The 57,671-nt window shown below is 38.3% G+C and carries 53 protein-coding genes, 2 pseudogenes and 1 riboswitch; of the genes and pseudogenes, 18 read left to right on the forward strand and 37 right to left on the reverse strand.

Annotated features, from left to right (window positions below):
* The first annotated feature begins 279 nt into the window (after positions 1-279).
* Both CYJ36_RS23880 and CYJ36_RS19535 read left to right on the forward strand, forming a co-directional pair.
* Positions 280-417 (forward strand): hypothetical protein, encoded by a 138-nt coding sequence (locus CYJ36_RS23880; RefSeq protein WP_180850483.1) that lies wholly within the window; start codon positions 280-282, stop codon positions 415-417.
* Between the two features lie 142 nt (positions 418-559).
* A complete protein-coding gene (locus CYJ36_RS19535) occupies positions 560-844 on the forward strand; it encodes a hypothetical protein (protein ID WP_101568929.1) in 285 nt (94 codons plus the stop codon).
* A gap of 108 nt (positions 845-952) precedes the next feature.
* Here the strand turns inward: CYJ36_RS19535 and CYJ36_RS19540 are convergent, their stop codons facing one another.
* The 7 genes from CYJ36_RS19540 to CYJ36_RS19570 all read right to left on the reverse strand — a co-directional run bounded on the left by CYJ36_RS19540 (position 953) and on the right by CYJ36_RS19570 (position 7,161).
* Entirely contained in the window at positions 953-1,348 is a 396-nt protein-coding gene (locus tag CYJ36_RS19540; protein ID WP_224773273.1) for an SRPBCC family protein, read from the reverse strand.
* A 107-nt stretch (positions 1,349-1,455) separates the two neighbouring features.
* Positions 1,456-2,325, reverse strand: a complete 870-nt coding sequence (locus CYJ36_RS19545; RefSeq protein WP_101568930.1) for a cation diffusion facilitator family transporter — start codon at positions 2,323-2,325, stop codon at positions 1,456-1,458.
* 268 nt (positions 2,326-2,593) lie between these two features.
* The gene (gene bioB / locus CYJ36_RS19550) at positions 2,594-3,592 is read right to left on the reverse strand and encodes a biotin synthase BioB (protein WP_101568931.1); all 999 of its coding nucleotides are present in this window, start codon (positions 3,590-3,592) and stop codon (positions 2,594-2,596) included.
* Between the two features lie 307 nt (positions 3,593-3,899).
* Positions 3,900-4,784, reverse strand: coding sequence for a foldase protein PrsA (locus tag CYJ36_RS19555; RefSeq protein WP_180850485.1), 885 nt, complete (start codon positions 4,782-4,784; stop codon positions 3,900-3,902).
* A 298-nt stretch (positions 4,785-5,082) separates the two neighbouring features.
* Complete coding sequence (locus tag CYJ36_RS19560; protein WP_101568932.1) at positions 5,083-6,108, reverse strand: DnaD domain-containing protein; 1,026 nt, start codon at positions 6,106-6,108, stop codon at positions 5,083-5,085.
* Positions 6,109-6,206: 98 nt separating this feature from the next.
* The gene (locus CYJ36_RS19565; RefSeq protein WP_101568933.1) at positions 6,207-6,674 is read right to left on the reverse strand and encodes an NUDIX hydrolase; all 468 of its coding nucleotides are present in this window, start codon (positions 6,672-6,674) and stop codon (positions 6,207-6,209) included.
* Positions 6,675-6,777: 103 nt separating this feature from the next.
* The gene (locus tag CYJ36_RS19570) at positions 6,778-7,161 is read right to left on the reverse strand and encodes a hypothetical protein (RefSeq protein WP_101568934.1); all 384 of its coding nucleotides are present in this window, start codon (positions 7,159-7,161) and stop codon (positions 6,778-6,780) included.
* A gap of 421 nt (positions 7,162-7,582) precedes the next feature.
* On the opposite strand from CYJ36_RS19570, the gene CYJ36_RS19575 reads away from it, so the two are divergent.
* On the forward strand, positions 7,583-8,071 hold the full coding sequence (locus CYJ36_RS19575) for a GNAT family N-acetyltransferase (protein WP_101568935.1): 489 nt from the start codon (positions 7,583-7,585) through the stop codon (positions 8,069-8,071).
* Positions 8,072-8,166: 95 nt separating this feature from the next.
* On the opposite strand, the gene CYJ36_RS24150 is transcribed toward CYJ36_RS19575, so the two are convergent.
* Positions 8,167-8,325 carry a DUF6157 family protein gene (locus CYJ36_RS24150; protein WP_219621132.1) on the reverse strand — a complete coding sequence of 53 codons (159 nt, stop codon included), beginning with the start codon at positions 8,323-8,325 and terminating at the stop codon, positions 8,167-8,169.
* Positions 8,326-8,612: 287 nt separating this feature from the next.
* Positions 8,613-8,777: riboswitch (M-box (ykoK) riboswitch) on the forward strand.
* A gap of 225 nt (positions 8,778-9,002) precedes the next feature.
* Here CYJ36_RS24150 and CYJ36_RS19585 point away from each other — a divergent pair.
* From CYJ36_RS19585 to CYJ36_RS19600, 4 genes are all read left to right on the forward strand, one after another.
* Complete coding sequence (locus CYJ36_RS19585) at positions 9,003-9,974, forward strand: magnesium transporter CorA family protein (RefSeq protein WP_101568936.1); 972 nt, start codon at positions 9,003-9,005, stop codon at positions 9,972-9,974.
* Between the two features lie 142 nt (positions 9,975-10,116).
* Positions 10,117-11,493: a sigma-54 interaction domain-containing protein gene (locus CYJ36_RS19590; protein ID WP_101568937.1), complete on the forward strand. Its 1,377-nt coding sequence runs from the start codon at positions 10,117-10,119 to the stop codon at positions 11,491-11,493.
* 86 nt (positions 11,494-11,579) lie between these two features.
* Positions 11,580-12,923 carry an aspartate aminotransferase family protein gene (locus CYJ36_RS19595; protein WP_101568938.1) on the forward strand — a complete coding sequence of 448 codons (1,344 nt, stop codon included), beginning with the start codon at positions 11,580-11,582 and terminating at the stop codon, positions 12,921-12,923.
* Between the two features lie 70 nt (positions 12,924-12,993).
* Entirely contained in the window at positions 12,994-14,409 is a 1,416-nt protein-coding gene (locus tag CYJ36_RS19600) for a sodium:solute symporter (protein WP_101568939.1), read from the forward strand.
* 100 nt (positions 14,410-14,509) lie between these two features.
* On the opposite strand, the gene CYJ36_RS19605 is transcribed toward CYJ36_RS19600, so the two are convergent.
* The 9 genes from CYJ36_RS19605 to CYJ36_RS19645 all read right to left on the reverse strand — a co-directional run bounded on the left by CYJ36_RS19605 (position 14,510) and on the right by CYJ36_RS19645 (position 24,438).
* Positions 14,510-15,154, reverse strand: coding sequence for an ABC transporter permease (locus CYJ36_RS19605; protein WP_101568940.1), 645 nt, complete (start codon positions 15,152-15,154; stop codon positions 14,510-14,512).
* Between the two features lie 5 nt (positions 15,155-15,159).
* Entirely contained in the window at positions 15,160-16,062 is a 903-nt protein-coding gene (locus CYJ36_RS19610; protein ID WP_101568941.1) for a glycine betaine ABC transporter substrate-binding protein, read from the reverse strand.
* A 28-nt stretch (positions 16,063-16,090) separates the two neighbouring features.
* Positions 16,091-16,738, reverse strand: coding sequence for an ABC transporter permease (locus CYJ36_RS19615; protein WP_101568942.1), 648 nt, complete (start codon positions 16,736-16,738; stop codon positions 16,091-16,093).
* A complete protein-coding gene (locus CYJ36_RS19620) occupies positions 16,739-17,905 on the reverse strand; it encodes an ABC transporter ATP-binding protein (RefSeq protein ID WP_101568943.1) in 1,167 nt (388 codons plus the stop codon).
* Positions 17,906-18,204: 299 nt separating this feature from the next.
* Positions 18,205-19,524: a branched-chain amino acid transport system II carrier protein gene (brnQ, locus tag CYJ36_RS19625; RefSeq protein WP_101568944.1), complete on the reverse strand. Its 1,320-nt coding sequence runs from the start codon at positions 19,522-19,524 to the stop codon at positions 18,205-18,207.
* Positions 19,525-19,872: 348 nt separating this feature from the next.
* A complete protein-coding gene (locus CYJ36_RS19630) occupies positions 19,873-20,535 on the reverse strand; it encodes a DUF4352 domain-containing protein (protein WP_101568945.1) in 663 nt (220 codons plus the stop codon).
* Positions 20,536-20,600: 65 nt separating this feature from the next.
* Positions 20,601-22,001 carry an alkaline phosphatase gene (locus CYJ36_RS19635; protein WP_101568946.1) on the reverse strand — a complete coding sequence of 467 codons (1,401 nt, stop codon included), beginning with the start codon at positions 21,999-22,001 and terminating at the stop codon, positions 20,601-20,603.
* A 200-nt stretch (positions 22,002-22,201) separates the two neighbouring features.
* Entirely contained in the window at positions 22,202-23,398 is a 1,197-nt protein-coding gene (locus CYJ36_RS19640) for an MFS transporter (protein WP_101568947.1), read from the reverse strand.
* Complete coding sequence (locus CYJ36_RS19645; RefSeq protein ID WP_101568948.1) at positions 23,395-24,438, reverse strand: ArsR/SmtB family transcription factor; 1,044 nt, start codon at positions 24,436-24,438, stop codon at positions 23,395-23,397. The genes CYJ36_RS19640 and CYJ36_RS19645 overlap by 4 nt, the downstream gene beginning before the upstream one ends.
* 317 nt (positions 24,439-24,755) lie before the next feature.
* Here CYJ36_RS19645 and CYJ36_RS19650 point away from each other — a divergent pair, with 317 nt between their 5' ends.
* Entirely contained in the window at positions 24,756-25,076 is a 321-nt protein-coding gene (locus CYJ36_RS19650; protein WP_224773271.1) for a cyclic-phosphate processing receiver domain-containing protein, read from the forward strand.
* A gap of 59 nt (positions 25,077-25,135) precedes the next feature.
* Here the strand turns inward: CYJ36_RS19650 and CYJ36_RS19655 are convergent, their stop codons facing one another.
* Positions 25,136-26,548, reverse strand: coding sequence for a YcdB/YcdC domain-containing protein (locus tag CYJ36_RS19655; RefSeq protein WP_101568950.1), 1,413 nt, complete (start codon positions 26,546-26,548; stop codon positions 25,136-25,138).
* A gap of 274 nt (positions 26,549-26,822) precedes the next feature.
* Between CYJ36_RS19655 and CYJ36_RS19660 the strand changes: the two genes are divergently transcribed.
* From CYJ36_RS19660 to CYJ36_RS19670, 4 genes and pseudogenes are all read left to right on the forward strand, one after another.
* Positions 26,823-28,496, forward strand: a complete 1,674-nt coding sequence (locus CYJ36_RS19660) for a ribonuclease J (RefSeq protein ID WP_101568951.1) — start codon at positions 26,823-26,825, stop codon at positions 28,494-28,496.
* A gap of 914 nt (positions 28,497-29,410) precedes the next feature.
* Positions 29,411-29,540 (forward strand): annotated as a pseudogene (locus CYJ36_RS24980) (KGG domain-containing protein); the annotation flags it as partial.
* Positions 29,541-29,608: 68 nt separating this feature from the next.
* Positions 29,609-30,001 carry a KGG domain-containing protein gene (locus CYJ36_RS19665; protein WP_374702841.1) on the forward strand — a complete coding sequence of 131 codons (393 nt, stop codon included), beginning with the start codon at positions 29,609-29,611 and terminating at the stop codon, positions 29,999-30,001.
* Positions 30,002-30,238: 237 nt separating this feature from the next.
* Positions 30,239-30,700 (forward strand): divergent PAP2 family protein, encoded by a 462-nt coding sequence (locus CYJ36_RS19670; RefSeq protein ID WP_101569030.1) that lies wholly within the window; start codon positions 30,239-30,241, stop codon positions 30,698-30,700.
* A 246-nt stretch (positions 30,701-30,946) separates the two neighbouring features.
* On the opposite strand, the gene CYJ36_RS19675 is transcribed toward CYJ36_RS19670, so the two are convergent.
* From CYJ36_RS19675 to CYJ36_RS24540, 3 genes are all read right to left on the reverse strand, one after another.
* Complete coding sequence (locus tag CYJ36_RS19675) at positions 30,947-31,231, reverse strand: hypothetical protein (RefSeq protein WP_101568953.1); 285 nt, start codon at positions 31,229-31,231, stop codon at positions 30,947-30,949.
* Between the two features lie 650 nt (positions 31,232-31,881).
* A complete protein-coding gene (locus CYJ36_RS19680) occupies positions 31,882-32,601 on the reverse strand; it encodes a YebC/PmpR family DNA-binding transcriptional regulator (RefSeq protein WP_101568954.1) in 720 nt (239 codons plus the stop codon).
* A 161-nt stretch (positions 32,602-32,762) separates the two neighbouring features.
* A complete protein-coding gene (locus CYJ36_RS24540; RefSeq protein ID WP_257962554.1) occupies positions 32,763-32,897 on the reverse strand; it encodes a hypothetical protein in 135 nt (44 codons plus the stop codon).
* 138 nt (positions 32,898-33,035) lie between these two features.
* On the opposite strand from CYJ36_RS24540, the gene CYJ36_RS19685 reads away from it, so the two are divergent.
* Positions 33,036-33,227: a hypothetical protein gene (locus CYJ36_RS19685; protein ID WP_101568955.1), complete on the forward strand. Its 192-nt coding sequence runs from the start codon at positions 33,036-33,038 to the stop codon at positions 33,225-33,227.
* A 197-nt stretch (positions 33,228-33,424) separates the two neighbouring features.
* Here CYJ36_RS19685 and CYJ36_RS19690 read toward each other — a convergent pair whose 3' ends face one another.
* The 4 genes and pseudogenes from CYJ36_RS19690 to CYJ36_RS19705 all read right to left on the reverse strand — a co-directional run bounded on the left by CYJ36_RS19690 (position 33,425) and on the right by CYJ36_RS19705 (position 36,358).
* Positions 33,425-34,063 (reverse strand): FusB/FusC family EF-G-binding protein, encoded by a 639-nt coding sequence (locus tag CYJ36_RS19690; protein WP_101568956.1) that lies wholly within the window; start codon positions 34,061-34,063, stop codon positions 33,425-33,427.
* A gap of 156 nt (positions 34,064-34,219) precedes the next feature.
* Positions 34,220-34,483 carry a CD3324 family protein gene (locus CYJ36_RS19695; protein ID WP_101568957.1) on the reverse strand — a complete coding sequence of 88 codons (264 nt, stop codon included), beginning with the start codon at positions 34,481-34,483 and terminating at the stop codon, positions 34,220-34,222.
* Positions 34,484-34,727: 244 nt separating this feature from the next.
* Positions 34,728-35,260 (reverse strand): annotated as a pseudogene (locus CYJ36_RS19700) (topology modulation protein).
* A 39-nt stretch (positions 35,261-35,299) separates the two neighbouring features.
* Positions 35,300-36,358 carry a serine hydrolase domain-containing protein gene (locus CYJ36_RS19705; RefSeq protein ID WP_101568958.1) on the reverse strand — a complete coding sequence of 353 codons (1,059 nt, stop codon included), beginning with the start codon at positions 36,356-36,358 and terminating at the stop codon, positions 35,300-35,302.
* Between the two features lie 272 nt (positions 36,359-36,630).
* Between CYJ36_RS19705 and CYJ36_RS19710 the strand changes: the two genes are divergently transcribed.
* On the forward strand, positions 36,631-37,041 hold the full coding sequence (locus CYJ36_RS19710) for a VOC family protein (protein ID WP_101568959.1): 411 nt from the start codon (positions 36,631-36,633) through the stop codon (positions 37,039-37,041).
* Positions 37,042-37,575: 534 nt separating this feature from the next.
* Here the strand turns inward: CYJ36_RS19710 and CYJ36_RS19715 are convergent.
* The 6 genes from CYJ36_RS19715 to CYJ36_RS19740 all read right to left on the reverse strand — a co-directional run bounded on the left by CYJ36_RS19715 (position 37,576) and on the right by CYJ36_RS19740 (position 44,281).
* Entirely contained in the window at positions 37,576-37,920 is a 345-nt protein-coding gene (locus tag CYJ36_RS19715; protein WP_101569031.1) for a DUF3243 family protein, read from the reverse strand.
* A 607-nt stretch (positions 37,921-38,527) separates the two neighbouring features.
* Positions 38,528-39,577 (reverse strand): NAD(P)/FAD-dependent oxidoreductase, encoded by a 1,050-nt coding sequence (locus CYJ36_RS19720; RefSeq protein WP_101568960.1) that lies wholly within the window; start codon positions 39,575-39,577, stop codon positions 38,528-38,530.
* A 201-nt stretch (positions 39,578-39,778) separates the two neighbouring features.
* A complete protein-coding gene (locus tag CYJ36_RS19725; RefSeq protein WP_101568961.1) occupies positions 39,779-40,876 on the reverse strand; it encodes a GerAB/ArcD/ProY family transporter in 1,098 nt (365 codons plus the stop codon).
* Between the two features lie 80 nt (positions 40,877-40,956).
* Positions 40,957-42,159 carry a Ger(x)C family spore germination protein gene (locus CYJ36_RS19730; RefSeq protein WP_101568962.1) on the reverse strand — a complete coding sequence of 401 codons (1,203 nt, stop codon included), beginning with the start codon at positions 42,157-42,159 and terminating at the stop codon, positions 40,957-40,959.
* Positions 42,160-42,377: 218 nt separating this feature from the next.
* Positions 42,378-42,611: a hypothetical protein gene (locus tag CYJ36_RS19735; protein ID WP_101568963.1), complete on the reverse strand. Its 234-nt coding sequence runs from the start codon at positions 42,609-42,611 to the stop codon at positions 42,378-42,380.
* Positions 42,612-42,685: 74 nt separating this feature from the next.
* Entirely contained in the window at positions 42,686-44,281 is a 1,596-nt protein-coding gene (locus CYJ36_RS19740; protein WP_374702833.1) for a spore germination protein, read from the reverse strand.
* Positions 44,282-44,573: 292 nt separating this feature from the next.
* Here CYJ36_RS19740 and CYJ36_RS19745 point away from each other — a divergent pair, with 292 nt between their 5' ends.
* On the forward strand, positions 44,574-45,674 hold the full coding sequence (locus tag CYJ36_RS19745) for a GerAB/ArcD/ProY family transporter (RefSeq protein WP_101568964.1): 1,101 nt from the start codon (positions 44,574-44,576) through the stop codon (positions 45,672-45,674).
* 130 nt (positions 45,675-45,804) lie between these two features.
* On the opposite strand, the gene CYJ36_RS19750 is transcribed toward CYJ36_RS19745, so the two are convergent.
* Positions 45,805-47,547, reverse strand: coding sequence for an ABC transporter ATP-binding protein (locus CYJ36_RS19750; RefSeq protein ID WP_101568965.1), 1,743 nt, complete (start codon positions 47,545-47,547; stop codon positions 45,805-45,807).
* Positions 47,548-47,812: 265 nt separating this feature from the next.
* Between CYJ36_RS19750 and CYJ36_RS24155 the strand changes: the two genes are divergently transcribed.
* Positions 47,813-47,956, forward strand: a complete 144-nt coding sequence (locus tag CYJ36_RS24155) for a hypothetical protein (protein ID WP_219621133.1) — start codon at positions 47,813-47,815, stop codon at positions 47,954-47,956.
* A gap of 293 nt (positions 47,957-48,249) precedes the next feature.
* Here CYJ36_RS24155 and CYJ36_RS19760 read toward each other — a convergent pair whose 3' ends face one another.
* Complete coding sequence (locus tag CYJ36_RS19760) at positions 48,250-49,125, reverse strand: SDR family oxidoreductase (RefSeq protein ID WP_101568967.1); 876 nt, start codon at positions 49,123-49,125, stop codon at positions 48,250-48,252.
* Positions 49,126-49,345: 220 nt separating this feature from the next.
* Between CYJ36_RS19760 and CYJ36_RS19765 the strand changes: the two genes are divergently transcribed.
* Entirely contained in the window at positions 49,346-49,783 is a 438-nt protein-coding gene (locus tag CYJ36_RS19765) for an Rrf2 family transcriptional regulator (RefSeq protein ID WP_101568968.1), read from the forward strand.
* 72 nt (positions 49,784-49,855) lie between these two features.
* Here the strand turns inward: CYJ36_RS19765 and CYJ36_RS19770 are convergent, their stop codons facing one another.
* Positions 49,856-53,074: a DEAD/DEAH box helicase gene (locus CYJ36_RS19770; RefSeq protein ID WP_101568969.1), complete on the reverse strand. Its 3,219-nt coding sequence runs from the start codon at positions 53,072-53,074 to the stop codon at positions 49,856-49,858.
* A 227-nt stretch (positions 53,075-53,301) separates the two neighbouring features.
* On the opposite strand from CYJ36_RS19770, the gene CYJ36_RS19775 reads away from it, so the two are divergent.
* Positions 53,302-53,745: an SRPBCC family protein gene (locus CYJ36_RS19775; RefSeq protein WP_101568970.1), complete on the forward strand. Its 444-nt coding sequence runs from the start codon at positions 53,302-53,304 to the stop codon at positions 53,743-53,745.
* Positions 53,746-53,918: 173 nt separating this feature from the next.
* On the opposite strand, the gene CYJ36_RS19780 is transcribed toward CYJ36_RS19775, so the two are convergent.
* The 3 genes from CYJ36_RS19780 to CYJ36_RS19790 form a co-directional block, all read right to left on the reverse strand.
* A complete protein-coding gene (locus CYJ36_RS19780; protein ID WP_101568971.1) occupies positions 53,919-54,626 on the reverse strand; it encodes a GntR family transcriptional regulator in 708 nt (235 codons plus the stop codon).
* Between the two features lie 86 nt (positions 54,627-54,712).
* Positions 54,713-56,122, reverse strand: coding sequence for a glycoside hydrolase family 1 protein (locus CYJ36_RS19785; protein WP_101568972.1), 1,410 nt, complete (start codon positions 56,120-56,122; stop codon positions 54,713-54,715).
* A 766-nt stretch (positions 56,123-56,888) separates the two neighbouring features.
* Complete coding sequence (locus CYJ36_RS19790) at positions 56,889-57,599, reverse strand: SDR family oxidoreductase (protein ID WP_101568973.1); 711 nt, start codon at positions 57,597-57,599, stop codon at positions 56,889-56,891.
* Between the last annotated feature and the right edge of the window lie 72 nt (positions 57,600-57,671).

Consider the following 57,671-nt stretch of genomic DNA (forward strand, 5'->3'; position numbering starts at 1 on the left):
AAGTCCACAAGTTCAAATGTGATCTAAAGCAATATTTAATGCAATGAAATAAAATATATAGCACATACCTTTGGAAATTATGGAAAATCTAGATAGTGGGTAATGAATTGATCTAGTTAGGATAAAGGAGGCTTTCAGGAAGAGTGAAAATCGAAAATTTTGCCAATGCTGAGAAAGTAACTTAACAGGAATTTCCTGATAGACCTGCCTGTATGAAACGCATGATTAAACCATCAGAAGTTCATATTAAGATAAATACATTTGAAAGGAGTTATCTACTTGAAAAAGCAAGAAAAGCAATATGAAAAGAATACTGAAGATAAGCAAAAAGAGTTTCAATCCATTCATACGAATTCGAACAGCGAAAACATGCAGCCCGTTCCCCAGCCCAAAGATTTTGAAGAAATAGAGTATTAAAGGAAGGGTAAACCCTACCTAAATGCGTGCCATCGAATAGAAGATATGTTTTATCACTTAAAGATAAAATACATATTATCATTAAAATCGGGAAATATAAGCAAAGATTTACAATTAAAAACATGAAGGAAGGGACACTACAATGAATAAAAAATGGTTTAACGTACTAACAAGTGTATTTTTCTCTGCTCTGCTATTAGTTGGATGTAATGTGAATGATCAGGATCCTGCACCACCTGAGGAAGACCAAAATAATGAAACAGAAAATGCACCAGAGGAAGAACAAGGTAATGATACGGAAAATTTACCGGGTGTCGATGAAAATGATACGATGAACAAGGATGATGAAGAAAATGCCGAAAAAGATCCAGAGGATCCAGTTGAAGATCCAGAAGATATGAACGATAAAGATCGGCAAGACGACTAACATAAATATGAAAGATGCTTCAAATCCTATTATAGGACCAAAAAGGAAAGCCCCATCTTTGGATAGGGCTTTTTTTTTGTAAAATTTTAATTGTCACCTAAAACCCTATTATTTATAAGGTATTTCCTTTCCTTCTACCAGGGCTTTTAAGTTTTCTAAAGATGCATCAAAACCTCCCATATTCATTGTAACTTTTGTTCCATTGGCCACTTCTTCTAATAAAATCGATATAAGAATCTGCTGTGTGTCCGCATAAAAGGAAAACTCTTCATATGTACTCACTTTCTCAATCGTTAAAAACATTGGAAGTTTCTCTTTTAAATTATTATGGGCACTAGGCATTAACGTGAAAATGATTTTCTCCCCAACCTTCAGATCAGGAATGTCCCAAGGTGAGCCAGGTGCATACCATTGTGAAAGTTTATCTTCATCAGTGACAGCTTTCCAAACTGTTTCTTTATTCCCATCAATCCAAACAGAACTTTTAATTTCAGTATTATCCATCACTCATACCTCTTTTTATTTGATTTCATTATTGTTTTTATTTAATAAAATATTCCAGAAAAAAACATTTGAGGTAATTATTTTTAAGGTTCATTATAGATGCTGATTTAATTCGGCTCAACATGCACGTGCACATTGTACACATTGTGCTTTTTCATTAGTATATTTTCAACTTTTGTCGAGATATCATGAGCGTCACGAATGTCCAAATTCGAATTTACAAGTATGACAATATCCACCACTGTATTGTTTCCGTAGTTTCTTGCTTTAATTTCTTTGACTCCTTTAACACCATATAAAGAAAGAGTCGTTTTTTTAAAAGATTGAATCTCTTCTTCATCAAAACCATCTGTTAAATGATGGGAGGCATCTCTGAAAATATCCCAGGCTGTTTTGCAGATCAGCAAACCGACAATAACCGCTGCCACTGGGTCAAGCCAAGGAAGCGAGAATTGTGAGCCTATTATTCCTGCAGCAATTCCGATGCTGACCCATGCATCTGACAGGTTATCCTTTGCTGCTGCAGTGACAGCCTGACTATTGATCTTTTCTCCAAGCTTTTTATTATAGCGATAAACGAAATACATAATGATCGCACAGAAAATTCCTGTCCATGCCGAAATCAAATCAGGCGACTCTTGTTTTCCCTCGAAGACAGATAAGACAGCACCATATAATACTTGAAGTCCAACAGCCATCATAATAAATGAAGCGACAAGGGATGCCACTGTTTCCGCCTTCCAATGACCATATGGATGATCTTGATCAGCAGGCTTTTGAGAGAGCCTTAGCCCAATGAGTACCGCAATTGATGCTATTATATCTGTTGCATTATTTAATCCATCCGCTTTCAATGCTTCGGAATTAGCTGAATAGCCAATAATCAGTTTCAGTGCAGAAAGACTCAGGTAAGCAATAATGCTTATAATCGCCCCGCGCTCTCCCATTTTCAAATCCGCATATTTTTGTTCTTCCATACGTTAGATCCTCCACTTTTTCATTCCTTGAACATCTTACCAAGTAAGGATTGAGTGGGTCTATAGCAACCTTTTTTCATCATACAACAAGAGTAACGAGTGTCAAAAAAAGTTTACTCCGGTTAACTTTTCTTCCTTTTCGCAAGTCGAAAAAACCTCTACTAAAATAGCCATTAGAATGGAATGTTTTTCATCCTGTACATCTACTTAAATTAATTCGCGGCCTTTAAAAAAAAATGGTCCCTCCTCATACAGGAAGGAACCATTTTTATACTGTCAGCGCCTCATTTTCTTCAAAATCAAACTCTACTTCAAATCCTAAATCCTTCAGCATTTCATGGTCACTCGTGCTTTCCTGACCTTTCGTTGTTAAATAGTCCCCAACGAAAATAGAATTTGCAGCATACAGACCAAGCGGCTGCAGGGAACGGAGATTAACTTCACGTCCACCTGAAATGCGGATTTCTTTTGTCGGATTCATGTAACGGAAAAGCGCCAGAACTTTTAAGCAATAGCGCGGATCCAAGTCATCCGTTCCTTCAAGCGGCGTGCCATCAATCGCATGCAGAAAATTTACTGGTATGGAGTCTGCATCAAGCGCTTTTAAGCTGTATGCCATGTTGACAACATCTTTCTTTGTTTCTCTCATGCCAATGATAACGCCTGAACAAGGCGAAATACCTGATGCCTTCACTGCTTCAATGGTTTCGATGCGGTTATCGTATGTATGTGATGTAGTAATCGATTCATGATGCTCTTTTGACGTATTGATATTGTGGTTGTAGCGGTCGACTCCTGCCTCTTTTAAACGTGAAGCCTGGTTTGGTTTTAATAGTCCCAGACACGCACATACTTTTAGTCCATATTGATCTTTAATGTCTTTTACTGCTGATACAACAGTGTCCAATTCTTTTTCAGAAGGTCCTCTTCCGCTTGCGACAATACAATACGTTCCTACCTTGAGGTTGTATGCTCTTTCTGCTCCTGCAAGAATGCTCTCTCTGTCCATCATCCGGTATTTTTCTATCGGAGCCGCTGATATGCTGGACTGTGAACAGTATCCGCAATTTTCAGGACATAGACCTGATTTTGTATTGATGATCATATTCAGTTTTACTTTTTTTCCATAGTAATGCTTTCGGATTGTAAATGCACCGTGCAGCAGGCTTAAAAGTTCATCGTCATCCGAATTTAAGATATTCAAAGCTTCTTCTTCATTTATTTCTTTTCCATCTACCACTTCATTTGCAAGTGTTAACCAGTCCATGTTCATCCCTCCATCAATTCCTTCTCTTCAATGGTAAAGAATGGAGGTGTTTTCTGTCAACTTGTTTTTATTTTTAGTTAACTTAAAAATGTACTATTCAATACGAATGAGCGTTTACTTTCTGAAATGGATCATTTACTTTCCAAAATGCTTCTGTTATTAGCGCTTTTTTTTACAGTGAGGCGGTTTTTCTGCTCCATTCACCAGCTTTGAAAACCCTGTAAATATTTTCCGTTTTGAGAGGAATACTTTCTTTTATCCAGTTCCCTTCAAGTAAGAAAAAAAGAGGAGCACCTCTCCTCTTTTCTCAGCCCTCAAGTGTATTTTTTATATCATATTCCTCTTTTTTCTTTTCAAGCCATGTCGTGTAGGCTGTCTGCATTTTTTGATCAAATAGTGTTTCTTTTATTTCTTCTTTTTTGTCTTCATAAACAGCTTCGGCTGCTGCTTTTTTCTCTTCAAATTTGATAATGTGATAGCCGAATTCTGTTTTGACCGGTTCGCTGATCTCTCCTTCTTTCATTGCGAAAGCCACTTCTTCGAATTCAGCAACCATTTCACCTTTTGCAAAGAAACCTAAGTCTCCGCCGTCTTCACTATTAGACGTGTCTGTTGAATATTCTTTCGCAAGCTCTGCAAAATCGCTGCCTGCGTTCAGTTTTTCTTTCACTTCTTTTGCGGTTGCCTCATCTTCTACTAAAATGTGGCTCGCTTTCACTTGTTCAGGCTCCGCATAGCTCACTTTATTTTCTTCAAAATGCGTCTTCATCTCATCATCAGAAATCGAAATTTCCGGTTCAAGGAGCTTTTCTATTTTCAGATTCGTTTCGAGATCTTTTTTTACATCTTTCACTGTTCCGCCGTTTGTTTCCAGCTGCTGGTTAAAGGCTTCCTCGCCTCCATAAGAGTCAACAACAGATTGATATTCTTCTTCAACGGCATCGTTAGAAATTTTGATGTCATTCTTATCGGATTCCTGTTCGATGATTTTTTCAGTTATTAAGTAGTCAACCAGCTGAGTTCCGCCTTGGTCCATTAGTAAACCATAAAGGTCGTCCTTGCTTATTTTTTCACCATTCACACTTGCAACTGCTTCATCATTAAAAGAAGCAGATCCCCAGCCGACAGCAATGCCAATGATCGCTGTCAGCAGAAAATAATAAGTCACCTTATTTTTCAAAACGTTTTTCATACGTAATCTCCTTTGTATCTGACTTTCTTTTTCAAACCATCTTTTGCTGAACATGATTCTTATCTTATCGTTCAAATATGAATAAACTATGAACAATTCGAGAAGAAGCTATTAAATAATGGCTGTGTCCGCATTGATTGTTGCTTTGCGTATGGTTTGCAAATGCACTAAGTTCTGGGTCGTGCTCTTTTCCTAGAATATGCAGATACAGGACTTATTTGGACGCGTATATACTGTGAATAATCCAAAATCCGATTTTTTTCTGACTAGCGAAAGCAACAATGTTTACGAAAAGAGCCTAAACAAATGATTCAAAAGCTGCGTCCTCATCCTCTCTATTCATATATCGCTCTATTCGATCCCTGAGGACATTTATATCCTCATCACTTTGATCTTTTGGCGGATTCTCGTACGAGTTTTCAACTAGCCACTCAGGAACAGGCTCTTTTCTGATCAATTTTGGCTGATATCTCTTTGTTCTCCTCCGTTCTTGCAGATCCCATACATCTTGGAGTGTTTGGATGTTCGCTGATTTCCAATTGGCTAAAACGGTATCTGCGTATTTCCATGTAATTGCATGATAGGAGATTGCTGTCTTAAGTGCCTCAATAATGATGGTATCGTCAAAAATACTTTGCCAGTTTCTAATTCTTTCAGCTATGTATGGTTTACATTCTCCAAAACCATTCTCTTCAAAGAAGACTATTATTCTATTCTCTTTTCTTTTAGTATTATTAGTATTATTTAGTATAGAGCTGCTCACTTTGTCTTTTTTTGCTGATCTTTTTGTGCATGGGTCGTGATCATTTTGTTCTTTCATTGTGATCAATTTGTCTATTGGTTCTGATCTTTTTGTACGTGAATCCTGATCATATTGTTCTCTAATTGTGATCATTACGTCTGCTCGATTTGTAACTGGAAGCTGATCATTTTGTTCACCTATACTGTTCATTTTGCGATCTATATTACCTGTGTGATTATTTTGCTGCGTGTCATTGATCATTTTGTCCAGCACTTCATAGTTGATTCTGTATCTTTTTGTTTGAGGCCCAAACTGTTTTTTATGTATGGAAACAATAATCAGCTTTTGTTTTTCCAGTTTAAGCAATGTTCGTCTAATCGTAATCATCGATAAAAATGGAAACTGCTTATGTAGACCTTCATGTGTATAGCAAATCCACTTTTCACTATCTATCGTGATTGCCGATTTTTGCAGCCAATAATGAAACTGCTGCAGAATAATGCTTTCTTTCAATCCTACCTGTTTTGCTAAACTTGGCTGCACCATCATTGAATGTTCACTTATTAATAGATTTGATCTCATTATGTCACCCTCTGCCTAATATTCTCATCATACTGTTATAGCTCTCTATGCAGGATCGGGTAGCAAAAAAAATTACCCCGCAAAAAGAGAGGTAAGTTTTATCGAACATAGTATTCTTTTCGGTTAGATAATAAATCATCAAACACCATTTTTTGTTCGTTCCATATTGCTGGCAGATTTTCTAATGGGAAAAACTTCAGCTGCAGGGATTCTGAATTATTTTGATTCAGCTCTCCTTTAAAATCAGTACACGTAAACATAATCTTCACGAGAGCAAATTGATCTCCATTTGCTAAAACACGTTCATGCTTTACACCTGAATAAATTCCGAAAAAGTTCATTTCTTCTAATTCTAGTCCTGTTTCCTCAAATACCTCTCTTCGCGCCGTATCTTCTACAGTTTCTCCAATTTCCATAAAACCGCCCGGGTGGCCCCATTCGTTGTTATCCGAACGCAGCTGCAGCAATAACCTGCCTTCTTTATCAAAAACAAATACGCCGGACGCCACCATGATGACTTTTTCATGTCCTACCATTGATCGTAAATACGTTATGTAATCCTGCATGTTAAAACTCCTTTGTATTGTCTAATAATTGTTCATATTATTGCATGAAACAATTTTTTAACATTTTACCATACCAAAGAAAAATCAGCTTTGTAAGAGCTGATCAATTCATCCTATGTCTAAAATATCTAAATAATTTTCTGATTATAAAAATTAAAAAAACAATGGCAAGGATGTTAATGAGCAACCCAAGGAAACCTCCGAAAAATCCCAAATTCCCGAGCAGTCCCCCAAGAAGAAGTCCAGCAATTCCTCCATACAGCAGCCCTCTCATAATGCCTCCTCTGGCAGCATTGTTCCTTCTATTGCTGAAATTAGAACGAGGCTGATTTTGTCGTGTGTCAGGCTGATTAAAGTTGCTGCGCCGTTTTCCTCCCTTGAAGGATTTTGCACTTACATAAGAAGTTTTATTTTCAAAAACACTGTCACCTACTGGAGTTAACATAAGCGAAGCCATTAATACGAGCGATACTAAAATTTTCATCATCATCTGATTCTCCTAACATGATTCGGTCTTTCACCGTAGCAGGATTATTATTTCCTTGTAAAAGTGAACCATTCAGATTTTTATCAGGAGAACTGTCTTATATGGTGCTGTTCCTTTTCTTTTCGTTTGGCTCTTTTCGTAAAGTTTGCTGCTTTTAAAGAAATGGTAAAAACCTTTAGTGGATTGTAGCGGAAGGCACTTGACTCCTGCGGGAGATAGTGGGGAATGGGAGACCACAGGCATTGCCGAGGCTCAAATCCCTCACAGCGGAAAGCAAGTGCCTGCACCGAAAATCCACGGGTTATATTTATAACCAAAACAATAATCAATGCGAAAATTGCCGTTTGTTTTAATAGGCTGCTATCCAGGTTTATTTTGTATTAAAATAATAAATAAGCTTTTTATGTCTGGAGGATTTTGAATGAAAGTTGAGTTAAGAGAATTATCCTCTTCAGATGGGATGGATATCCTTGAAATGATGAAAGAAATTGGACCTGGTGAAAATGGTTTTTCGAATCATCATCATAATATGAAAATAGAAGATTTCCCCTCTTATCTGGAGGCAAACTTAGCGATGGCAAAAGGGGAGAATCTAAATCCGGCACTCGTCCCCCAAACAACCTACTGGCTGCTGATTAATGATCGGCTTGTAGGGATTGGTAAACTTAGACATAGACTTACAGAAAAACTGAGGAAATCAGGGGGTATCCGCCCCTCTGAAAAGAGAAAAGGATACGGAACGATTTTGCTGCGTGAGATTTTAGTGATGGCAAAAGAAAAAGACTTAAACCATTTACTTCTTACATGCACAGAAGAAAATGCTGCTTCTCGAAGAATTATTGAAAATAATAATGGAGTGCTTGATGAAATTAAGGATGGTAAATGTAAATATTGGATCTCGTTCCCATGAGTCTATGCTAAATCAATGGCATTTCTCTGCAAAGAAATGCCGGCAAGATACCAGCTCTAATAATTGGGCTGCTTTTGGCATTGAAATCCTTTTTTTCATTCATTTTTCCTGCTGTTTCTCATTGCATTTAACAATTTCAAGTCTCCATCTTTCTGTTCCATGAATTGCTTGTACTCTGGGGATTCTATCCCATAAAGAGCAATTTTCCCTGCTTCATCAAAATGAAATTCCCACCCGTATTTTTTTGGAAGCATCGAAGCTATAAGGCATGCCTGAGACTTTTGAAAAACAGCTCGTCAATGATTTGAGCCCCTCTGTCTTCAAGTACTTTCTGTGATATCTCTTTGTGTTATTGGACTTTTAGAATCAGACACTGCTTTTCCCCTTACAATCATTGTCATTAATACTGCCGAATAATTCTCTATCATTTTGAAACTCCCTCCATAAAGCGGAATATATGTAAAATTAAATTGAAGGAATTCTAGCCATAAAAAATGGTTTGACATAGAATGGTTTATTTCATATAGTGACAATAGTTAGATAAGTCTTCTGTTAGGTGAGGCTCCTGTATAGAGATACGCTGCTGCCCAAAAATGTCGAGAGACGCCAATGGGTCAACAGGAAAAATCGGATTAAGGTTTTTCTTAACGCAGCTGGTATGAACCTATGCTATGCAGTGCTAAAACTCAAATCAAGGGGAGACATTTAAAGCTTGCTTATTTTCTGCTTTTTATGACTCCTTTCATATGACAGGGGTCTTTTTTATGGAGGTGAGGAAATGATGGACACAGATGACCCAAACTCGGCAAATGATTACAGGAACATCACAAGCATGAGGCAACCAGTGTGCACCAGTTCCTCTTTTACCGACAAAGAAGACCTAAGCAGACACGATTGCTTCGTAAAATAAACTTTTACGGGGTGTATATGAATGATTAAAACTTATCTTTATAAAAATGATTCACAAGAAATGATCGCAGATATAAAAATGGATCAAATTAACAACCATTTAAGCCATTCTGACAGTTTGTTATGGATTGATATGTATGATGTACAGAACCGTGAATTATATGAAGTGGCAAAAATATTTGATTTTCACCATCTTGCTATTGAGGACTGCCTTCATGACAGCCCGCGGGCAAAAATGGATAACTACGAGGATTATAAGTTCTTCGTCCTTCACGCCCTCAGCTATAACGAGGAAAGTGATAACGAAATTACTACGTTAGAATTAAATGTGTTTGTAGGACCTAATTATGTGGTGACCATCCATAAGCACAAGTTAAAATGGCTTGGACAAATGGATGCCATTTGCTCCAAACACATTAAATATATGAATAAAGGCGCTGACTTTCTTTTATACACGCTGATTGACGGAATAACAGATGAATATTTTCCAATCCTTGACCGTATTGGAATTCGAATCGATGAATTAGAGGATGAGATTTATGATGAAGAAATCCGCGGGGTGACTGAGGAATTCCTTGCCTTAAAACGAACCATCATCTTAATTCGAAGAGTCATTCTTCCGCAGCGGAGAATCTTTATTAATGTAGACGGGAAATGGAAATTTGATATTAGAGAAGAAAATGTCCCCTTCTTTACAGATCTAATCGATCATTTAGAGCGCATTGTTGATTCAACAGAGACATTTAGAGATTTAGTGAATAGTGCTCTCGATACTTATTACTCTATCATTAATGCGAAATCATCAGAAAAATTGAATGTCCTGACTCTTATTTCAACCATCATGCTCCCATTAACGTTCGTGACAGGCTTTTTCGGAATGAATGTCCCGCTGCCCTATCAAGACTCACCTTTTGCAACGATTATTATCTTTTCGTTTCTTATTCTTTTAACGTTCGGCATGTGGAAATATTTTAAAAATAAACAGCTCTTATAAAAATGACGACAGCAAATTTGCTGTCGTTTTTTTTCATAGTATGAAATCAAGCAGAATCCTGCTATAATTATTCGGAAATGAATAATTATTCAAAATTGAATAATATTTCTTATATTCATTCAATGAAAGGATCGGTGCACACATGACCTCTTCCAGCACTTGGAATGAAAACGAACAAATTCTTCATTCACTCAAGGATGATATTCTTGTCACGAATTTGGATGGAATTATTTTAAAAGTGAGTGTGTTCACTGGTAAAATCTATGGAGTTGAGTCTGATAGTTTAATTGGAAAATCTGTTTACGACCTTGAGGCACAAGGTTTATTCACCCCCATTCTGACTCCGATGGTGGTGAAGGAAAAGAAAAAAATCACCTTTGTCCAGACAACAAATAAAGGGAAAAAACTTCTCGTTACCGGAATCCCTGTATATAACGAAGATGGAGAAATGTATAGAGTTGTCAGCTATTCACACGATATCACGGATCTGGCCGACTATAAAAATTTCCTGATCTCGATGGAAGAAGAAATGGAACGGGTAAAAAGCGAACTGGATCTCCTTCGGGGAAAACAGCTCTATGATTCTGGAATTATTGCAAATAGTGCTGAGATGCAGAAGGTCATCAGCACGTCTCTTCAAGTATCAGAAGTGGATGTGAATGTTTTGGTACTAGGAGAATCAGGTGTAGGAAAATCCCTGCTCGCAAAATTTATACATAACAAAAGCGATCGAAAGAAAGGTCCATTTATTGAAGTGAACTGCGGTGCCATTCCTGATTCCTTATTTGAAGCTGAGCTATTCGGGTATGAATCAGGCGCGTTTTCGGGAGCTAATCAAAAAGGGAAAATCGGTCTGATCGAGCTGTCTCATGGCGGAACACTTTTTTTAGATGAGATTGGTGAACTTCCGCTGACCCATCAGGTAAAAGTATTAAAGGTCATCCAGGAAAAACAGTTTTATCGGGTTGGCGGGACAAAGCCAATCCATGTTGATTTCAGGCTCATTTCTGCTACGAATAAAAATTTGGAACTGGCCATTAAAGATAAACTGTTTCGGGAAGATCTTTATTTCAGATTAAATGTTGTGCCGATCACCATTCCCCCGCTCCGCAAACGGACTGAGGACATAGTCCCTTTCATTCACCTTCTTTTAAAACAATTTGAAGAGAAGTATAACAAGGAAAAGAAACTGGATGAAGCTGTCATTCATCACCTCCTGCATTATGATTGGAAAGGAAATGTCCGTGAATTGATCAATATTCTGGAACGGTTAGTTGTCATTTCTCCTTCTACTCTAATTACGGTAGAGCAGCTGCCGGAATATATACTAGAATCAGTTTCACCTGCTGCTATTCCTTTAGATCAAAATCAGTCGCTGCCAGAAATGATGGATGATTTGGAAAAACAAATTCTTTTAAAAGCAAGAAAAAAATATAAAACGACCATCCGAATGGCCCAAGCATTAGGCATCAGCCAGCCATCAATTGTTAGAAAAATGAAAAAACATCAAATTCTCTAGCATTCTTGGCATAGTTCTTGCAAGTAGTTGTAGTATAAGTAAATTATTTTCTCATCACGATGCAAGAATGAACTAGGAGGAGTCTTATGGAGAATAATTGGAATCACCTCGTTGAAGAAATGCCGGATTTATTAGCGCCAAGCATGGCAAAGGACCATCCAAATCTTCCTGTAGTAAAGGCTGAAGGCTGCTATTATTACGGGTTGGATGGTAAGAAATATTTAGATTTCACATCTGGAATTGCAACTGCCAATACAGGCCATCGGCATCCAAAAGTCGTACAAGCCATCAAAGACGCAGCAGACCAGCTGATGCACGGTCCGTCAGGTGTCATTATGTACGAATCAATCCTTAAGCTTGCAAAAGAACTAAAGCTTGTCCTTCCTGAAAATCTTGATTGTTTTTTCTTCGCCAACAGCGGAACGGAAGCGATTGAGGGAGCTATTAAACTAGCTAAGCATGTCACAAGAAGACCTTATGTTGTTTCTTTCATCGGCTGTTTTCACGGACGATCGCTTGGCGCATTAAGCGTGACTACATCAAAAAGCAAATACCGTAAATTTCTGCAGCCAAATGGACTCGCGTACCAAGTCCCATATGCCGATGTGAAGGGATGTCCAGCAGGTGCTGACCCTGAAATCTATTGCACAGAGAAATTGGAAAAGGATTTTGAAACACTATTTAACCATCAAGTGACACCAGAAGAAGTAGCATGTATGATCGTTGAGCCAGTACTAGGTGAAGGCGGATATATTGTACCTCCAAAAGGATGGCTGAAAAAGATAAGAGAAATCTGTACAAAGCATGGCATTCTGCTCATCTTTGATGAAGTCCAGACAGGCTTCGGACGAACTGGCGAATGGTTTGCAGCTCAAGCGTTTGATGTGACACCTGACATTATGGCGATTGCAAAAGGGATTGCTTCTGGTCTTCCTTTGAGCGCAACAGTTGCTTCTAAGGAATTAATGAAACAATGGCCGCTTGGCAGTCATGGCACCACCTTTGGAGGGAATCCTATCGCATGTGCAGCAGCACTTGCAACAATCGAAGTGCTAAAGGAAGAGAAATTAATCGAAAACTCCAAAAACATGGGTTCCTATGCTCTTGAGAAGTTAAGACTTTTGCAAAGCTCCTCTCCTGTTATTGGAAGCGTTCGTGCAATCGGTCTGATGATCGGAATTGAAATTATTGATCCATATACCGGCAAACCGGACGGAGATGCACTTATGACGATTTTAGACCGATGCCTGGAGAAGGGTGTTCTCTTTTATTTATGCGGAAACCATGGTGAAGTCATCCGTATGATCCCGCCGCTTACAATCTCGAAAGAAGAAATAGATCAAGGCCTGCAGGTCCTCGAAGAATCCGTTTATGAATATCAAATCAAGCTTCAAGCAGAGCGAGGTCAGATTTTACAAAATACGAAATAAAACGATGAAATGGAAAAAACATTAATGAAAACGCTATCATTATTTTTATCATTAAAAGGAGGTTATTCACATGCAACTGCTGGACACTCTCGTGGTTTTAATGTATTTTGCTGTATTGATTGGTGTAGGCATTATCGGTTCTAAAAAGGCGAAAACATCGGAAGATTTTAACCTTGCCGGCCGTAACCTGGGCATGTTTATGTATCTGGGCTGCCTCTCCGCTGTTATTCTCGGAGGTGCGGCAACCATTGGAACGGCTAAGCTTGGTTATGTATATGGAATCTCGGGTATCTGGTTTGTGACCATGATTGGACTTGGCATTATTATTTTAGGTACTATTTTCATTAAAAAGATCGATTCATTAAAAATAACAACCATCAGTGAGCTTCTTGGAAAGAGATATACATCAGAAACACGACTTCTCAGTGCAATTGTTGCTGCGATCTATACTCTTATGGTGGCTGTTACTCAAGTGATTGGAATGGGAACGATCATTAATGTGCTTCTCGGCTGGAATATCACGACTTCTATGCTTGTCGGCGGAGGAATCGTGCTTTTCTATACCATTCTTGGCGGTATGTGGAGTGTAACAGTTACAGATATCATTCAATTCGTTGTGATGACAATCGGAATCTTTTTCATCATGCTCCCTATGAGTATTTCAAAAGCAGATGGCTGGGGAAACCTAATGGCTCAATTGCCTCAGACTCACTTCCATTTTTCATCGATCGGCTATCAGCAAATTTTTCAATACTTTCTCCTATATGCACTTGGGATGGTCGTGTCACAGGATATATGGCAGCGGGTATTTACAGCAAAATCAAATAAAATAGCCAGAAACGGATCTATTTTTGCAGGAATTTACAGCATTGCTTATGCCCTGGCAGGAAGCATCATTGGAATGTGCGCTTTTATCGTCATTCCTCAAATTGATAATCCACAGAACACTTTTGCAACAATGGCTCTTGAAATTCTTCCGGCAGGTATTTTAGGACTTGTTCTGGCAAGTGTTTGTTCAGCACTTATGTCAACAGCATCTGGTACATTACTGGCATCATCTACACTTATTACGAATGACATTCTTAAGCAATATTTCATGAAAAATATGAGTGATAAGCAGCTTTTAATGGCTTCAAGAGTCACGACGCTGATCGTTGGTTTAATAGCCATTACTTTCTCCATTTGGATACAGGATGTATTAGTAGCACTTGATGTCGCTTATGCTATATTATCCGGTGCTATTTTTATCCCGCTGGTCATGACCTTCTTTTGGAAAAAGGCTACACCGAATGCTGGATTCTATTCCATTTTAATTAGCACAATTGTAGTAATAGGCGGCTTATTTATTAAAGGCATCACAGCAACATCGCCAATTATTTACGGCATGACTTCAGGTTTTATTGTGTTAGTAGGTATTTCTTTACTTACAAACTATAAAAATAAATCAAGTGATGTTAACTACTTAAAAGAAACAAAACAACTATAATAAGAAAAGCGGAAGCGCCCGTTTAGCTCCATTGCCCAAAATTTTATACTTATATTTTCATAAAAACAGATCAGCCCGCAACTCGAGCTGATCTGTTTTTTTATTTAGCTGTCTTTATACTCATTTTTTTCTCCATTCTCCCTAATACGATATCTGCAAGGATGGCCAGCAGCGAAGCAGGAATAGCTCCAACGTAAATGCGCATGTCATTTCTTGAGTTAATTCCTGAAAAAATCTCCCTTCCCAGTCCATCTCCCCCAACAAATGGCGCTAATGTGGCAACACCAATTGCAATGACTGCAGCGATTCGCAGACCTGCCATAATGAATGGCATCGCGAGCGGCAGCTGAACCTTTGTCAGCAGCTGCACATAAGTCATTCCAATACCGTGCCCTGCTTCTGTCAGAGATTTATCTACCTGCTCGAGGCCAACATAAGTATGTCTGATGATAGGCAGCAAGGAGTAAAGAAATAGTCCGATCACAACCGTATAGAAGCCAAGTCCGAAGTAGAGCATCAGCAATGCCAGCAATGCCAGACTCGGAACAATTTGAATGATGTTGGCGACAGATAAAATAATGGGTGCAAGTTTCTTATATCTGCTGCACACGATGCCAAGTAGCGTCCCCACGATAAGTGCAAGGGAAACTCCGATAATCACCATGAGCACATGCTGTCCCGTATATAGCAGCAGAAGATCTACATTCTCCCCCATATAAGTAAAAAGTTCTTTTAAAAATGTCATGTATTTCACTCCGATTCGTTATTCAGGAGGCCTTTTTCCGTTAAGAATTCTCTTGCTACTTCCCGTTCATTGCGGTTTTTAATATCAACTTCGTAGTTTAGCTTTGTAATCGTTTCTTCGTCGATTTCCCCTGTCAGTTCATTCATGATCGGCTTTAGCTCTGGATGTTTTTCCAGCACTTCATTTCGTGCTACCATCGACGCATCATATGGAGGGAAAAATCGCTTGTCGTCTTTTAATGTTTTCAAATCATATTGAATGAGTCTCGGGTCTGTTGAATAAGCGAGAACAACATCTACCCGGTCATTGGCCACTGCTTCATACACTAAATTAATATCCATGGAATAGGATTGTTTGAAATCAAACCCGTAGTGTTTAATAAATGCCGGATATCCATCCTGTTTGCGTTCCATCCAGGAAGAATCAACGCCAAATCTCATATCGGCCTGATCTGTTTTTAAGTCAGATACCTTCTCAAGTCCTTTTTCTTTTGCTGTTTCCTCTTGAACTGTCAATGCATATGTATTTTCCCAGCCAAGCGGATCGAACCACGTAAAGTCATAATGCTTATCAAAGCCTTCTTTTGCCTGCTTCAAAACCTCTTTACGGTCTGTCGTTTGCTTCACAGGAAAAAAATTGCTGAAAATGACTCCTGAATACATAAGTGCCATATCCAGGTCATCCCTGCTCATTGATTTTAAAATCATTGGATTTGATAACAGGTCAGGTGTAATATCCACTGCTAAATCTGTCCGGTCTTCTATCAGTTCTTTATAAATTGCTGCCATAATCTTTGTTTCCGTATAGGTTGCGGCACCGATTTTAATCGTTTCTTTTGAATTGCAGCCCGCCAAAACAGCGGTAAATGCCATCAAAATAAGTGCTGGTATGATGATTGCTTTCCTCATTAAATTTCTCCTTGTGATTCCTTTATTTCTATGCTGTTAGTCCATTTCTTTTTTTGCTGAAAAATCCTAATACGACATCGACGATAACTGCTAAAATAATCGCACTGATTGTTCCTGTAAAGATCAGAAAATTATCATTGTTTGACATTCCCGCGATAATCAGGTCTCCCAGTCCGCCCGCACCAATCAGGGCAGCGAGCGTTGTCCAGCTGATAATATAGACAGTTGTTAAACGGATGCCAGATAAAATATATGGAAAGGCAAGCGGCAGCTCTATTTTAAACAGACGCTGAAACGTGCCAAATCCCATTCCTCTTGCAGCTTCAACAATGCTGCCATCCACTTCTTTTATTCCTGAATACGTATTGCGCAGAAGCGGCAGCAAGGAATATAAAAAGAGAGCAAAAATGGCAGGCTTCATGCCAATGCCCATCAATGGAATAAGCATCGCAAGCAGAGCGATGGTCGGAACTGTCTGAAATACATTCACTAGTCCAAAGACAAAGCTATTTAAAGGGCCTTCTTTCACTCTGGTCAGTAAAATACCTGTTGTAATCGCAACGATGCAGCCAAATAAAACAGCAAGTCCAACAATGGTCAAATGCTCGCCTGATCTGGCCAAAATATCTGGATACCGCTCCTGAAGAAAAGTAAAATAGTCTTGGATGACTTTCATTTAGACCACCTCATCTGCATAAGGAAACACTTCTGCCATTAAACGGACCATGCTTCCTCTAGTGATGACGCCGACAAACTTCCCGTTCTCGCCTACTACCGGAACGTATGGCAGATTGTGCTGACTCATCAAATCCAGGGCCACTGTAAAAGGACTGTCAGAAGGAACGGTAAATGAAAATGGCTGCATGACATCTCTAAGCATTTTCGTTTCATCTCGGTATTGACCTAAAAGATTTAATATCGGAGCATAGCCAAGCAGGTTTCTCTCGCGGTCAATCACAATCAGTGAATCCACTCGTCTTTGCTCCATAATCTTAAGTGCAGCTGCAAGTCCCCTTTCAGGATAAGCTGTCGCAGGGTTATCAATCATCACTTCATTCACAGTCGGAATTTCATCAGCGTCAATTGAAAAGCCTGTTTCATTAGCAGTATGCTCTTTTAATCGTTTTTTTCCGATAAATTCTTTCACAAAATCATTGGCTGGATGCCTTAGTATCGAGTCCGGCGATCCTGTCTGAATGACCTCTCCATCCTTCATCAAGATAATGTTATCCGCAATTTTGATCGCTTCGTCCATATCATGTGTGACAAAAACGATTGTCTTTTTCAAATCCTCCTGCAGATTCACGAGCTCTGCCTGAAGCTGGTCACGGCTAATCGGATCAAGTGCGCTGAATGGCTCATCCATCAGAATGACATCAGGCTCTGCAGCAAGCGCCCGGATGACACCAACGCGCTGCTGCTGTCCACCGCTCAGTTCACTCGGGTACCGATTGCGATATGTATCAGGTTCTAAATTCACCATAGAAAGCAACTCGTTTACTTTATGGTTTGTCCGCTCTTCCTCCCATTTCAGCAAACGCGGCACGACTGCCACATTGTCTGCTATTGTCATGTGAGGAAAGAGGCCAATGCTCTGAATGACATAGCCGATTTTTCGGCGCAGTTCAACAGGATTCATTTTTGAAATATCCTCATTATTTATGTAGACACTGCCATCTGTTGGTGTGATCAAACGATTGATCAGTTTCATCGTTGTGGACTTCCCGCATCCGCTCGGTCCAATCACAACATGTATTTTTCCTGCCTCTAGTTCTAGATTGATATCCTTTAACGCTTCAAAGCCATCCGGATATTTTTTTGATATGTTTCTAAGCTGAATCATTAAATGTCTCCTTCTCTATCTGTAATACGATTGTTTTTTTCCACTGTATTTTATTCCCTCATGAAAAAGATTTAAAACATTCTTTTTTACTTTTTGTCAGTTCATTGTATTCCATTCGCTTCCTTCTATTAAATTTACTAGTAACGTAAAAATATGAACAATTAGAATAACGAAAGCACCCAATTTGTAATTAAATATAATGCCACATTTACAAAAAAGATCCCGGAGAAATAAACTCCGGGATCTTTCTTGGTAATTAAAGTGCTATTAATACATTATCCTTTATAACCAGTGAAGCTTTAAGCAGGTACACTAACATTTTTTCTTTTTCCTAAAAGATAACCAAGTGCAGCTCCTATGATTGCTGGAATGAGCCAGCCAATTCCCTCTTGATAAAGGGGCATCATTTCTAGCCCAGGTGTCATGGCATTACCCAAAAAAGATTTATTGATTGTATCGATAACGCTGAAAGTACCAACAATTGCAACAGTTGAAATGTACACATATGAACTGTTATCAATCAAATGATGAATCAATGCCAGGAAAATCAGAACGATGGCGATTGGGTAGATCATGCCAAGGATCGGAACTGATACTGTAAGAATTTGTGTTAAACCAAGATTTGCAATGGCTGTACTTGCTATACAAAGAATCAAAACCCAAATCTTATATGGGATTTTCGGCACAGCACTGGCGAAAAATTGACTGCATGAAATAACAAGTCCGATCGAAACACAGAAGCAGGCCAGGGTAAAAACAAATCCAAGAATCAGTGTTCCGCTTTGACCAAATAAGTAACCCATAATATTCGTCAGGATTTGAGCGCCATTTTCAGATTGGCCAAGTGATGCACTTGAGGCACCTAAATAACCAAGAATGATATAAATAACGGTAAGCAAGATTCCTGCTCCTATACCTGCATAAATCATATAATGAGATAGGTTTTTTGCATTATCTACTCCTTGGGCACGAATCGTATTAGCAATGACTATGCCAAATGCAAGGGCAGCAAGGGCGTCCATTGTTAAATAACCATCTAAAAACCCTTGGAAAACAGGACTATTACCATAATTTCCAGTTGGCTGTTCAAACGATCCAATCGGTGTGATGAGGCTTTTCACAAAAATGATCATAATAAGAGACAATACAATTGGGGTCAGCAGCTTGCCAAACAAATCAACAAGCTTTGACGGAGACATGCTCAGCCAGTATACAAGTCCAAAAAAGGCAGCCGTATACAAAAATAATGCTGCAGGCTGGGCAGCTGATCCTTCTGGAAGAAATGGCGCAGCTCCCATTTCAAAAGCAAGACTTCCCGCACGCGGAATCGCAAGTCCAGGCCCAATAGAAATGTAAATAATAAACGGAAAAATAAGGGCGAACATCGGGTGAACACGAGAATTCAGCGTATGGAAGCTCCCTGCCTTCGCAATGGCCACAACACCTAAAATCGGCAGACCCACTGCAGAGATGATAAATCCTGCAAGCGACGGCCACATGTTATCCCCCGCTGCCTGTCCGAGAAATACCGGAAAAATTAAATTTCCTGCTCCGAAAAACATCGAAAACAGCATCAAACTGATAAACATAAGTTGTTTCCCTGAAAAATCCTTCGTCATGTAAAAGCTCCTTTGATGTAGTAGTACTTTATGTGAGAAAAGTCTTAAAAAGAATAGTTCAAAGTATATCAGCTATTAAATTGATTGACTAGTTCATTTTTTCTGTCCTTTTTCAGGGGATGATCCTAGAATAAAGGTTTTATCAGCATTGTATGCGCTTACTGCAGTAAGAATAAAATGTTCTTACAGAGGCTGATTGGGTGGTATTTTACCGGAATTCCATTTAGGATCGTACGGTGTTTTAATTTGGATAATAAATCGCGGTTCACGGCTAATAAGAATTGATCTCATCAGAAGCAAAAAAGCGAGAAAAAACAATACGAGGTTCGTATTGTCTTTTCATATTAACTAGAATTCAATTGTTATTTCTTGAGCCTTATTCGTGACTTTTTGTTCTTCATTCAGCAAATCGCTAGTAAAAATCTTCACCCATTCTACTTCTTTGTCAGAATGATCAAGGATAAAGCCAACATTCCCCTTCTTCGAACCATTTGCAGCAAGCTCACCATTCAGTTCCTCGAGGTAAATATCAGCTTCCCAATCTCTATGTTCACCTGTACTTGATTCCAAAATCGCAATTGGCGAAAAATAGACTGGCTGATCTGACGTATTTTTGATCTCAATATTTGCTTTTACAAAATCAAACGTTTCTTCATGTGTAAACCCGTGAAAGTAATCGATCATGCTGTAGGATGGTGTATGTTCGATTACTTTTACATCATGAATGATCAGTTCGACATCACCAATTCGGTATGTCTCATTGACTTTCTTAATCGCTTTTAAGCTGGAAACGCCTTTGTCATCTTTGAACGCTTGTCCGATTTCCAGAAGCGATCGATCGTCTGTTAGTTGAGGATTTGGAACATAGACATCGCTTGAGGTTTGTTTTTTTTCAGAAGACTGTGAGACTTTTTCTTTATCATCTTTATTAGAATCTTTATTCGTGGAAGCTTGAGCTGAACATGCTGAAAGAATCACCGTTAAAGACAGAAGAACAACTAATTTTTTCATCGGAATTCCCCTTTCCCATTAAAAGAGTGTTCCGCTGTTAAAAATGAACAGCGGAACTCAAGTATTTATTTCTTTTTATTTTCCTCTAAAATGTCAAAGATAATTTCTGCATGGTCTGTATTGTCTTTTTGTCCTGCAAACATTTCTTTTCCAGGTCCAAATGCGAATACAGGAACATCTTCACCTGTGTGGCCGCCAGTAGTCCAGCCTGTGTGAGAACGCTTGTCAAAAATAACTTCAATTGCATTATCAACTCTTAGGATTCCTTTATCTTTATCTGCTTTCCCCTGCTCTGCAGCGGTTTTAACTGATGCTACCTCTTCTTCTGTCAGTTCTAAATCAATGTATTGCTTTAATATTTTTTCAACATCCGCACCATTTACTGCAATTTCGTTAGCCATGAAATCAGGTGTGCGTTTAGCCGCTTTAATCGGCGTGCCAAACCAATTATAAATGCCGTCAGAACCGATTGAATATCCGCCTGTTGAATGGTCGGCCGTAGCAACGACAAGTGTATGCTTGTCCTTTTTAGCAAACTCAATAGCTGCTTTAAAGGCTTTCTCAAAGTCTTCCATTTCACTCATGGCAGACACAATATCATTATCATGTCCTGCCCAGTCAACCTGGCTGCCTTCAACCATAAGGAAAAATCCGTCTTCATCCTTATTTAAACGTGTTAATGCTGAATTTGTCATTTCTTCAAGTGAAGGTGTTTCTTTTGTACGGTCAATCATTTTCGGCATACCGCCTTCAGCAAATAAACCAAGCACTTGCTGATTTTTATCCTTCAACAGTTCTTGCTTATTTGTCACATAGCTGAAGCCATCTTCTTTAAACTCTTCTGTTAAGTTGCGGTCGGCGCGGACAAAGTTGCTCATTCCCCCGCCAAGCATAACGTCGACTTTATGCTTTCCATTTATCATTTCATCATAATAGTCATCTGCCAGAGAGTTCATGTTCTTGCGGTTCATGTCATGTGCGCCAAATGAAGCTGGTGTTGCATGTGTGATTTCAGAAGTTGCGACAAGACCAGTCGCTTTTCCTTTTTCCTTAGCGGCTTCTAAAACGGTTTTTAACTCTGTTCCATCATTGTCTACTGCGATTGCTGCATTAAACGTTTTGTACCCAGTTGACATTGCAGTTGCTGCAGAAGCAGAATCTGTTACGTTTTGTGCCGGATCTTCAGGATATGTCATTTGATTTCCGACAAGATGCTTATCAAATTCTGTCCGCTCAGCTATGGGAGTTTTAGGATTATCTTTTAAATAACGATGTGCTGACGTATAAGAAACGCCCATTCCATCACCAATCAAAAAAATCACGTTTTTAATTTCTCCGCGTTGATTAGAGGCCGCTTCTGCACGGTCAGTTTTAGCTTCAGGAAAATTTCCTATCAGACTGCCGATTACAACTGCAGAAAGAACAGCAACAGGGATTACTTTTTTACCAAGCTTTCTATTAAACAATAAAACTACCTCCAATAAAATCGTATTTTATTTACATTCCAAGTTTATGGTTTTTCAGTTAAGGAAGTTTTAATCATTTGTAAGGTATGCATGTCCGTCCTTTACGTAACATTTACAAAATCTACATATTAACTTTTTCCAGATCCGGAAACAGGCTCGATTTAGCAAAATGAAAGCCTTCGCTCATTTGGGCAAAGGCTTCAAATCCATTTCTCTTTTTTTAAATTTCCTGTACGATTTCTAGACAATAAGACCAGCCCACTGCAAGACATGATGCAAATCAACATTCCCACCGATAAAAATAAAACAGGTATTCCATACTTTGAAGCACAGAATGCACCATACAAGATTCCAAGCGGCGCCGCTGCTTTTGTTAAGAGAAACCGTACAGACAAAACTTGTCCCAGAATGGTATTTGGAACAAGACGCTGATAGAGTGTCGTGCTGTATATGTTCCAAAATGGCATAGCTGCTCCTGCAATGACTTCAATCAGGATCGCAGCCCAAAGCACGTTTGTGATTCCTAAAGCCAGATACGTACAGCCTCCAATAAAGAGGACAAACATCATGATCCTATAAAGGGATTGGAGTGGCTCATTTAATTTGCCTGCCGCATAACTGCCTATTATGTATCCAAGCGGAAATGAAGCAGCAAAAAGTCCATATTCAAATGATGAACCGCTTAAAATTTCTGCTACATAGGGAATGTACATGGCTTGTGTGGCAAACACGCCAAAGCTGGTTACTGAGATAAATCCGCCTAAGATTAAAAGAATTGGATGTTTTTTATAAATACGCAGACCCTGTTTAAATTGTTTTGCCCAGGATAGCTTTTGCGTCATTTCAATAGTAGATTCATTGATTCCCGCTATTATCCAATATGAGACAAAGAACAAAGAAAAGACTAGGAATAAAGCATCCAAATATCCAATGAATGCGATAAAAAGACCTGCGAGAGGAAGGGTTATAAACCGAACGAACTGCACCCCGCCAGAAATTCTTGCATTCACCTTTATTAATTCTTCGCTTTTGGCCAGTTTTGGGACCAATGCTCCTGCAGCTGCATCATACACAACGAGAGAGGTTAAGAAAGCGGTTATGTAAAGAAATACTGTTGATGCATTCCCCGTAAGCAAGGCAAACCAAATTAGCAAAAAAGCCAAATATCGGATCATTTCCGACGCCTTCATCATGGTTGTTCTCTTCCACCGATCAATGAAAGGCCCTGCCAGGAATTGAATGATCAGCTGACCGCCAATATTTACGAGCCAAAGCCCTCCCATGGCAAGCTTTGAGCCTGTCTGTTCATACACAATCCATGAAATGCAAAATGTGCCTAGTGTGCTGGCAAAGGCGGAAAGCAGCTGGCTCATGAACAGCATCGAAACATTTTTCATTCTCCCCGCTCCAAGTATTCCTCTAATTGGTATTCTATTTGATTGAATGAAGTCTCCTGAAGGGAATAATGCGCATCGTTCACTTTAACAATTCCGGCCGTTCGTAAAAGAGCTAAATGATGATGAACTGTTGTTTTTCCCAATCCCAGTAAATCTGTTAACTCTTTTAGCGTTCTTTCTTTTCCACGAAGCAGCTTTACGATTCGCAGCCTTTTTTCATCACCAAGAGATTTAAACAGATGTACGAGACGTGCAGGGGGCTGTGTAAGACTAGCCTCTGCCAGACTGTCGTCACTGACCGGATAGTAGAATACACGGGTTTCTTCTAAGTTCGCCTGTATTGTCCATGGACGGTAGACATGCTGCGGAATGAGCAAAACTTTCGAAATATTCGGCTCTGGCTTATACTCTGTGCCTGTAGCCCGAAGGACAGCTTCTACTGGTTTTAAGCTTCTAAGCCACTTTGCTTTTTCATTTTCATCACGGAATAGAATCGCTTTTATCTCTGTTTCTTTTTTTCCTAAAAACTCCTTAAACCAGCTTTCCATAACACGTTTAAGGTGGGCTCTTAATTCTGATAAATCACCATTGCAGATAAATTGAATCATTTGCGGGAAAAAGGCATGCTCCTTGCATGCAAGAATCATCTTATTTTCAGAATCTGCATCCCCTTTTGATGCCAACCAGCGATTTTCCTGCTGAGTGTGATCTAAATAAGGAATAATCTTGTATTTCAGCTCCTGATCTGTTAATTCTTCTATGTAATCAATAAATTCACTTAGTGTTGAAAATTCCTGTTCATGCAAAAGCTGCAGCAGCATTTTCCAAGTATTGTGCTCCTGGCAAAACTGTAAATCAGCATTTAGTTTTTCTGAAAAACTGCTTCTCACTGAATCCCAGTAATGCTTTGGCTTATCCAGCTGGTCATGCAGCTTAGGATAGGTAATCATTGCAATCCCTAAAGCGCATTCAAATAAAATCGAATGCTTCACTTCTACTTCAAACGATTTTCGTTCAAATGACGTGTTCAGTATGTTCAATTCGATCAGCTCCTTTTATTTATTCTATCTTTTTCAAACTAGTTGTTCAATATATTTAGAATGAATAATTCTAATTTAATAGAATTATTATTCGACATGTCTTCATACTTTTTTGAACGATGCTGAAACGTTCATCTCAGCACCAAAGAAATAGACTCAAGCAAAATAAAGCTTGAGTCTTTACAATCATCATATAATGCCCGTTCTAACAGCTTTTACAAACATTTCCTAAATGTTATGAATGTCCTCCCTGCCTTCTTCAAACAGAAAAGTATGTTACACTGGAATCAGGTCAAATAAGGAACGGAGGAATCATCATGATATGTGTCTTCTTAGATGATTACCGAACGTGCCCCACCGGATATGTGCTGGCTGAAACCATTGATCAGTGCATCCATCTTTTGAAAAACAACGCTGTTGATCATTTGTCATTAGATCATGACTTAGTAAGTAAAAAAAGGAATGGTCTTATGCTTGTTCAATACATGGTAAAAAATCGCCTGTTTGCGAACCGCATTACCATACATTCTGCAAATGCTATAGGCAGCAAGGCAATGTACCGTTATTTCAAACAAGCTCAGGATGAATTTAAAATGCCCAGTTCGATAAAAGTCATTTTAAAACCTATGCCACTTTAGCCATATATAATGAGTAGAACAAACGGCATTATGCAAGACGTGATGCTGTTTTTGTTTTTTCAAAACTGTTTTCCAACTACCATTTCCCCATTTTCTGCCTTAATAAATCTGAGCTCGCCGCTTAAATTTGGATAAACCGGTGAATAGACCAGCTGGTAATAGCTTTCTTCGTTATCTTTGTATTCTTTGCTCCATTGTTTTTCGATCTGAAAGACCTGCTCAAAAAATTTCTGTGCAGTTTCTTCCGATATTGCGGGGTCAGGATTAATAGATATAATCAGGTCAGGATCAACGTCTGCTCCAAGATAATGTGTGACTTTTCCAGTTGTTCGATCGATATTTATTCGGGCTGTCCCAAATAAGATCGGGATATCATGATGAATCAGGTCGAAACAAAATAGGACCCTATCTTCATCACTTTCCATTTGGGACTGATCAAGCTGAAAATAGAGGTGAGCATCTGGAAAAATTCCGGAAAGAAATTGAAAAGCGATTTCCTTGCATTCTTCTTCACTCATCATTAATGGTCCCCTTCTTTCAATAAAAGAATATAGACCTAACAGCTGACCGGTTTCTTTGTTTCTTTTTAGCTTTACAGTATTTTCATTGCGTTTATTAAAAAAGCCGATGATACTTGGATCTGATTCTGATATCACTGGTTCAGCTTCTTGCTTCCGATATACTTCCCCAATCGCATCATCAAGATCCTGCTCACGTATTTTTATCATACTGCCATCAAGTTCAGTTAATGATTCAGGTATGGATCCAGCTTCCATTTTAGGGATTTTCACATACACTGGAACTTTTGTTTCCTCCTCTTCTTCACTTAGTTCGTTTAAAAGGCCATCCACTCGCCTTCTATAAAAAGGCAGCTTTGGTTCATATACTAAGTGCGGACGATTATCAGCATTTTCATATATACTTTCTTCCAAATTGGCTATCTTAAGATTCATTTTCACTTCTTTCAGAAACTCACTTCTCACCTTTTTTTCCGCTTCTATATGTTGTGGAATTACAACATTTTCAGCAGAACCGTCGTAATGAAAACGAACGATTTCGCCATATTCAGTAATCGTTATGTAAAACCCCGTAAAAGGCAAAGGCAAATTCAGTTCCTTTTGAATATAGGAAACACGAAGCTGATTATCTGATTTTTTCACAAATTCTTCTTCAAATTCCTGAACTGCACCAGGGTAATGACTCTCTGCAAATTGCAGTGCTGTCTGTTTTAACTCCTCAACATGCAAAAGCGCAGCATTCAATGGCGGGTTGATTTCGTCTTTTGTAAAATCAACTAATTTCCCATTTTCATCCAATTCAATCCAAATACCCACATCCATTTCTTCTGGATGATTCCATATAAAAACAGCACGGGTTCCATCCTCAGCATAATCTTCAATTTCAAGTTTATAGGTTTCTGGTATCGCGCAAACTTTTCTTGCTTTCTCTCTTAATTCATCTTTAAGCATCATTTTCTCCTTTTTGAGAACTGTAATTTTTTATACTTTATATACGGAAATAAAGACCGTTTTGTTTCATAGTTGGATTAAATTTAGGAACAGTAAAAATCATGCCCTAGGAATAGATCGGGATCAGGCTTTTAATTAAACAGCATACAATAATGAACTTCTTCACTTGTCATTTCATATCTCGCAGCTTTTGGATAAAGATCTTTTATAATGTATATTTTTATATTCCTCTTCTAATAGTAAGTAGACATATTTAGAATTATTAGGAGGGATTTTTGTGAGTGCTCACGATCATAGGCTTTCTATTTTTGCCTTGGGCGGCTTAAATGAGATCGGCAAGAACATGTATGCCATTCAGTATGCAAATGATATTGTGGTAATCGATTGCGGTTCTAAATTTCCTGACGAAAGTTTATTAGGTATTGATTTAATTATTTCTGATATTAGCTACCTGCAAGAAAATAAGGATAAGATCCGCGGTTTAGTTGTGACTCATGGACACGAAGATCATATTGGGGGGATTCCCTATTTCTTGAAACAGCTTAACCTTCCTATTTATGCAACACGCTTAACACTGGGATTGATAGAAATTAAATTAAAAGAACACAATCTCCTGCATTCAGCTATGCTGCATCTAATTAATTCAGAATCCTCCATTGCATTTAATGATATAAACCTGACATTTTTTAAAACAAACCACAGCATACCAGATTGTCTTGGAATTGCATTTCATACACCTGAAGGTACAGTGGTACATACAGGAGATTTCAAATTCGATTTGACACCGGTAAATAATCAGTATCCCGATATTCATAAAATGGCGAAAATCGGCAGCGAAGGCGTTCTCGTTCTCTTATCAGAAAGCACAAATGCTGAACGTCCTGGATTCACCCCTTCTGAGCGGTTTGTCGGAGAGCATATAGAAGAAGCATTTATGAAAGCTAACAGAAAAGTATTCATCTCTACCTTTGCTTCAAATGTTCATCGCGTACAGCAAGTTGTCGATGCAGCGCTAAAGACAAACCGCAAGCTTGCTTTGCTTGGGCGCAGTATGGTAAATGTCGTAAATGTTGCTTTAGAACAGGGGTATCTCACAATGCCAGAAGAAATGCTTATTGAAGCACATGAAGTAAACCAATACAATCCTGAAAACGTAGCGATCCTATGCACAGGAAGTCAGGGAGAACCAAATGCTGCACTGGCCCGTTTATCCAGCTCAAACTACCGGCATGTAGAAATACTGCCCGAAGATACTGTTATCCTGTCAGCCACACCTATTCCCGGGAATGAGCGTGGCGTCTCACGCATTATAGATAACTTATTTCTATTGGGGGCCCATGTTATTTATGGATCAGGCAGCTCGACTGGAATGCATGTGTCAGGACATGCCTACCAGGAAGAATTAAAATTAATGCTTACCTTGATGAAACCGAAATATTTTGTTCCTATTCATGGGGAATATAGAATGCTCCATCATCACGGCCTGCTCGCTGAGGCAGTTGGCGTTAAAAAAGAGAATATATATATAATGAAAAATGGCGATGTACTTGATGTAAACAATCAAAAAGCGATTCAAACGAGAGAGATTCCTGCTGGAAATGTATATGTTGATGGCTTAGGAATTGGCGATGTAGGAAATATTGTTTTACGTGACCGCAAACAGCTATCCGAGGATGGAATGCTTGTTATTGTCATAACACTTAATAAAATTGAAGGGAAGATTATTTCAGGACCGGATACAATCTCACGTGGGTTTATATATGCCCGCGATGCAGAAGATCTCATCAGGGATATTAATCAAATGGTTGTTAAGACCATTAAAGATCTTCCAAAAAAGCATCACAATCAATGGAGTGTTTTGAAAAAAGAAATAAAAGAAAAGCTTGGACATTACGTATATGTTCACACCAAAAGAAGACCTATGATACTGCCTATCATTATTGAAGTTTAATAAATGAGGCAGGAAATTGATAACTTTCAGGTACTGACAAATTCGCGAAGCATTAAGAAGGAAAAAAGGACGAAGATATTCCTGACTTTGTCCTTTTTGACTATCTTAGATGAGGACTAAATCAAGCAAAATAATTAGAGGAGTAAACACTGCGATCCACTTCAGTATACTCTGTTTTGTGAACAATTAAGTGAGCAGCATAAGACCACGTAAAAAAGCCCAGAAATTGCTTTTTATCTGCAAATGTCTGAATAGATGAATATCAATACTCCCACTAATTACAGTTTGTGCTGCCTAAGGTCAAATATTAGTAATGATTTATTAACTCTTAAAAATCAATTTTATCAAAAGATATAATCTGATTGATTTGATCCAGTGCACATATGAGGCATGGTTTGAAAAGAATACAAACCTAATTAAATTTAAATATGGCTGGAATGCTTTTTCAAGCTTTTTTTCCATCACGCTTTTTTAATCTCGCGAATTTTCATTGCAATTGTTAACAAAACTACTAATAGTCATGATTAAATAAGGAACAAAAGAATCATCTTAAAAAGGCTTGCTTTGTTCGTTGCATATGAATTTTGAAATTAATTCTCAAAGATTTTCAAAAATAATAATTACCCAATTTTACGATTCTCGTTTTCCCCTTCACACTTCCCTAGTTAAGCCGGTCTTTCCTGGCTTTTTTAATATCATCTTATCCTCCCTACCACATTCATTTTCTACTCAAAAACACGAAAATAAATTTCATATCCTCTCAAAAACTTCTCATAATATAAACTTTGTATTGAATTCTATAAAAAACATGGTACTTTCTCTTTATTTTTTTGAAAATTGTTTTAAATGAGGACAGACGGGTAATTTAAAAACCGTAGTTAAAAAATCCAAATTTTATTGAGGAGGAATTTTTAATGGCAAACCAAAACAATCACAAAATGAGTCGTGAAGAAGCAGGACGCAAAGGCGGACAAGCTACGGCTGAAAATCATGATAAGGAATTTTATCAGGAGATTGGACAAAAAGGCGGACAAGCAAGCTCTAACGGAAATGCCGCTACTAACAATAATAACTCGGATTCAAACAGCGGCAATTCAAATAATACTGGCAAAATGAGCCGTGAAGAAGCAGGACGTAAGGGAGGGCAAGCTACTTCTGAAAATCACGATAAGGAATTCTATCAAGAGATTGGACAAAAAGGCGGAGAAGCGAGCTCTAACGGAAATACCACTAATAATAATAACTCCCATTCAAACAGCAGCAATTCAAATGATACAGGTAAAATGAGCCGTGAAGAAGCAGGGCGTAAGGGAGGACAAGCTACAGCTGAAAATCACGATAAGGAATTCTATCAAGAGATTGGACAAAAAGGCGGAGAAGCGAGCTCTAACGGAAATACCACTAATAATAATAACTCACATTCAAACAGCAGCAATTCAAATGATACAGGTAAAATGAGCCGTGAAGAAGCAGGACGCAAAGGCGGAGAAAAGAGTCGACGTTAAATATGAATTTTGAACCGAAAAGAGTGCTTGAATAAAGCACTCTTTTCAGTTTTTATATAGTATCATCCTTTATCTCCTGCATCTTTAGGAACTATCAAAGTAATCGAAAAATTATCTCCTTTCTCTGACATTCATATTTATCTCATTTTAGAAAACAATAAAGTTTAGGATACGAAACATACAGGGTAAATTAGAGTCAACTAGCATTCTAATGATGAGGTGAAAACAACAATGAAGATGAATAAAGGCATAATAACAGCTCTATCTGCAATCGGTATCGCTCAGGGACTCAAGGTTTTTACATACAAGAAATTAACAGGTAAATGGGATTTGAGACAGGTCATGACGACTGGGGGAATGCCAAGCTCACACTCAGCAGGCGTTGCAGCTCTTTCTTCGTATGTTGCCGCAAAACACGGGACAACTTCTGTTGAAACAGCCATTGCGGTCATTTTTGGAGTCATCGTCATGTATGATGCTCAAGGGATTAGACGCCATACCGGGGAGATTGCCAAGCTAATCAATGATATTGATGGTGAGATGGCCGTTATTTCAGAACATTTGCCTGGACTCGGGTATGTTAAACAAAAAGAAGAACTGAATGAACTTCTGGGACATCAGCCAAAAGAGGTTGCATGGGGAGCCATTCTAGGTCTATGTATTGGACTCCTTAGTGCAAAAATGGAAGATTCCAATTGAGTATTTCCAGGTGCAGACCTATTCACAAAAGTGGATAGGTCATTTTTTTAGTGATTTCACCAGTTCTTCAATATACCCCTTTATTCCAGCTTCACTGTTTCATCAAGCAATTCCGCTGAAATCTTAGCAAAAATAGTTCATATACAGATACACGCATTACTTATCTACTCTCTCAAATCCTGAGTGAAAACGAACTCACCTATTTCAAGTTTTTATAAATAGAAAAATCCTTACGCATACAGAACGTCAGCCTTCAAACATCTCCTCATTCCAATGGGAAGCATTTGTGACATCAATTGGATCACCTGGAATATATTCAAAAGAAGCACTAATTCTCTCATTTTTCATTCTTAATGTTGTTTCAGTCTTTGGAACAGGATCACCATGATGATATAAGAAGTTCACCCATTCTATTTCCTGCAATATATATTCACTGGATATTAAAGTTTGTGATAGCCTGACAACTTTGTTTTGTTCGGGTATGAAAATATCTTGAAACCCCCCGCTTAAAGGGAAACAATTTTCAGTCATATTATTTTCTTCTTCTAGAACTATACCATCTATTTTGTTATGTATCCTTAGTTTTTGTATTGGTCAATTCCTGCCAGACTTTTGAATAAAATAAAAGGTGCTGTTCAGAAAGCCAGTTTTCACTGACTTACTGGATAGCCCTTTCTTTTGGGACCTTGCCCCATCAAAAGTTAGCACCACTGTAACTGAAGCCACTTTTATGCTTTGAACCGTTAAAAGTGGTAACACTACCGGAACTGACGTCACTTGTTGGACCTTGAACCTTTAAAAGTGGTAGCACAGCGGTGACTGACACCACTTTTTATGCTTTGAACCGTTAAAAGTTGTAACACTATCGGAACTGACGCCACTTGTTGGACCTTGAACCTTTAAAAGTGGTAGCACTACGGCGACTGATTCCACTTTTTATGCTTAAAACTGTTAAAAGTGGTAACACTACCGGAACTGACGCCACTTGTTGGACCTTGAACCTTTAAAAGTGGTAACACTACCGGAACTGACGTCACTTGTTGGACCTTGATTCTTTAAAAGTGGTAACATTACGGAGACTGACGCCACTAATTATTTTCACAGAAAAAAGCAGGCAGGAAAACGCAAATTTTTCCTGACTGCTTCATTTTAGGGACTAATTGGACAGCCCCTTTCATTGATTATTCGCCTAAATCAACATTGTGGTAGACTTGCTGCACATCTTCTAAATCTTCTAATACATCAATGAGTTTTTCAAATTGAGCTTGTGAATCTTCTGGAAGTTCCAGTTCATTTTGTGCAAGCATCGTCAGTTCTGCAACTGTAAAGTCAGTAATTCCGGCATCCTTGAATGCAGCCTGCACGGCATGAAACTGTTCAGGCTCTGCATAAACGATAACAGAATCTTCTTCTTCTAAAATATCACGTACGTCTATATCTGCTTCCATTAAAAGTTCAAGGACTTCATCTGCTGATTTACCTTCAAGACCTATGACAGCTGTTGCATCAAACATGTAGGCTACAGATCCGCTCACTCCCATGTTGCCGCCGTTTTTCCCAAATGCAGCACGTACATCAGATGCTGTACGGTTTACGTTATTCGTCAGTGTATCAACGATGACCATTGCTCCATTTGGTCCAAATCCTTCATAACGAAGTTCGTCATAGCTTTCTTCTGAACCGCCTTTTGCTTTTTCAATTGCACGATCAATAATTGCTTTTGGCACACTGTATGTTTTTGCACGCTCAAGAACGACTCTTAAAGCCTGGTTTGATTCAGGATCTGGTTCGCCCTGCTTTGCTGCTACGTAAATTTCACGTCCAAACTTTGCATAAATACGACTTGTATTTGCATCTTTTGACGCTTTTTTTTCTTTAATATTGTTCCATTTACGGCCCATAATGAACACTCGCTTTCAACTATAAATCTATAAGAAACATAAATATTCCATTATAAAGATGCGGTATCTTTACTACTCTATATTATACCGCAATTGTCAGCATCTTTTCGAGTGTTTAAGCCAAAAAAACCGGCAAGCACAACATGCTTGCCTCCGCTGTTTTACTGTTCCTTTTTCTTTTGCTGACTTTTCGCACGGTTTGCATCAAGCTCAGCTGCATACTCCTCCTGCGTTTTCCCTTGCTTTTGGCTCTCGGATTGAATTTTTCTGAATTTGTTATCATTTAAATTTGGCATTTTTGCACCTCCTTATGAACATGATTATTATTAGCCGCACTGTATGAATTATTCTTTTTCCATATGCTAGGTAGAAGGAATTTCCAGATAAGTGAAAGAACTTATAGAGATAATCATAACAAATTTAAGGGGTATTCTATGAAATTAGATGATAAAAAGAAAAAGATACAAAGCCTCTATAAAGAGAAAATACAGCAAAAGAATGGTAAAAATCACACATTAGAGGTAATACTGATTGTCACGATCCTGATCGTCTTTATTCTCTTTAATACCTTTGCCGATCCAAACCCCGTTCCCGTCAATCCGATTAAAATTGAAAAAGTAGAATAACAAAATTAAGAAAAGCGAAAGCGCCCGTTTAGCTCAGGCATAACAGAAAAGAATCCGGCAGAAAAGTCCGGGTTTGACTTTTCGAGGGGGTTGGGCGATGGTGCTAAACATAAATGCGCAAAATTTTATACTTTCTTATCTCTTTAAAAAAAGAGGCGATCCTCCTTAAAGAAGAATCGCCCTCCCTCACTGACACTCTATTTCCCAAGCCTGACAACGAAATCAAACAAGCGGTCCAGCGTCTTTAAATTGTGATTGCATGCCTGACTATCTTGACAAATATAGTTTCCTTTTCTGCTTAAGGTCCCTTGTTCTGCTCCTTTTTTTTCAACCGTAAACATACCCACTTCTGCATGTCCATGACACAATGTACAAATCCCTTTTTTGTTTAAAGGATTAAAAGTGCCTTGCAATCCAACAAGTTTATTATGCTGCTGAACGACAATATATTGTTTATTTGATCCCTTATCATGCCAGCTTAAATAGGAGATTTCTTTGAAATCCAGGTTCTCAAATGAAGGAACCTTTAACTTCTTTGCTTTAGGGAATAATTTTTTTATCGTTTGCTCTGAAACAGCTTTAAAGGGAATTACATAAGGGATTAATTGGGCAAGAAACTCTTCAGCATCTGCTTTTTCTTCAATTTGAAAGATTGGAAGCAATAATTGCTCTTGCTCATCGCTCATATCTATAAATAAGTTCATTACTTTTTCTTTTGCGAGAGATTTAAGTGCCTGCAGAACATTTGAATCGTTAACGGTCGCATTTCCATTTACGATAATCATCGTTTGAGCTTTAATAAAATGATACTGATCACTTCTAATAAATGGTTGCATTCTAATCACTCCTGCTAATTCTTATATCCTTTCTCAAGTTTACTAAATGTTCCAAGCAAATCATATGCAGAAAATAATTATGAATCAATCTCTGCATAAAAAAACACTGATTCCCCTTGTAGCCAGGTAACCAGTGCTGTTTTATCTGAATCTTATTTATTTGGTATAAACAATTTTCTTGATCGTTTCCATTGAGAGGAAATGCTCCTCAGCTAATTGATCGATTGTTGTGCCATGTTTAAATGCATATTTGATCGTGGCATTTCTTTTGTCTATAGCCTTTCTGCCTCCGGAACGTGTTCCCCATTTCTGATAACTTGCTTCCGGTTTCGGAATATAGATTGTTTCTCCCTGAACATACTTCTGTATTTCTGCGATTAGTTTTTCAGGTAAAATCATGCTTGCTTTAACGCTTTTCATTTCTGCCAGCTCCTTATTTTTTTATGAGTAAAATAAGGTGCAAAGCCAACGATTAGAAATGAAAACGGTACTTGGGCGATTGATGAAATCTACCCCATGCAAAGTATCGCCATTCTAATACAAGGCTTTGCATGAGACGTTGCAGAATCAGGCAATCTGTGCTGATTTGCCATTTAGACCACCTCCTAAAATATGTATTTTTCTTTCATTGTAAGATATACTCATTATTATTGCATGAAGTTGCTTATTTTTTTTGTTCTTTTTTCATCTGATCTAAATAAGATTGAATCTCTTGTCTGCTCTTCAATTTAATGACTGTTTTTTTAGGACCTGAAGCTTGAAAGGATAGAAATCGATCTTCCATCTTTTGTTTACGCGGATAATAGGTTGTATAAATAAACTTAATGAATGCCCAATCTAATTTTTCCTTGCAGCCTTCCCCCATATCTGGCCGTGTTTTACCGATATTCATGATCCATCGTTTCACAACCCTGTAAAGACATATATACAGAGGCAGTTCTAAATAAATGATCGTGTCCGCTTTTTCAGAACGGATATTAAATGTATTTGTGTAATTCCCTTCAACAATCCATTGATTTTTCTTCACAATTTTTTTTGCGCTGCTGAAAATTCTTCAATGGAAGCCTCTACCCAGTTAGGCTTCCAAAATAATGCATCCAAATGATGCACTTTCATATTCAGAATTTCACCTAAGTTTCTTGCAAATGTGGACTTTCCAACACCTGCAGAAATTCCAATAACCATTACCCGGTTCACTTTATTAGGCCTCCTTTTCCAAACTAGTTTCGCTCTAACTCAAAATCCCGGCCAATCGTTTTCCTTAGCAATAATCCGGATAATCTCACCAGTCAATGCCTCATTTTGAGGCTTTCCGGGGTCAGAATTGGTCATAACAACGATGCCGCTTTGCAGACGCGGGTAAGCCAGCAGCATACATTGAAACCCTGCCCCCCATCCTTTTGATACAAAATACGGTTCATCATTATCCTGCAGAACAAACACACCTAGTCCTGCTGCTTTGTCACAACCAAATCCTTCTAGCATCATTCGTGCCGTATCAGGCCGCAGAATGGAGTGAAAACTTCCATTCCATGCTGCAGCAACTTCTAGTGTTAGCAATGCCAGTTCAGCGGGCGTCGTCCATAATCCCGAAGCAGCAAGATAAGGGTAATAAGCTCGCTTTCCTTCTACTCTAAGACCTCGCTGATCATGTCCTGCTGAAGTTTTTTTATTCATTTTATAGGGATTCAAGTAAGTCGTACCTTTTAGATTTAAAGGTGCCATGATCACTCTTTCCATCACAGCGTCAAAAGATTCCCCCGTCACATCTTCGACTATTTGTTCCACAATACAATAACCGCCATCAGAGTATGAAAATTCACTTTCTGGTTCGTATGTTACTTGAAGCGGTGCGGGATTATACCGGGTATATCCATTAAGTATCTCATTTACTGCAGGGACCTGGTCATCTTTTTGTAAAATCCCAAAACTTCCTTCAGAATCTACAAATCCTCCCTGATGAGCAAGCAATTGTCGTAATGTCACCTTTTTTTGCTCTGTGTATTTGTTTTCAGGAATACACCATGAGGTTAAATACTGGTTAACATCCACATCTAACTCCAAGACACCCTCCTGTACAAGACGCAGCACCCCTATGGCTGTGGCCATTTTGCTTATTGAGCAAGCATGAAAGAGCGTTTCTGCAGTAATTTTATGATTTGTGCCACACTCCATTATTCCGAAATTTTCTACCTTCATATTTCCATTTTGAAAAACTGCCATTCCAATTCCCGGAACATAGTGATGCTTCAGTCTGTCTTCAATATCCAGCAGCAGTCCAATCTCATGATTCATCAGATCAACTCTTCCACTCTTTTTTTCATAAATCTCTCCTTAGCTCAATTCCAATCTTACAGTAAAATGGATATTTATAGAATGACAAATTTCTAGTTCTTATAAATCAAGTTCCTACCTCAGTTGCCAATGATTTTTCAGAAGGGATCGGGTAATGGATGGCGAATATAGAAGTGAAGCGGCCGTGTGCCGGAATCTTCGATCAGCTCACTCTTTAATTAATTTGCAACACGTAAATGATTAATAAAAAAACGAAAATGAGGTGCTTTACAATGGGTTTGACAGCAGACAAAATTTTTGTTAATTTACCGGTTAAAGATCTGAATCGGTCTGTTGAGTTCTTTTCTGCAATCGGTTTTGAATTTAATCCCCAGTTTACAGATGAAAATGCGACCTGTATGGTTGTCAGCGACAGTATTTTTGTCATGCTCCTTGTTGAAGACTATTTTAAAACATTTACTAAAAAAGACATTAGCAGCGCTGCAAATAGTACAGAAGTAATCATTGCTTTATCTGCTGAAAGCAGAGAAAAAGTGGATGAGATCCTAAAAAAGGCACTAGAAGCTGGCGGAAAGGAATCAAATGAACCGATTGATCACGGTTTTATGTATGTATCGAGCTTCCAGGATCCAGATGGACATCTTTGGGAAGTGATGTACATGGAGGAAAGTGCGGTTCAATAAGAAAAATATAATATAGTCAAAATCTAACCTCCTAAGGCAGCTGGAGGTTTTTTTGCAAGCACTAAAAAAAACGTTTCTTTACGTTTAGAATCGCTATTTTTAAATCATCTTTTGAGTGATCTTTTTTACTGCGATTCTTCTGGTGACATGAGGCTTGGCATGACTTCAAGAAAGAAAATAAATAAGCATGAAACCAAGATTCGGCCTTAAATTTTGATTAAGCATTTTCACTTAATGCGATTGCAATGTATACGGCTTATGTAATCTTTGTATGCAGCAACTTTGTCATTAAGCATCTTCTCAGTGTCTGTTAAGTTATTTATTTGTTCCTGAATCGAACTTCTGTGTTTATCAAGAAGGCTTAAGCGAGCAAGCAAAGACCAATATGAAAGTGATTAAGCAGCCGGCATTGTGACATACGTATGAGTTTAAACTTACAGATGCAGATCGAACGGCTCGTTCAGATTCTTAAAAAGAAAATGTAATAAGCCGGCAGCCAATTTTTTTGGCTGCCGGCTTATTATAAAAGTGCGGTTAATTTTCTTTCCCGACTAATCTTACAAGCATATGCGCCAACTGATGACGCTGATCCTGCTCGCCTGCTTTCCAAAGCTCCTGCAGCAATTTTTCCTCACGATTTCGCGGTTCTTCATTTTCAGCTAAATAAGCGGCAATCTTTTCTGCTGTCTTAGCTAACTGTTCTTCATTTAGTCCAAGTTTTTCGCCAAGTGCTACCCGTTTCCCAAGGTACTGTTTAAAGTCCTCGAAACTTCCTAAAATATCTTCCATTTTTTCGTTAGGTATCGAGGCAATTCTGCTATCTACCTTTTCTGTTTCTAAACTTTCATTCTTTTTAATAATATGATTTTGTTCTGACATGGCTTCCATTCCCTTCTTCTATCCTGCTTTCTATTATGAATACCCCATTTAGCTGCAACGAAACAAAGAAAACCAAATGATCCGAAAAAAGTTCCGCTCACAGCAAATTCAGATTTTCCTAATAAAATACTAGAGCTTCATGGAATCCAGTGGTTAACAGAACAGAAGAAAGAAAACAAACTTGAACTGTGGAAGTAAAGGTGAAGGGGTATAAGATTACTCTTCATTAACCTGTCAAAGGGAATTTAAAATATACAGTGAACGTAAAAGCCAAGGCCACTATTGATGAGAGTGTGAAGGTCGTCATTAAAGAAAGAAATTAAAAAGAAAATTAAGGATGATATACGGAAAACCTATGAGAATGGAATGAAGATTGATGCCGATTTGTATAATCTGACTTCATCGACATACCGATCCTCACCTGTATTGGCAAAAAATATTCTCTCCAGAGTGACTTATTATCTGACATCAAGATTGAAGTGGGGATTGTTCATGCCGGCAGTAAGAAGTATAAGGAATAGAAAAACGCAAAAAGCAGAAAGATCTTTTAAGAAGGTCTTTCTGTTTCTTTTCTACTAACGATATCCATGTTTGACATAGATTTTGCTTACTGCATCATTTGTTTCACTAATTCTCTATTTCGCTTTTTAAACACTTCATTATGTGATGAAACCATGGCAGCTTGATGCGCGTCAGGCTGGATAAATTGTTTTGCTTTGTTTACAGCATTTGCTGCATCTTGGAAAGCACCTGCAATTAAATGTAATTTCCCATCATGCTTCAAAATGTCACCTGCTGCATAAAGACCTTCTACCGAAGATTCACTTGCTGAATTACCAGAAATATAATAATGATCCGCTCTTTCAATCTTCAGCGTGCTATTTTTAAGCAATGCTGTATCGCGTTCGTAACCATGATTAATGATGACTTCATCGATTGGCAAATATGTAACCTCACCTGTTTCGTGATTTGTCAGTTCCACCTTTTCAATTACCTCTTGATTCGAACAAGCTATCAGTTTCGTTATGGATGTATGAAAGAAACAATCAGCAGAACTGTTCATGAGCTGCTTCACCTGAGCTTCGTGCCCTGTAAAAGCGTCTTTTCTATATGTCACATAAACCTTCTTTGCTACGGGAACTAATTCATTTGCCCAATCAATGGCTGAATTTCCCCCGCCCGAAATAATGACTGTTTTATCTTTAAAGCGCATTAATGATTTCACTGTATAATTTAAATTAGAAACTTCAAATCTCGCGGCTCCATCAATCTGCAGCTTCTGGGGATTTAAGATTCCGCCTCCGACAGCAACGATGACCGTTTTGGAAAAATGCTTTTGCCCGGAAGCAGCTTGTAAGACGAAAAAACCTGCCTCGTTCCGTGCAATTGACTCTATTTTTTCATTCAGGACGACTGTTGGGTTAAACGTCAAACCTTGCTCAATAAGCTGTACAATTAATTTTTCACCAAGAATTGGCGTCTGCCCTCCAACATCCCAAATCATTTTCTCAGGATAGACATGAAGCTTTCCGCCTAATTGCGGCTGAAATTCAATGATTTTTGTTTTCATTTCTCTAAGCCCGCTATAAAATGCAGAATAAAGTCCAGCTGGTCCTCCCCCAATGACTGTTACATCAAATAGCTCAATCTCTTCCATTTCTCGACACTCCCCGGCAATCAAATGTAATTGATTCTCATTCTCATTTAATCATACGCTTTCTCAATTGTTTTTACAATAAAAATTATTATGGATTCAGTAAAAAATATATGTATGATTCTTCAAAATCCCTTATAGATTATGGGTTTGTCCACAGGATCAGTACATTCTCACTTGTAAAAGTGCATTAGAAAATTGAATCTAGCGTGTTTTAATCTTTTTCCGAATTAGCATAACAATCAGCAATAACAATGGAATTCCTGCTTGAAATGGAAGATGCAGATAAACAGGGACGATTTTTAGTCCAATATAGATGTGTTCCTGGATGTTTTCTGCATTTAATAGAGAGGCTGCTAATGTTAAGAGACAAACAACAATAACCATGGCGGGATTCTTTCGTTTTTTGAATAAACTAGCTGATCCAATCACTGCCGCATATGTGAACACGGAGATTTTAAAGAAGCAGCCAATAACTAACATCGAAATGACAATGGCATCTAATCTCTGAAGAAAATCACCGAGATTCACCTTGCTGACTGTTTCCAATAAAGGAAATATAGATGTTTCAAGCTTTTGCGTACCAAGAACAGCGATATTAAGAGCAGTTGTATAGCTAAGAATGAGTCCGCTTATAAGCATTGCAAACAGGCCCGTCTTTAAATTTAAATGTGGCCGATTTAAATAAGGCATCAAAATCGTAAACACGATCATCTCTCCAAACGGAAACGTAAACGTAAGCGGGAATGCCGTTTTAATAACAGGCTTCCATCCGTTTTCCAATAGAGGCAATAGATTTTCTGTCTTTACTAATCCTGAACTGAAAATAAAAAAACTACACATTAAAACACAGAAAATATGTAAGAAGTAAAAGATTTCCCCTGTCCTCGCTAATGGTTCTATTCCCAAATAATTAGCATATATGATAATAAATATTACCAATAAATTAATCACCCATAAAGGTGTTTGAGTCAGTGTGGAGATGAATAACAGGTTTCCTAAATCCCGTAAGACTCTTGAGGCAATGTAGATAAAATAAAGAATGTAAAGTACAGCCACTGGGTATCCAATCATTTTCCCTAAAACTTTCGGGATATAACTAGTTAAAGGAAGATCAGGGTATTGACGGAACAGGCAGTAGTAAATACAAAAAAGAACAATGCCCCCAAGCATTCCAATAAGGATCGCGATCCATGCATCTTGCTTTGCCTGTACCCCCAGCCCTACTACAACAGCACTGCCAATTTCAAACAAAAAGATGAGAGAAAACATTTGAAAAGGACTTATTTTTACTTTCTCCATTTTGAAATACCATTCCCTTTATTCTTTGGTTTGAATTTCCCGAATAACGCAGCCCCCTATCCCTTTTATAAACCACGCAATTACTTTATTTTTTCCAGAAATGAATTCCCAACCGTGCCTATACCCCGGATTTTTACATCGACCTTGATATTCACAGTCATATCTTCAAATTCTTTATCCCAGTCTTTTTTAAGTTTTTTCCAAGCTTTTGGATCTGATCGATGAATCGCTTCACCAAAACCAAAAATATCGACTTCATAATCTTCCTGTACTTGTTTTATAGACTGTTCGAACATTTTGGATGCTCTTTGTTTCTCTATCTTCTCTAATTCTGCAATGGTCTCAGGTTTAGTTAGATCCATCTTGCATTCTACTTCCCCGACATTATATTCTCTGTGGAATTCGATATCTACTTCTGGTTTGCCATTCTTTACTTTGCCTTTCACTTTCGCTTTTGACTGAAGGAGCTGTAAAACAGCTTTCCCCTCATTAGGACATGATATATTCACTACAGTACTTTTGACTTTATTTGTAACGGCATTATAAGTTCTGCTCTGTTTCTCATCCAGCCAGCCTATTAATTTATCCGCATTAAATACCGCTAAGCCGTCATAAAGCAATCGTGCAGGGGAATCAATCATTTCTGCATTCCTATTGCTCAATGCGGTTTCTTCATCACCTTTTACATGTGCCTCTATCCCTGTTAACACCGGCTGTTTCCCGTCGCTTACCAAATCCTCGATCAGGTCATCTAACGTAACAGAACTTGTCACGGACCATGCCTTTTCTGAAACTTTAAGGGTTTCAAACATATCATTGGCAGGTATCTTTTCTAAAGCTGTGGGCACCTTTAGAATTTCTTCTGCATTCATTCCCTTAGCAACTGTGATATAAAAGTCAGATCTCAGTTCCCAGTCCCGTACAAGAAGATCTAACGGTTTTCCAATTCCTTCTTTTGCCAATGACTCACCAATCACGAGGATTCGAAGGTGTGATGGATAAATTTTTCTTGGTGATTCCCTTGTCATTTTTCGGAAAGCCTCAAATACGGTTTGCCCTTTCGCCTGATAGATGATGACTGATGAATTGCCGCTTGTTACACCTGCGGCCACTTCCCCTGGGTTTACTACTTGAGCAGTTACAAGATATTGACCATCCATTGTGGCATCTAGACCAATGGCAAGCGTAATCGCAAGTTCATTTATCTCACGACGGTTCCAGCAACCAGTTGTGAATAAAAGAACGATCATCAGCATGATAAGTATTTTAAAACTCCGTTTCATAGATTAATCTCCTATCGATCTGCTTAATCTTAGTATGCCTAAGGGACAACCGCCATTTATTCTTTCTTAATTTTTCTCAACGATGAATCATGTACATAAAAGATGTAATGAGTCATCTATTTCTTCATAATCCGCAGTAATTTTTATTTCCAGGGAAACCCTTACATTTTTTTTAAATCATCCTGACTGCAAATCACCTTTCATACTCTATCTATTCTTCACTTTAATAAATTTTCAATCATATTGGAAAGCGGCTGATATAAAGCGGTAATCCAATCTATTGGATTGGGAATCTTAATATTTAAAGCTTGAGCTATGCTTAACACGGTACCAAATAGCAGAAGGATGGAAAATACCCATAACTCCTTTTTTGCCTTTTTTCTTAACAGAGAAGGAACATCAATCGCGATGATCACAGCGACGATGACAAGGATTCCTGCAACAGCCGCCACTTTCGTCTACTCCTTTCTTTATATCTTTTATTAAAAGCTGGTATCGTTCTATAAAATATGTATTTCTTTAACAGTCATTCTTCTTTCCTATTCGGTTTTCGTGTCATCGGTTCTTCTCGTCTGATGTTTTTCTGACTGATTAAGCGCGGTCGAAAAAACATTTTGCCTCTGGGAACGCGAATCACCGTATCATTTATGTCTTCCTTAATAAAAGGCCCAAATGGACTCATATATGGAACCCCGAAGGAACGCAAGCTGCACAAATGAAGAACTAGGGCAATAAATCCGATGAGTATCCCGAACAAGCCAAAAGAAGCGGCAAGAGCCATCATCGGGAATCGAAGCATCCTTATTGACATGGACATCGAAAAAGAAGGAAGTACAAAGCTTGAAATTGCGGTGATCGCGACAACGATTACCATGGCAGCCGACACGATCCCAGCCTCTACTGCCGCTGTACCAATCACAAGTGTGCCTACAATTGATATTGCCTGTGCTATTGCTTTAGGCATACGTAAACTGGCTTCCCTCAAAATTTCAAACGCGGTTTCCATCATGAGTGCTTCAATGAATGCTGGAAAGGGCACCCCTTCACGTTGAGCAGCTAAACTAATCAGAAGTCCTGTTGGCAGCATTTCCTGATGAAATGTTGTGATTGCGATATACAGAGAAGGAACCAGTAAAGCAACAAAAAGACTAAAGAAACGAAGCAAACGAATCAGGGAACTAATATCAGCACGCTGATAATAGTCTTCTGCGGCTTGAATAAAGGAGACAAACAGTGCAGGAACAACTAGAACAATCGGCGTTCCATCCACTAATATAGCAACCTTCCCTTCCAAAAGCTCGGCGGCAATCACATCAGGGCGTTCCGAATTATAGACAGTTGGAAAAGGACTGTACACTTCATCCTGAATCAATTCCTCAATATAACCACTTTCCAGGATTCCATCGATTTCGATTCGATCCAGGCGCCTGCGCACTTCTTCAATAACGTCGTCATTCACAATTCCATCAATATACATGATCGCTACATCAGTGATGGTCTCTCTCCCGATTTTTTTCGTTTCCAGCCAAAGATGGGGGGTTTTTATTTTGCGGCGAATTAACGCTGTATTCGTACGCAAATTCTCGGTAAAACCCTCCTTAGGTCCTCGGACAACGGTTTCTGTAGTGGATTCCATTACACCGCGGTCTTTCCCGCCCCTCATACCGATTACGAAACCTTGTGCATATCCATCTACTAAGAGGATTACATCCCCTGATAACAGAGAAGTTAATAAAGAACTGAATTCGGTTACATCTTCTATATCTCCAACTGCCAAAATGCGATTTTTCAAATCTTGCAAAATGCTTTGTTGAGACGATATGAATAGGTCCTGTTCAGATTGGATGTCTGTCATGAGCGATTCCATGATAAAGTTCTGAATGGAATTCGTATCCACCAATCCATCTGTATAGAAAATACAAGCTTTAACTTGTCTTCCTTTGCCAATTTGGATTTCCCGAATTACGAGATCGCTGCTATTTCCAAGCATTTGACTGACATGTTCAATATTTACTTTCAGGTTTGTCTTTAACCTGTCTTTGTTTATTTCATTACGCTCGTCTACATGATTTAATATAGATTTGTTTCCATTTTTATTCTTTTTTTTCTTGAAAAAACTCACACAATTAATCCCCTCTCCGAATGTTGCATATGGTTTGATTGATTATTGGGGAATCGCACTTGAACATCATTCATTCAATATATATGGGTCTCTTATTTAATGTTCATTTATTACCAAAAAAACATGATTTAAACATAAAAAATATCATGCACAGTGCGAATTTTATGCAAAGAAAATGAAAAGATTGATAACATCATCAAACAACATACAATTGTTATTAATGCGGCGGAAGTTTATTCTTACTAAACAAGGTCAACAATGGAATTTATAACCATCGATAGGAAGTTGAACCATGGAAAAAAACAACAAAATAAGTGCAAGGCAATTTGCAATACTAGTCATATTATTTTCGATTGGCACAACCATCTTAGTGATTCCTGGAAGTCTTGCTCAAGAAGTAGAACAAGATGCCTGGATTGCAGCTGTAATCGGTACAGGCATAGGAATATTACTGGTTGTTTTATACAGCACAATAGGCAGAATATTTCCTGACATGACGCTTGTTGAGATCAATGAAAAACTTCTCGGGAAATGGTTAGGCAAGGCCGTTTCTCTTACGTTTGTTTTTTTTACACTCTACGCCACTACATCATTATTGGTTATTATAGGCCGTTTCTTAACGACACAAATCATGCCGGATACGCCAATCGAAACGATTCATATTCTTTTCGCATGTATTATGATTATGGGAATTCGACTTGGTCTTGAAACACTGGCCCGTGCTGGAGAAATTTTATTTCCCTTTTTCATTATTCTGTTCATTATTTTAGTCATCTCTATTTCGCCTCAAATCGAATTTCATAATATCCAACCCGTTTTTGAGACTGGAATAAAACCGATGATCAGTGCAGTTTTTCTATTTATAAGTATTTTTGCTTTACCACTTATTGTATTATTAATGATTTTTCCAGTATCAGTGAATCAGCTAAAAGCAGCTGAAAAAAGTTTTTTTATCGGAATACTCATTGCAGGAATTTGCCTTATTATCTTAATCCTAATGGCCATTTTAGTGTTAGGTGCTGAAAATAGTTCAAGACAAATGTATTCCAGCTATGCTTTAGCCAGAAAAATAAACGTAGGTAATTTCCTGCAGCGGATAGAAGCCATTTTGGCGATTATGTGGATGATCACGATTTATTTTAAGGTTACGCTTTATTTTTACGCATCTGTGGTAGGGCTGGCAAAAACATTGAATATGAAAGATTATCGGCCGCTTACGCTCCCATACGGAATGATCGCAGTTTCCCTTTCTTTATTTGTTCATCCTGATGTGATCCACGCTGCCACATTTGATGCAAAAATTTGGCCTTTATATGTATCAACCTATGGCCTTGTTCTTCCCTTAGTCTTATTGGTCATTCATATATTTCGGAAAAAAGTGCTTCGGAAATGAGAAAGTATTTCTTCTTATTAGTGATTTATCACTTGTGAATATATTGAACAAAGCGAAGTGACATCGTTTTCGGATAATAAAAAATCGGCTGCTCCTCACTTGTTAAGGAGAGCCGATTTTATTTAACAAATTATACTTGTAATTCAAATTGCTTTGAATACAGGTGTGCATAAGCTCCTTTTCGTGCCAGCAGCGTTTCGTGTGAACCTTGTTCTACAACTCCGTTCTCATTGAGCACAAGAATCCTTTGTGCATTACGGATTGTTGACAGTCTGTGGGCTATGACGAGGGTTGTGCGCCCTTTAGATAATGACTCTAAAGATTCCTTAACAATGCTTTCACTCTCATTATCCAGTGCACTAGTCGCCTCATCCAGAATCAGCACAGGCGGATTTTTCAAAAACACACGTGCGATGCTTAATCGCTGCTTTTGCCCTCCGGATAGCTTCACGCCCCGCTGTCCGATCTCAGAGTGGTAGCCATTTGGCAAGCTCAATATAAAGTCATGGGCATTGGCATGTTTCGCAGCTTCTATAATCTCCTCTTCACTGGCATTCGGTTTTCCATAACGAATGTTATCCATAACGGTTCCAGCGAACAAATAAACATCTTGCTGAACAACCCCTACTTTACTTCTCAGGAAATGCAGATCCAAGGCACGCACATCGATCCCATCGAGCAGCACTTCGCCATCCGTCACGTCATAAAAACGCGGGATGAGGGAGCATAACGTCGTTTTTCCCGCACCAGATGGTCCAACAATTGCGACATATTCTCCTTGCTTCACCCGCAGCGATAACTTTTCCAAAACATCATTAGAATGATTTTCGTAATGAAAGGATACTTCCTTGAATTCTATTTCACCTCGTATTTCAGACAGGATCATAGCATTTGGTTTATTTGCAATGCCCGGTTTCAGATTCATGATCTCCATGAAACGCTGGAAGCCTGTTATTCCCTCCTGAAACTGAGTGGTCATATGAGTGAGGCGCTGAATAGGTTCAAGCATAAAGCTGATATACAGTAAAAAAGTAAGTAAATCCGGCAGATCTAACGTGTTGTTAACAATACTGGCACTGCCAAAGATAACCACCGTAATTGTAATCAGCTGGATAAACGTTTCTACACCATTGTAAAAGTTTGCTTCCGCCTTGTATGTTTTCTTTCGGCTTTCGAGAAAACGGGTATTTTCCCGGTTAAACTTTTCGATCTCAACATGCTCGTTGGCAAACGATTTTACGACTCGAATTCCAGACAGACTATCCTCTACCTGAGCATTTACATCCGCAATCCGTTCTTTATTTCTTCTAAGTGCCATATTCAAAATTTTATTGAAATACAAGACAAAGACACCCAGAAAAGGAAGAAAACAGAATACGGCCATTGTTAAAGGTGCATTAATAAAGAACAAAATAACAAATGCCCCAATAAACCGCACTAGATATTTGACATAGTCTTCTGGGCCGTGATGGTACAGCTCGGAAAGCATCAGCAGGTCATTCGTGATTCGCGACATAAGCTGTCCTGTCTTTTCCTTATCATAGAAACTAAACGAAAGCTTTTGCATGTGTGCAAACAGCTCGCTGCGCATATCACTTTCCATGCGGGCACCAATTTCATGACCTTTGTAGTCTAAAAAGTAATTACCTAAATTCTGGATTGCGACTAAAAGAAGCATAATTCCGCCAATCCAATAAACCTCACTTAACGCAGTGGACAAGTCTCCTTCAAGAACATCCTTCGTAATATACCGAACGAGCAGCGGAAACACCAGCATCGCAGAAGATACGATAAAAGCGCACGCCAATACCGACAAAAACAACGTTAAATAAGGCTTATAATAAGACAAGAATTTTTTAAGTGGAAAACTCATATTTTACCCCTTTTGAGTGTTATTTAAATAAACACATATAAGGGATACACCGTTTATATCTTAAGAAAGTGTTCCTCCCTTATATATTTGAACGAGCTGGTAAGTTTTGTTTTTCATGTAAATTGCCTCCTTGTTAATTTATATTTTTATTATAATCGTTCTTTTGTAAGTGAACAGTATTTTTATGTATGTTTTTTATTATATAAGCAAGATATTAAATTCCCAGGAAAATGATTTTGCAAGTTCAATTACTCATATAGGCCGGGTGGAACAGAAAGCAAATGACCAGTGGACAGCCAAAATCAACAATCCAAAATCCAGTAAATATGTTTCCTTAAGAGCAACAGCATTGGATGATCAAGGAAATAAAATTTCTCAGGAAGTCATCAAGGCTTACGGTTTAAGGTAATATAGGCAAATTAAAAATGAGTTCAAAAGCATATCCATTTTTTATGGGTATGCTTTTTCTTTTTAAGGAAACATTTAATTTGATTAACTCAGACTTACAATTAATTATTCGATTCTTATAATTGTGCACTAGAAAGTAATTACACACTCGTGAACCAAATAACTTCCACGCTGTATGGATATGCAATCAAAAAGATTTACTCACGAAAAAAGACGCTATCCTTGATCTGGATAAGCGTCTAATTCTGGAATAAGCGACCTCTCTTAATTCAGAAAGGCCGGTTTTGTTGCAGATCAATTTTTTGTTTCGGTGATTTCATTAACAATTTGACTTAACGCCTGGCTAATTGGTGTTGTTGGACGACCGAGCACCTTTTCGAAATCATTGCTCTCAATCTCCAATGCTCCTTCACGAATGCCTTTCTGGATCTCAACGAGCATAGGAATGATGAAATCTGGTACGCCTGCATCTTTCATAATGTTTGAGTAAGTCGCATCATCGACCTGTTGCACAGGTACCTCTTTACCTATTACAGTACCAAGATCAGATGCAAATTCTTCTTGAGTCATAAGCTTGCCAGAAAGCTCGTAGACCGTATTCTCATGTCCATTCCCTGCCAGCACAGCTGCCGCAGCCTCTGCATAATCTTGCTGCAGTGCCCAGCCAACCTTGCCAGAACCTGCTGATGTTACCCAAGCGGCTCCTGCCAAGACACCTTGAATGCTTGAGATTTCGTTCTCCAAGTACCAGTTATTGCGTAAGAAAGAGTAAGGAATGCCTGTTTTCAAGATCGCTTCTTCCGCAGCAACGTGTGGCGGGGCAAGGAACAGTTTGCTTTCACTTGCATTTCCTAAGCTTGTATAAGCAATGAATTTAACTCCAGCATGCTCTGCCGCAGCTACAGCATCAGTATGCTGACGAATTCTCGTTTCATTGTCTCCATCCGCAGATATAAGTAATAAACGATCGATACCTGCAAAAGCAGCATCCAATAATTCTGGACGATCAAAATCTCCTTGGCGAACTTCCACTCCACGAGCTCGTAACCCTTCTGCTTTCTCAGGATTGCGAACACTTACAGCCAGTTGACTCGCTGGTACAGTTTTCAGTAGTGTCTCTACAACTTTTGTTCCTAATTTTCCTGTTGCACCTGTTACTAGCATCTTCATAATCTATTCCCCCAATAAGTTATTATTGAATGATTGAATTGTAACCATATTGATTACCTGTAACAATAATAATTACTTCTTGTGTTTTTGTCAACATAACAATCTTTATTTATTATGTCCTGATCTTAAGGTAAGGTATAATAAGGTTGTAATCAAAATAATTACATGATAAAATCAGGAAATTATTTTGTTGTAAAAAACGTAAGGAAGGTGACTGATTATGTCGATCAGCAGCCGATTTGCCGTGGGCATTCATATATTAGCTCTTATTGAAATAAATAAAGATGGAATAAACACATCAGAATATTTAGCTGGAAGTGTAAACACGAATCCGGCCGTCATAAGAAAAATTATGGGAATGCTGAAAAAAGCGGGATTAGTAGAGGTACATCCTGGTATTGCAGGAGCGAAACTAGCTAAGAATATATCTGATATCACATTACTTGACGTATTTAAGGCAGTTAATGTTGTACAGGAGAAAGAATTGTTTAGTGTACATGAAAGCCCAAATCCGGTTTGTACAGTAGGCAGAAATATTCAAAAAACAATCGTTCCACTGTTTACGTTTGCTCAATCAGCCTTAGAGAAAACACTGGGCAATGTAACCCTTGAAGATGTTGTAAAGGATATAAATGAAAAAGAGAAATTAAATGACTAAAAGACATTCCAGTCAGGAATGTCTTTTTACGTGTCGTCATTATAAAACAGTTCAAAACGCAACTGACTTCTTCTATATCATCAAAATATCCCGAATGTCCTCTTCGGTAAGAATAGATGACTCTTTCTCCTCGGAATCGATGATTTCTTCAATCAGCTGCCTCTTTTTCTCTTGCAGTTCATTCATTTTTTCTTCGATTGTACCTCTGCTAACTAGCTTAATAACCTGTACAGCATTTCTCTGGCCAATGCGATGGGCACGGTCAGCTGCTTGCTCCTCAACTGCTGGATTCCACCAAATGTCATAGAGGATAACGGTATCAGCACCCGTCAAATTGAGGCCTGTACCTCCTGCTTTCAATGAAATAAGGAATAAATTTCGTTCGCCTGCATTAAATCGATTGCAGATTGCCACTCGTTCTTTTGATGGAGTTTGTCCATCCAGGTAGAAAAAAGGAAGCCCTTGATTCGCTAACTCTCTGCCTATTAGGTCAAGCATTTTCGTAAACTGGGAGAAAATCAGCACCCTTCTTCCAGAAAGCTTCGATTCTTCTACAATCTGCTTTAATTGTTCAAATTTCGCTGAGCTTCCCTTATATCCGTCCACAAATAAAGCGGGGTGACAACAAATCTGTCGCAACCGTGTCAAACCAGCAAGAATTTTGATTCGATTTTTCCGAAGTGTATCCTTGTCCAAATGCTTCAACGTGTCGTGTCGCAGCTTAGCCAAATAGGCAGAATACAGTCTTTTCTGATCAGGATGCAACTCTGCTGATTCCATCGACTCGATTTTTTCAGGTAGCTCGGATAGGACATCCTCTTTTAATCTGCGAAGCAAAAATGGCCGGATCCTTCGTGCAATCTTTTCCCTTGATAGATTACTGTATTCCTTTAACCCCTGGAATAGTTCTGGAAAAACAACGTGAAAAATGGACCACAGCTCTTCAAGTGAATTCTCAACCGGTGTACCAGTAAGAGCGAAGCGATGATCAGCCTTTATCCTCTTCACCGTTCTCGCGGTTTGTGTTACAGGATTTTTGAATGCCTGTGCCTCATCAAAAAATACAGTGTGAAAGAATTGTTTCTCAAACCACAATATGTCCCTGCGAAGTAACGGATAGGACGTTATGATGACATCCTGATCCACGGCATCCTTCTGAATCTTGAACCGCTCAGTTTTATTGCCATCTATTACAATGGCTTGTACATCTGGGGCAAATTTTATGATTTCACTTAACCAGTTATACGTCAACGATGATGGGCTAACAATAAGGACTGGGAGCTTCTTTTTACGGATATCAGGGAGCTCGGATAGAATGTAAGTGATGCTTTGAAGAGTTTTTCCCAGTCCCATATCATCCGCAAGAATCCCTCCTAATCCACAGCTGGCAAGTGTTTTCATCCATTTATAGCCTAGTTTTTGATAGTCTCGCAATATCGAATCTAAACTCTTTGGCACCTCGAAATGCAAACCGCCTGGATTGCGGATTTTTTCCATGAACTGAAGGAATGATTCTTCAAATTTAAATGCATCATCATCAACAGAATCAAGCAGCTGAAGCCCTCTGGCAATTGGTAAATTCAAGCCGCTTTCCAAATTTTCATCTTGGACGGGTTGTGCATTTAGAAAACGATTGATTTCTTCAAATTCCCTTGTCTCGAGTGAAAGCAGCGATCCATTCCGCAAACGATAGTACTTACGTTTTTCCTCTAAAGCCGATAAAACCTCACTTATTTGTTTGTCAGAAATGCCATCCATTTCAAATTTAAATTCAAGCCAATTGGTTCGTTCTTTTTGGACCTTTACCCTGACTTGCGGACGAGCATTCCCTCTGAAAATCCGATTTCTCACTGCGGTCGTTGCATATATTTGCACAAGCTTTTGAAGTTTGGGAACGACATGGTACAAAAACTCATACTCCAGCTCTTCATTATGCAGATAATATCCGCCGTCCGTTTTGGCAAATAGGCTATCCTCCATTAACTGCAGGATCTCCTCCTCCTTATCCATATCCCTTATAAGCATAGAGCCTGGGGGGAGCTCCCGATTTTCCAATGGATTAATGATGATATTTTCATAATGAAACTCAAGCCCTGCAAGCAGGCGGTTTTTCACACGATCCAAGTATAGCTTGGTTATTAAAGGTGTCATCATAAACATCTTGGAAATAACATCAGATATTTGGACTTTGCCCAGTCTTTTCAAACCTGGAACCACTTTTTCCAGGAAAAAATCTAATTGCTCATGAGGGATCGGAATTTGATTCGTTTCTGAAGCATCAAGCATCTGTTTTAGATCTGCAAGACGATTACAATCCTCACTTTTCATCTGTATTAGTTTTCCTTCAGATAGCACAGACCTATATGAACTCAACACAACAATTCGATTCAGCCCATTGATTTTCAATTGATAGCCGTTGACCTCGTCTTTTGCAAAGTCAAACTGTAAAGTGAGTGATTCGTTTGATAAGTGAAGTTTCTCATACATCTTCCCGTCATACACAAGCTTCACTATTGGTGCTTTGACTAATAAAGGACGGAGGCTATCCCAAGAAGATGGAGGGATCAATAATATATGCTTATTGCTTACATAATCTGATTTGTCTGATAGCTCGTCAATGTACACCTTTTCATCATAGATTACTTGTATGAGCTGCTGAATCACATCATCTGTTTCATTTTGAAAGCAATGAAGCCTTGGATCGTACGTGAATGAATTGGAAAGAAAGCTTTGAATCCCCTCTTTCACTTGTTCTAGAAAACCTCGGATATTTTGAACATGCGCGGGTCCAATCTTAACCTCTATTCCGAACAAATGTCGGCCTTTGGCTATGGTGACGGGTTTACAAATAAACTCCGCATCCAGCACTTGCCTATTTTCAAAGTGTAGCTGATGGCTGCTTGATCGTTTAGGTTTATCATTAAAAAGGGTCAGCAAACCCTTTGTCAGTGCTTGATTTGTTGAAGGTTCAGAATGTTCAGCGCTTTTAACAGCAGGACTCGTTTCATGTCGCTGATGTGCGTAAATCGACAGTAAAACGGCTGCAATATGCTGACAATCCTTTTGATAAGAATCAAGCGTTGGGCAGCTGCATTTCGTGCTTATGCCTCCGCCCTCATTCTTTTCAATCAAGACATTAAAATCTTCCGTACCTTTAACTGTGGCTTCACAGCCATCGGGACCGTAATGTTCAAATGTCACAAGATTAGCTCGATAAAAAGAGTCCCCTTTCTTGAAGGAGACAGTACCACATATTTCTTTAATGATTTTTTCATTTAATTTAATATTCAAATGCTTAGCTCCTTCTTGAGGATACTATTCTCAAAAATAGTGTTGTAGGATGGAAATTTGCGGGTGTTAGCATAATTGTATCATCAGAGAGGAGTTTTATCCTGCCCCGGTAGTTTAATAAGAAAAATACTCTTATTTTTAAAGATTGCGGCTTATTTGAATAAGACGAACGATTGTTCTATAATATAGAAGAATCATAAAATATACCGAAAGAGAGTTGATTTAGTATGGATACTCAAGTAACTGCGAAATTTAAAATTCTCAAACCAGCTAATGAGGTATTTGAAGCCATAGTAGACCCTGTGAAAATCGGGAATTTTTGGTTCTCATCGAGTTCTGAAAGATGGGAACAAGGCAAGACGGTTACATTAAGATATGATGAATACCATGCTGAAGGTGTTATAAATGTATTAGAAATAGAGGGAAATAAGAAAATCGTGTTTTCCTGGGGCGCGGAAAGTGATCAAGAAACGGTCGTTACCATTACTCTAAAAGAGCTGGATCATACAAGTACAATTATTGAAGTAAACGAATCAGGTTTGAAAGAAGATGACCCCGAAATCGTAAACAAAATGATTGGACAAAAAGAAGGCTGGGTATATACATTAACTTGTTTAAAGGCTTATTTAGAAAATAACGTTACTAATTTGAGAGCATCATTAATTCATTAGGTAGCAACATAAAAAGGACTAGGGTTAACCTACAACTGTGCCTTTATTTTTTTTGAATAATAAACTTAAGGAGGCGATACTTTGTCATAGTACCACCTCTTAGATTAATAATATTTTTAATTTCAGCAACAACACTAACAAAAAGTTTCTTTGATTATTTACATAATCTTATTTCACTTAAAATTGATTCGATTTAAGATCTTTGCTTTCTGATAATGAAAAATTGATTTAGATAATTCAAAGATAGTTCCGTTTGTTAAGCATACGGTATTTTCAATAATCAATGCAGGGTCTTGCGTATTAACATGGAGTATTTCCGCACTTGCTTCATCGATTTTTTCACAATTAATGACTTTGTCAGCAAACCCAATGTTTAATTTTAAGTCCTCTATCAGGTAATTATAAATAGAACTCTTTGCAATATCTTCATTTAAGTATGGCACAATATCTTTTTTAAAATAACTTATTTCAATTGAGAAGGGTTCATGATCTACAATTCGCAGCCGCTTAATATAATAAAGTTTTGTTCCAGCTTCACAGCGCAATTGTTTTGCTTTTCCTTCATCTGCTTCCAGCACTTGTAAAGCCAGAATATTCGTCTCAATTTTTTTTGAAGTCAAATCTTTTGTTAATCCTCTAAGGCTGCCTAAGTTTATATAATCTGTTGCAGATTTGTCTCGTAAAAACATTCCGCTGCCTTGAACCTGATAGATATACCCTCGATTGACCAGCTGGTTAATTGCTTTTCGAATCGTATTTCGGCTCACTTCAAAATTTTTGATCAGTTCTTCTTCTGTCGGCAGCTTTTTTGTTTTATCAAATTTACCATCCCGAATTTCACGCTCTAAACCATCAGCAATTTCTTTATATTTTACGGCCATATGATCTCCCTATTATAATTGAATCATTTACTGCCTCTATTATACACAAAACCTCCCTGAATAAAATTAAGAGGTTACCATTTTCCTTACAGTTCTTGTCCTCTCGTTTCAATAATATGCTTATACCAGTGAAACGACAGTTTTTTCTTTCGGTTTAAATGATCATTATGATCCACGTAAATAAATCCATATTGCTTTTTAAACCCGTTTAACCAGCTTAAGAGATCAATGGCAGACCATGCATAATACCCTTTTAAATGAATGCCTTCATTAATTGCACGCTTAATCACTTTTAAATGTTCTTCAATATATTTAATTCGAGGAACATCTACAATTTCGCCATCAATAATCGGATCTTCATCACCAAGTCCGTTTTCTGTTACATACATTTTAATATCACCATAACGCTCTTTTAACATATGCAGCCCATCTAAAAATCCTTGAGGTGAAATTTCCCATCCCCATTTTGTATATGTTTTATCTTCCATTTTTACGGTCCGATAAAAGCCGTCAAAAGACGGGTTGCCTGGAGCTAGAGTAGATGTTTCTCTTGAATGTTCCATGGCTGATACAGTTTCGTGATTTTTTTCTACTCGAATAGGCTGGTAATAATTAAGGCCAATAAAATCATTTTTTGCTGCATTTCTTTTTAACGTATCCAGTTCTTCTTCTGTCCAGCTTGGCGTCCAGCCTTTCTCCTTTAATTGCTCCACCACATATGACGGATATTCACCTTTTAAAATCGGGTCATAATACCAAAAAGTTCCATAATCATTGGCATGCCTGGCAGCTAATACATTCTCACGTTTATCATCAACACTGAAAGCCGGTAAGAATACATGAGTGATCCCAATCTCGCCGTAATGATTCAAATTCTTATAGACTTCTACGGCTTTAGCATGTGCATAAAACACGTAATGTGTAGCTTGAAAATATTTATTCTCATCGTTTTGAATACCAGGCGGATGCGCTCCTTTTAAATAGCCTAATTCGCAAAACATTACTGTTTCATTAAACGTAATCCAATGTTTCACGCGGTCGCCGAATGCCCGAAAACAAATTTCTGCATACTTGACGAAGGCTACAGCTGTTCGTTTATTTGTCCATCCTCCATCTTGTTCAAGCGTCAGAGGCAAATCCCAATGATACAGTGTAACAAATGGAACAATCCCATATTTTAAACATTCATTAATGACATTATTATAAAATTCCAGGCCATTTTCATTAACTTCACCGTCTCCTGTTGGCAAAATACGTGCCCATGAAATCGAAAACCGGTACGATTCAAGTCCCATCTCTGCCATTAACTTAATATCTTCTTTGTATCGATGATAATGATCAATCGCTACATCTCCGTTCGTACCTTCATACGTTTTCCCCGGAATCTTTGAAAAGACATCCCAATTCGTTTCACCTTTACCATCTTCATTCCATGCTCCTTCTATTTGATAAGAAGCAGTAGCTGCTCCGAATAAAAAATCATGTGGAAACTTCATAATAAACCCTCCATTTATGTGCAAATGTATTAAATTCGTTATTACATATTATATTTATTGGTACAAATAACAATGTGATTATATCCTTTTTTTCAATATTTGACTAGATAAACTTCGTAAAACTATAAAACATAAGGATAAAAGATAGTATCTACTTTAATGGAATAATTAAATTCAAGTGGTATTACTAAACAAAAAAAACCATTAATCCTGCTTAATTAATGTCCTTACAATAATTGAGTCGCAACACACACACACACACCAATCCTGGTCTTGAATATAAGCCTGTTTGTAGAAGATCATCTTGAAAAATGTCTGGCCCTTTCGGAACATCTACTTATAAATTTCTCGATAAGTGCAGAAGATTTACATAATAAAAAGAGCAGCTTTCACTGCTCTTCACTGTATACTATGTTCATTATGTAAATTTAATTGTTTACCGATATGTCACCTATTGAAAATTTCTGCTCATATTTATCCTCGATATGGTGAAGCATTTTTGTTATTACATTCTCTCCTTTAAGCATTTCTTACTCCTAGTAAACCAGCTACAATGTTAAAATCCATTTTACTTAAACGATTCTGTATAACTAGAGTAAACATCCTCTTTATCTCAAAAATGAAGGGCTGCAGAAAAATTTAAAAAATTCTTCTGCAGCATATGATTGAAGGTTCCAATACCTTTAGTACATTAATAAAATCCTTCACTCCCCGTGTGCTTGATGAATATCGAATAGCTTGTGAACTACTATGGAACAACTCTAGTTTATATTGATTGCAACGTTGGTCTAATCACAATTTCGTTAACTCCCGTTTCGTCGGGTTCATTAATTGCAAATGCAATAGCTCGAGCGACACTGTAAGGAGAAATGCTGGGATAATCTTGATATTCGGGAAGAACACCTGTCGCTGTCATTCCTGGTGAAATGTTGGTGGTCCGAATATGAGAGGTCGGTGACTCCTCTTGGCGCAGACCTTCCGTAATAGCGCGAACGGCAAATTTGGTAGCGCTGTACACAGCTGTGTTTGGAACTACCTTATGACCCATAAGAGAAGAAATGTTGATAATATGACCTGATTGCTGTTCCCTCATTGTCGGCAATACCGAAGCTACACCATACAGTACACCTTTGATGTTGACATCAATCATTTGATCCCATTCATGGATTTTCAGTTCATTTAAAGGAGAATTAGGCATGATTCCAGCACTATTAATAAGTACATCGATTCGTCCATACTGTTCCAATGCAAACTGTGAGAGCTTTAGCATTTCCTCGGATGAGGTCACATTGGTTTTCCTATAAACAGCCTGCCCGCCTTCCTTGTTAATTTCGTTCACGATGGTATTGAGACGTTCTTCTCTTCTTGCAGCCAATACTACTTTAGCACCATTCTTAGCCAAAAACTTAGTGGTTGCTTCTCCAATTCCACTGGATGCTCCTGTAATAATGATCACCTTAGATTTCAAATTTTCCATTGTTAGCTCTCCTTAAAGGAATTTTTGTGTTTACTTCCTATATATCTCTATCCATTTATCATTTTAAGTTTT

It is taken from the genome of Bacillus sp. UMB0893, assembly GCF_002858905.1.
Classification (GTDB): domain Bacteria; phylum Bacillota; class Bacilli; order Bacillales; family Bacillaceae; genus Bacillus_P.

Coding starts and splice junctions, on each gene's coding strand:
- CYJ36_RS19535 (WP_101568929.1), top strand. CDS start 560: ATGAATAAAAAATGGTTTAACGTACTAACAAGTGTATTTTTCTCTGCT.
- CYJ36_RS19540 (WP_224773273.1), bottom strand. CDS start 1,348: ATGGATAATACTGAAATTAAAAGTTCTGTTTGGATTGATGGGAATAAA.
- CYJ36_RS19545 (WP_101568930.1), bottom strand. CDS start 2,325: ATGGAAGAACAAAAATATGCGGATTTGAAAATGGGAGAGCGCGGGGCG.
- bioB (WP_101568931.1), bottom strand. CDS start 3,592: ATGGACTGGTTAACACTTGCAAATGAAGTGGTAGATGGAAAAGAAATA.
- CYJ36_RS19555 (WP_180850485.1), bottom strand. CDS start 4,784: ATGAAAAACGTTTTGAAAAATAAGGTGACTTATTATTTTCTGCTGACA.
- CYJ36_RS19560 (WP_101568932.1), bottom strand. CDS start 6,108: ATGAGATCAAATCTATTAATAAGTGAACATTCAATGATGGTGCAGCCA.
- CYJ36_RS19565 (WP_101568933.1), bottom strand. CDS start 6,674: ATGCAGGATTACATAACGTATTTACGATCAATGGTAGGACATGAAAAA.
- CYJ36_RS19570 (WP_101568934.1), bottom strand. CDS start 7,161: ATGATGAAAATTTTAGTATCGCTCGTATTAATGGCTTCGCTTATGTTA.
- CYJ36_RS19575 (WP_101568935.1), top strand. CDS start 7,583: ATGAAAGTTGAGTTAAGAGAATTATCCTCTTCAGATGGGATGGATATC.
- CYJ36_RS24150 (WP_219621132.1), bottom strand. CDS start 8,325: ATGCTTCCAAAAAAATACGGGTGGGAATTTCATTTTGATGAAGCAGGG.
- CYJ36_RS19585 (WP_101568936.1), top strand. CDS start 9,003: ATGATTAAAACTTATCTTTATAAAAATGATTCACAAGAAATGATCGCA.
- CYJ36_RS19590 (WP_101568937.1), top strand. CDS start 10,117: ATGACCTCTTCCAGCACTTGGAATGAAAACGAACAAATTCTTCATTCA.
- CYJ36_RS19595 (WP_101568938.1), top strand. CDS start 11,580: ATGGAGAATAATTGGAATCACCTCGTTGAAGAAATGCCGGATTTATTA.
- CYJ36_RS19600 (WP_101568939.1), top strand. CDS start 12,994: ATGCAACTGCTGGACACTCTCGTGGTTTTAATGTATTTTGCTGTATTG.
- CYJ36_RS19605 (WP_101568940.1), bottom strand. CDS start 15,154: ATGACATTTTTAAAAGAACTTTTTACTTATATGGGGGAGAATGTAGAT.
- CYJ36_RS19610 (WP_101568941.1), bottom strand. CDS start 16,062: ATGAGGAAAGCAATCATCATACCAGCACTTATTTTGATGGCATTTACC.
- CYJ36_RS19615 (WP_101568942.1), bottom strand. CDS start 16,738: ATGAAAGTCATCCAAGACTATTTTACTTTTCTTCAGGAGCGGTATCCA.
- CYJ36_RS19620 (WP_101568943.1), bottom strand. CDS start 17,905: ATGATTCAGCTTAGAAACATATCAAAAAAATATCCGGATGGCTTTGAA.
- brnQ (WP_101568944.1), bottom strand. CDS start 19,524: ATGACGAAGGATTTTTCAGGGAAACAACTTATGTTTATCAGTTTGATG.
- CYJ36_RS19630 (WP_101568945.1), bottom strand. CDS start 20,535: ATGAAAAAATTAGTTGTTCTTCTGTCTTTAACGGTGATTCTTTCAGCA.
- CYJ36_RS19640 (WP_101568947.1), bottom strand. CDS start 23,398: ATGAAAAATGTTTCGATGCTGTTCATGAGCCAGCTGCTTTCCGCCTTT.
- CYJ36_RS19650 (WP_224773271.1), top strand. CDS start 24,756: ATGATATGTGTCTTCTTAGATGATTACCGAACGTGCCCCACCGGATAT.
- CYJ36_RS19655 (WP_101568950.1), bottom strand. CDS start 26,548: ATGATGCTTAAAGATGAATTAAGAGAGAAAGCAAGAAAAGTTTGCGCG.
- CYJ36_RS19665 (WP_374702841.1), top strand. CDS start 29,609: ATGAGCCGTGAAGAAGCAGGACGTAAGGGAGGGCAAGCTACTTCTGAA.
- CYJ36_RS19670 (WP_101569030.1), top strand. CDS start 30,239: ATGAATAAAGGCATAATAACAGCTCTATCTGCAATCGGTATCGCTCAG.
- CYJ36_RS19675 (WP_101568953.1), bottom strand. CDS start 31,231: ATGACTGAAAATTGTTTCCCTTTAAGCGGGGGGTTTCAAGATATTTTC.
- CYJ36_RS19680 (WP_101568954.1), bottom strand. CDS start 32,601: ATGGGCCGTAAATGGAACAATATTAAAGAAAAAAAAGCGTCAAAAGAT.
- CYJ36_RS24540 (WP_257962554.1), bottom strand. CDS start 32,897: ATGCCAAATTTAAATGATAACAAATTCAGAAAAATTCAATCCGAGAGC.
- CYJ36_RS19685 (WP_101568955.1), top strand. CDS start 33,036: ATGAAATTAGATGATAAAAAGAAAAAGATACAAAGCCTCTATAAAGAG.
- CYJ36_RS19690 (WP_101568956.1), bottom strand. CDS start 34,063: ATGCAACCATTTATTAGAAGTGATCAGTATCATTTTATTAAAGCTCAA.
- CYJ36_RS19695 (WP_101568957.1), bottom strand. CDS start 34,483: ATGAAAAGCGTTAAAGCAAGCATGATTTTACCTGAAAAACTAATCGCA.
- CYJ36_RS19705 (WP_101568958.1), bottom strand. CDS start 36,358: ATGAATCATGAGATTGGACTGCTGCTGGATATTGAAGACAGACTGAAG.
- CYJ36_RS19710 (WP_101568959.1), top strand. CDS start 36,631: ATGGGTTTGACAGCAGACAAAATTTTTGTTAATTTACCGGTTAAAGAT.
- CYJ36_RS19715 (WP_101569031.1), bottom strand. CDS start 37,920: ATGTCAGAACAAAATCATATTATTAAAAAGAATGAAAGTTTAGAAACA.
- CYJ36_RS19720 (WP_101568960.1), bottom strand. CDS start 39,577: ATGGAAGAGATTGAGCTATTTGATGTAACAGTCATTGGGGGAGGACCA.
- CYJ36_RS19725 (WP_101568961.1), bottom strand. CDS start 40,876: ATGGAGAAAGTAAAAATAAGTCCTTTTCAAATGTTTTCTCTCATCTTT.
- CYJ36_RS19730 (WP_101568962.1), bottom strand. CDS start 42,159: ATGAAACGGAGTTTTAAAATACTTATCATGCTGATGATCGTTCTTTTA.
- CYJ36_RS19745 (WP_101568964.1), top strand. CDS start 44,574: ATGGAAAAAAACAACAAAATAAGTGCAAGGCAATTTGCAATACTAGTC.
- CYJ36_RS19750 (WP_101568965.1), bottom strand. CDS start 47,547: ATGAGTTTTCCACTTAAAAAATTCTTGTCTTATTATAAGCCTTATTTA.
- CYJ36_RS19760 (WP_101568967.1), bottom strand. CDS start 49,125: ATGAAGATGCTAGTAACAGGTGCAACAGGAAAATTAGGAACAAAAGTT.
- CYJ36_RS19765 (WP_101568968.1), top strand. CDS start 49,346: ATGTCGATCAGCAGCCGATTTGCCGTGGGCATTCATATATTAGCTCTT.
- CYJ36_RS19775 (WP_101568970.1), top strand. CDS start 53,302: ATGGATACTCAAGTAACTGCGAAATTTAAAATTCTCAAACCAGCTAAT.
- CYJ36_RS19780 (WP_101568971.1), bottom strand. CDS start 54,626: ATGGCCGTAAAATATAAAGAAATTGCTGATGGTTTAGAGCGTGAAATT.
- CYJ36_RS19785 (WP_101568972.1), bottom strand. CDS start 56,122: ATGAAGTTTCCACATGATTTTTTATTCGGAGCAGCTACTGCTTCTTAT.
- CYJ36_RS19790 (WP_101568973.1), bottom strand. CDS start 57,599: ATGGAAAATTTGAAATCTAAGGTGATCATTATTACAGGAGCATCCAGT.